The sequence below is a fragment of the Sulfitobacter sp. genome, from assembly GCF_041552635.1.
GTDB lineage: Bacteria > Pseudomonadota > Alphaproteobacteria > Rhodobacterales > Rhodobacteraceae > Sulfitobacter.
The window spans coordinates 1-55,992 of the sequence record NZ_JBFEKM010000001.1 but is presented as its reverse complement, the minus strand read 5'-3'; the positions used below and the strand labels follow the sequence as shown (position 1 = coordinate 55,992).

Sequence of the window (55,992 nt, the reverse complement as noted above, 5' to 3'; positions counted from 1 at the left end):
TCTTGAACTTCCTATGGGCATGCCCTTTCGCGCCGGAATCCAAAGCGCGGGTGCCGATCATCTGCTTTTCGTCGTCCACCCCCGTGGCGCGGATTGGGCATTGACCACGATTCGCACGGGCGATGACACTTTTGACACGCGCGCTGATCTGCCGGCACCTTGGGCCGGTCTGACCGACGCCGCACTTGAAACCGCGTCCGGCGTGACGGGGGCCAAGTTCTGCCACAACGGGCGTTTTATCGCCGTTGCCAGCAGCCGTGACAGTATCTTGAAAATGGCCGAACTTGCCGTGGCAGCTGCGGTGACGGAATAGTCTTGGTGCGACATATCCAAAACGTTATTTGTCAGGGGCAATCATGACCACAGTAACCTTTCCCAGCATCCACGTTGCCCACCGCCGCGCCGATCTGACGGTACATATCTTCGGGCTATTGTTGATCCTGATTGCGGGGTCGGCGCTGATTTTTCACGCGGCGTTCACCTTGGGGGCCGGGCTGATTGCCGCCGTTGTGGTCTATGTTCTTTGCGCGCTTGGGTCCAATCTGGCGTCTTTTGCGTATCACTTCACGGCTTGGCACGGGCATCGCACGCTGTTGCGGCGCATTGACCACGCCGCGATTTACCCCAGTATTTCCGGTACCTTCACCCCGTTTTTCGTTCAAGCCAACACACCTTGGACACTTGGATTGCTGGTTGTCAGTTGGCTGCTGACGGCGGTGGCGATCTGGCACAAGATTACAAACGAGAAGGTGAAGACCCGTTGGTCAACGGCGTCATATCTGGGGCTTGGGGCTGTTGGCATGGCGGCGTTGCCACATTTGACGGGCGTCGACATCAATGCGCTTTGGTGCGTTGTCGCGGGGGCCGCGTGCTATGTCATTGGCACTGTGTTTTATGCCCGTAAAACGATGCCGTTTCGCTATGCAACATGGCATTTGTGGGTCAACTTTGGTGGAATCCTGATGTTCGCGGGCATTTGGATCGCGTCGTTCTAGCGGCGATGTTCTATTCTTTCTGAAACCTGTGCGATCTGCCTTGCTCCGCTTGCGTGGCCCATTAAGCTGGGGCTGCAACGGGTTAAGGGTAGACAGGTGAACAGCCAGCTTAGACAACTGCCGCAGGTGGAAACCCTGTTGCACAGCCCCGCGATTGCCAAGGTGATCGACGCGAGCAGCCGCCAAGAAGTCGCCGATGTGTTGCGCGCCGCGCTGGGGCAACTGCGCGCGGATATTCTGGCGGGGCGGGGCGCTGGTCTGCCGGATTTCACAAGCGCGGCCTTTGCGCAGGGGCTGCTTGCTGAAATCCTGAATGCACGGGCACCAAATTTGCGCGCTGTGGTCAACGCCACGGGGATCATCATTCACACCAATCTGGGCCGTGCCCGCCTTGCCCCCGAAGCGCTTGCGGCGATACAGGATGTCGGTGCACATCCGTCTAACCTTGAGCTGAACCTGACAACCGGCAAGCGCGGATCGCGGTATGATCATGCCGAGGCGCTTATTTGCGAATTGACTGGTGCCGACGCCGCGTTGATCGTCAACAATTGCGCCGCTGCCGTCGTGCTTGGTCTGATGGGGACGGCAGTGGGGCGCAAGGTCATCGCCTCTCGGGGGGAGCTGATCGAAATCGGCGGCTCGTTCCGGCTGCCGGATGTCATCGCCCAAAGTGGTGCCGTGCTGAAAGAGGTTGGTGCAACCAATAAAACGCGCCTTGGCGACTATGCCGATGCCATCGACGATGACGTGGCCGTTTTGCTCAAAAGCCACACTAGCAATTTCCGGATTATCGGGTTTACCGCTGCCCCCGCGCGCGAAGATCTGGCCAAGCTCGCCAAAGACCGCGACCTGATCTTGATCGAGGATCTGGGAAGTGGCGTTCTGATCGACCTGTCGCCTTTCGGGCTGTCGGATGAACCGGTGGTCGCCGATATTCTGAAAGCAGGCGTCGATCTGGTGATGTTTTCGGGGGACAAGCTGCTTGGCGGTCCGCAGGCGGGGATTATCGCGGGCCGTGCCGATATCATCGCGCAACTGCGCGCGCATCCGTTGCTGCGCGCCTTGCGCATCGACAAGCTTTCGCTTGCCGCGCTTGAGGCGACATTGCGGTTGTACCGCGCGCCGAATGATCCGCTGACCCGCATACCCGTCTTACGCATGCTGTCGGAACCCGCGCCAGCCGTCCAAGCCCGCGCTGATCTGCTGGCTGGTCTGTTGCGCGGTCAAGGGGGGGCCGATGTGTCGGTCGTTCCGTCGGCTGCCTATGTCGGCGGCGGGGCCATGCCACAGCAGGATCTGGCGAGTTTCTCGGTTTCGGTCATGGTGCCTGATTTGTCTGCTGACGATCTGGCAACGGCATTGCGCGTCGCCAGTCCGCCGGTCATCGGACGGATACACCAAGGCCGGATACAGTTGGATATGCGCACGGTGTCTGATGATGAACTGCCCCTGATCGCGGCGGCATTCAATGCGATTACAGCCTGATGATGACCGCCTGCATGATCGTCATAGGTCATGTGGACCATGGCAAAACCGCACTTGTGCGCGCTTTGACGGGGATCGAAACAGATCGCCTGACCCAAGAAAAGCAACGCGGCTTGTCGATCACGCTTGGCTTTGCCCATTGCCGCCTGCCGTCGGGTACGCTTGATCTGATTGATGCGCCGGGTCACGAGGATTTCATCCGCGCCATGGTCAGCGGTGCCACAGGCGCAAGAGGCGCTATGCTGGTCGTCTCGGCCGTTGATGGGGTCGCGCCGCAGACGGTCGAACACCTGCGCATTGCCGCGCTTCTGGGGGTGCCCGTCGGCCTTGTTGCCGTGACCAAGGCTGATTTGGTGGCTCACAGCGCACTGCCAGAGCGGCTGAGAACGATTACAGCTGCCTTGGCGGAGCTGGGTGTGGCGGGGGTGCCTGTGATCGGCTGTTCGACTCTGAAAACGGGGGGGGTGGATGCCCTGACCGCAGGGCTGAACACCGCGATGCTAGCCTTGCCAAGGGGCGCATCGCCCACAGCCGCCTTTTTGCCCATCGACCGGGTGTTCAGCCTGTCAGGCATGGGAACTGTCGTTACGGGCACGCTTTTGGGCGGGGATTTGACCTTGGCCGATGCCATGGCGTTGCAGCCGGGTGCCAGACCCGTTGCACTGCGTGGGGTGCAGGCGCGGGGGCAGGCACTCGATGTCGTGGCCCCCGGCGAACGGGTTGCAGTCAACCTGCGCGGCATTGCGGTCAAAGACGTTGCACGCGGTGATGTTCTTTGTTCTGCGGGGGTGTTCGGCGCGTCCGATTGTCTGGATGTCCGTCTGTCGCTGCTGGCCGACGCCACGCGGCCCCTGAAACATATGCAGGACATTCGCGTACTTTTCGGCACCTCGCAGGCGGTCGCGACTATGCGGTTGATGGGCGGTGGGCAGATTGCGCCCGGCTGTGCGGGTCTTGCACAACTGCGGTTCAAGCATCCTGTGACAGCCTTTGCCGGTCAGACCGCAATTTTGCGAAGCTTGTCGCCAGCGATTACCTTGGGCGGGGCCTGCATTCTGGACCCGCAGGCATTGCCCGTGAAATCAAGCGATGCCGCCCATCTGGCAGTGATGCAGGCGGCGTGGGCGCAAGATATGGTGCATATCGCCAACGCTTTGTGCGCCAAGGGGCGTGGGGTGGCGCAGATAGAGGATGTCGCGCGCATCAGCAGGCAAAGTTCAGGACACGTGCAGTTAGCCCTGCCTGAGGGGTTCAAACAAATAGACGGCGGCTGGATTATTCCGCAAAGCGCGCTTGAAGCAGTCGGTGCTGACATCCGCGCGCGGCTGGGGGGATTTCACGCGCTACACCCGATCAGGCAATGGGCACCGCAGGCCATTTTGCACGACCGTGCGGTGGCTGACGTGGTTTCGGATCACGTCGAAACGCGATTGATTGCGGACGGTGTGATGCGCCGCCAGAACGATAACGTCGCGCTTGCCAGTCATGATGCTTGGGCATGTCCGACCGAGGCACAACGCGTGCAACTAGACCGGATCGAGGGGCAGATCATGCAAGGTGGCGTGACCCCGCCCGATGTTCCGACGCTGTTTGACGCGCCAGATGATGCAGATCTTTTGGACCTGCTGATCGACAAAGGCCGGATCATTCCGATGGTCAATATCGGCCTGAACCAACGTCTGGTGTTCCACGCCGAAGCCGTCGCCCAAGCCGCGCGGGCGCTGGCAGCGGCCTTTCCGCCACCAACCGTTTTCACGACCAGTCAGGCCCGCGTGGCACTTGCAACTACCCGCAAGTTTATCGTGCCGCTGCTTGAACACTTCGACGCCCAAGGCATCACCTTGCGCAATGGCGACATCCGCCAAATCGCCCCGCCTGCGCAATAGGCTTTTACCCCGGCCAGCCCCACGCTAGGTTGCGCCTGTTCGGAGGTGACTGGAGTCTGGTGGCTTCCCTGGTCTTCAAAACCATGGACGCGCCGAAAAGGCGTGTGGTGGGTTCGATTCCCATCCACCTCCGCCAAGCGGCTGGACATTGCACGCCATTCACCTTCAATATGCAAATGCATGCTTGGGAGGGTGGCAGATGATCGACAAGGCGCGTGGTTTCACACTGGATGGTCTGGACGGGACAGCGCACGCCTATGATGGCACGGGCCCTGCATTGGTGTGTTTCGTGAAAGAAGATTGCGAGACCTGCAACATCGCGGGCCCAGTGATCGAAGGGATTTTCAAAGCCTATTGCGGTGGCATCGATATGGTTGTGCTGGGCCAGTCCGGTGACAAGAATGCAGTATTCGCACAACGACACGGGCTGACCATGCCGGTGCTGGCAGATGCGGGATGCAAAACGTCCTTTGACTGGGACATCGAAATTGTGCCCGCGGTGTTCTGGGTTGATGCCGACGGCAAGGTCGTCACCAGCTTCGAGGGGTTCGTGCGTGACGACTGGCAGGCGTTGTCAGATCAGATCGCGACAGAGACCGGACAGCCCAATGCACAGATCGACTGGGACAGCCTGCCTGCCTGGCGGCCCGGTTGCGGATCAAAACACTTCGATCCCGAGATTTACGACAAACTGCGCGCCGAGGCCGATGGCAGCGTGCTGCGCGCCCGCAAGGTCGAGGTCGCCAGTGGCGATGACATGGCCGAATTCATGTTCGATCAGGGGTTCTCGGACGGTCTGCCCTTGGTGCCGCCAACGCCCGAACGGGTGATGCGGATGCTGGCGGGCACCCACCGCGACCCGCAAGAAACTATCGCTACGGTGCCGCCGAATATGGGCGTGGGCACGGTCGAAAAGATCGCGATCAACGCGGTGATGGCGGGCTGCAAGCCGGAATACCTGCCCGTGGTAATTGCCGCCGTCGAAGCTGTTTGCACCGATGAATTCAACATTCATGGGGTGACGGCCACCACGATGGGGGCCGCGACGGTCATGGTCGTGAACGGGCCTGTGGTGGACAAGATCGGGATGAACGCGGGCCTTGGCGCGATGGGGGCGGGCAACCGTGCCAACGCCACGATCGGTCGCGCACTGCGGCTGGTGATCCGCAATGTTGGTGGGGCGACGACGGGGGGCGTTGAAAGGTCAGTCTTGGGCAATCCCATGAAATACACCATGTGTTTTGCCGAAAACGAAGCTGTGTCGCCGTGGGAGCCGCTGCACGTTGAGCGGGGATTTAACGCCGATGATTCCGTTGTGACCGTCTTTGCCATGACCGGCGGCCCGGTGCATATCGTCGATCAAACCTCGCGCAAACCGGACCAGATCGCGGGCTCCTTGGGGCAAGGGTTGGAGGGGGTGTTCATGCCGAAACTGCACAACCTGCCCATTGATGCGTTGCTGGTGGTCTGCCCCGAACATATCAACACGATGACCGTTGATGGGGAATATTCCAAGGACCGCCTGCGCGACCGCATTCAAGAGGTCACATTGCGGCCTCTCAGCGAAATGGTGCAGGATGATCACTCTGGCGCGGGCATCCCTGTGGCCGACGCCGAAAAGATGGGCCCTGAAAAACTGGCACAGCTTGCACCGAAATTCGCGGGCAAAGAATACATTCACATCGTTGTCGCGGGCGGCGAGGCAGGCAAATTCTCGTCGGCTTTCCATGGCTGGGCCACGGGTCCGACCGGGTCAATTTCCGTTTCCAGAAAGATTGATCTGGGCTAGCATCACAATCAAAGGAGGACATGAATGACGATAATTCTCGACCCGACGGATGAACGCGTCCCGGTCGTGCGTCAGATCACCGAACGATCCGGATCGGTGCAGGGGGTCGTGGGGCTGCTGAACATCAGCAAACCGCGCGGCAATATCCTGCTGGATGAGCTGGACCGTTTGCTGGCCGAAGGCGCGCCCGGTGTTGAAATCCGGCGCTATACCAAGCCGACATTTGCCAAGCCGTGCCCTGATGCATTGCGCCATCAAATCCGCGATGAATGCGATTTCATGATCGAGGCATTGGCGGACTGAGGATCATGTACCACGTGCAGTATGCACGATACAGTCTGGTTTGAAATCCAGGGGATCCCGTCCGTTTCCGTCGCCTCAAGCGCGTTTGGCCAAGCTGCGGAAACGCAGCGCAAGGCATTAGGTATGGAAGGCGCACGTTACGTGCTGGTACCGCATCCGATTCAGGATGCAACTGACGACGAAATGCGCGTCAAAGCACGCGAGGCCTATGATCAGATCATGGCGGCACTTAGCGATAAATGAAAAATGGGCGGCGCAGGGTTTTCCCCGCGCCGCCCTGTTTACAGCACGCCTTCGGGTACGTCTTTGACGCGTCCTCCGGCGTTTAGGTCCAGCGCGTTCCGCCACAAAAGCCGCGCGCGCAGCATCGGCGTGTCGCGCAGGGCGACGCCGTTGCAGGCCCGCCCCCAATCAAGATCAGTCATGTCCCGCCACGCGACGTTCAAATGCACGCTGGCGTGGTCGATCAGATGCCGCAAGGCGCGCGGCGGCAGCGTTTCGCCCAAGGCGATTTCTTGCGGCGATGGCATGACGGATTGGTCCCAAGCTGTGCCGTTTTGTGCTGCTGTGATAAACAGCCCAAGGTGGCGTGCATGGTATCCGGTTTGCGCAATCACAGCGCGGCGCGACCATCCTGCGCGGGCAGTTGGCGCATCAAGATCGGCATCTGCAAGTCCGTTCAGCAGGCGTGCGAAATAGGCCGTCCCCCTGCGCGCCATGGCCAGTTCATCCGCAGGGGCCGCCTGCGCATCATACCGCGCCCCCGTGCCTTGGCGTGCGACCAAAGCTGCAAGGGCCGCGTCGGTGGGTGTCATTCCTCGACCACCATGGTGCGGCCAAAGTTCAAACGCTCGATGATCGGCGCGTCGGAAAAGCGGAACAGATCGAACTGGGTTTCTGCATGCAGCGACCATGAAATCCACGAGGGCACGACAAACATGTCACCGATTTCCAGCGCATGTTCGACGCCGTCCAGCACGACCGATCCTTTGCCCTCGAACACTTGAAACACAGAACTGCCAACTTCGCGCCGGGTCTTGCTGCTGGCCCCTGCGCGCAGGCGGTGGAACTGGCAGCGGATCGTCGGCATCACATCGCCGCCCGTTGTTGGGTTCACATAGCGGATCGCGGCGTGCCCCTGTTCAACGGTGGCGGGGATGCCCTCGTCCTCCAGAAGCAACTGTTCGGTCAGGGCGCGGTCGGTATGTTCCCAGCGATACGCCCCCAACGGGCTGCTGACTGTGTCTTCTAGCCGCGAGAGAGGGCGCAAGCCGGGGTTGGCCCATAGCCGTTCGCCTTGGCTGAAGTTGGGTGTCGCATAATCGGTGACATGTTCGGTGCCGAATTCGAAAAAACCCACGTCGTTGTGCTGGCTGAATGGGATATCCAGCCCGTCGATCCACGCCATCGGCTTGTCTGTCACATTGTGGTGCCCGTGAAAATTCCACCCCGGCGTCAGCAACAGATCACCACGCGACATGCGCACCGGATCACCGTTTACGACCGTCCACACGCCTTCGCCTTCGACAACAAAGCGGAATGCGTTTTGCGAATGGCGGTGTTCGGGGGCGGTTTCCTTGGGCCCCAGATACTGGATCGCGGCCCATAGCGTCGGGCTGACATAGGCGTTGCCGCCAAGACCGGGGTTGGCCAGCCCAAGCGCGCGGCGTTCGCCGCCACGGCCTACGGGTACCAGATCGCCAGATGCTTCGGCCAGCGGCAGAATACGTGACCATTTCCAGATATGCGGCACCGCTTTGGGCTTGGGATGCATGGGCATCAGATCGCCCAGTTGCGTCCAGAGCGGGATCAGGTTTTCAGCCTCGAAGCCTGCATAAAGCTTGCGCAGTTCCGGGGTGTCTTCGGGTTGCATCCCATGGGCGACTGTCTCGTGGTCAGGCTCTTTGGTCATGGTCTCTCTCTCCGCTTTTTCAGGTCAGGCACGCGGGCCGATATGGGTGGTAACTTGCCCCAAGCCTGCGATTTCGACAACGCATGTGTCGCCTTCGCTCAGCGGGCCGACGCCTGCGGGGGTGCCGGTCATGATCAAGTCACCGGGTTGCAACGCGATAGAGCGCGAAATGATCGACACGACTTCGGGCACCGACCAGATCAGTTCGGCCAGGTCGGCGTCTTGCTTCACCACGCCATTTACCGTCAGCTTGATCGCGCCATTTGCCAGATGTCCCACAGCGCTTGCGGCATGGACAGGACCGATCACGGCCGAGCGGTCAAAGGCCTTGCCCCAATCCCAAGGCCGGCCCTTTTCACGCGCCTCAAGCTGCAAGTCACGGCGGGTCAGGTCATTGCCAACGGCATAGCCCCAGACATGATCCAGTGCGTCGGCTTGGGCGATATCGCGCCCGCCGGTGCCGATGACTGCGACCAACTCTGCCTCAAAGTGGAAATTTTTGGTGTCGGGCGGATAGGGAATCGTCTGCCCGTCTTCTACGACCGCATCGGCAGGTTTGGTAAAGAAAAACGGCGGATCGCGGTCGGGGTCTTTGCCCATCTCGATCGCATGGGCGGCATAGTTGCGGCCGACACAAAATATGCGGCGCACCGGAATGCGGTCGTCTGATCCGGCGATTGCGACGCTGGGTGTGGGCGCGGGTGGGAAGATAAAGTTCATGGGGGTCTCCGGACAGTTCAGGGATTTTGCAGCAAAGCTTGGCGGTCGATCTTGCCGGTGCCGGTCTTGGGCAGGTCGGTCACATATTCGATCAGTCGAGGGTATTTGTAAGGTTGAAGCTGCGCCTTGACGAAGCCGCGCAGGGCGTCGCTTTGGGCGTCATCCGCCGCAATGCCGTCGCGCAGATGCACAACCGCACGAAGGGTCATGCGGCGATCGTCAAGCTGATGGGCCAGCACAGCGCATTCGTGGACATCGGGGTGCTCATTCAGGCAGCGTTCGACCTCCAGCGGCCAGACCCATTGGCCGGATACTTTGATCAGATCATCGGCGCGGCCTTGGAAATAGTAATATCCGTCCCGCTCGACAAAGCGGTCGCCGGTATAGATCCAGTCGTCGCGCATTGTGTCGGCGGTTTTTTCGGGGCGGTTCCAATACATCGGCGCGGACGAGGTGCCGCGCACATACATCACGCCCTCTTCGCCGGGTTGGGCGGGGGTGCCATCGGGTGTTTCCAGCCGGATTTCATAGCCCGGTACCCGCGCGCCAGCGGCACCAAGACGATGATCCTTGAGCGTGTTTGACAGGTAGATGTGCAGCAATTCGGTTGATCCCAGCCCCTCGGTCGGGCCATGGCCCACCAGATCGACCCATGTTTGATAAACATCCTCGGACAGGGTTTCGGCGGCAGACATGCTTTGGCGCAGGGATGTCAGATCAGTCGTCGTTGCATTTTCGTGGCGGGCGACGGCGGTGAACAAGGTGGGCAGCCCGAACAGCACCGTGGGTTTGTAGGTTTCTATTGCAGACAAGACTGTCTCGGGGCGGGGCTGTCCGGGCATCAAGAGGACGGCCGCACCGACCGAAAACGGGAAGGTCGCGGAATTGCCGAAACCGTAGGCGAAATACATTTTGGGCACGGAATAGCAGATATCGTCAGGGCGCAGTTTCAAGACCTGCGCGCCAAACGACGCCTGCGTATAGGCCATGTCGTGATGCAGATGCACGATGCCCTTGGGCATTCCGGTCGAACCGGATGAATACATCCAGAAGGCCATATCATCGGGGCCGGTTGCGGCGCAGGCCAGCGTGTCGGGCTGGCCATCAAGGAATGTGCTGTCGGTCGTGAAATCGCCTGCGTCGCCACCGACAACCACCACAGTCTCCAGATTGGTGCCCGCCATCACGCCTGCGTCAAACCGGTCTGCCAGCGCCGCGTCGCAAATCGCAAACCGCGCCGCGCTGTCTTTGAGGAAAAAGTTCAACACGTCGGGCGTGGTCATCGTGTTCAGCAATACCGGCACAAATCCCGCCCGCGTTGCACCAAAGAACGCAGCGGGATAAGCGGTTGTATCATCAAGGAAAAACGCAATCCGTTCGCCACGTTTTAAACCCGCAGCGGCAAACGCATTGCCCCAACGCGCGGCCGTGGCGATCAATTCAGCATAGCTAAGCTGGCCTTGGGGACTGACAATTGCGGTGCTGTCAGGATTGCGCGCAAGGTTCTGCCATAAGATGTCAGAGCAGTTGGTGTGACGGGTTTTGTCAAACCCGATCTCGACGGCACCGGGAACCGTGTCGGGCACCGGGTCACTGATCCGGGGTGGCCTGCCCTCGAAACGTGCGGCGAAAGCGGGGGCCATTTTGCGCAACCGGTCCATGTCCACCCGACCGGATCTGGTGATGTAGTCAAAGGCGAAATCCAGCGGTTCAAGCGCCATCTTGTCGCCAAAACTATCGTACCAGACAGCCGAGGTATTGGCCGCCTGGACCATCTTTTTCGCCACTGGCAAACGGTCGGCTTGAAACGCGGCCAAGGCGGCATCCACGTCGTCGTCAGCAGCCAGCGCGTTGACCAGTGCAATGCAATCCTCAAGCGCCAACCGTGTGCCGGACCCGATAGAGAAATGCGCCGTATGCGCGGCATCGCCGATGATAACATGCCGCCCTGAAACCCAGTTTTCACACCAAAGCCGCGGGAATTGCCGCCACAGCGATTTGTTCGTGATCAACTTGGCACCGTCCAGCACATCGGCGAACAGGGTTTGGCACAGGGCGGCGCTGGCGTCTTCGGTCATGTCGGCAAAGCCGTAGTTCTGAAACGTCGCGGCCTCGCATTCGACGATAAACGTGCTGCGATCCGGCGCAAAACGGTAGTGGTGCGCGTTCAGCGGGCCAAGTTCTGTCTCGACAAAGCTTTGGGTCAGGGTATCAAACGGACGGTCGGTGCCGAACCACGCAAAGTGGTTGGTGAAATGGTCGATTTGCGGGGCGAAATCCGCCTCGAACGTGCGGCGCACCAGTGAATTCAGCCCGTCGGCCCCGACAATCAGATCGGCGGTGATCTCGTCCAATGACGTGACGGGATGGTCAAACGACATCTCAACGCCCAAGGCCAACGCATGTTTGCGCAGAATCTCGATCAGCTCAAGCCGCCCGACAGCGGAAAATCCGACCCCGTCCAGCACGACCTGATCGGTGGGCAGACGCAGGGTCATGTTTTGCCATTGTTCCATATGGGGTGTCAGCAGATCGTGAATTTCGGGGTCGGCGGATTTGAGGAACGCCAGCGCCTGATCCGAGAAAACGACGCCAAAGCCAAAGGTCGCACCTTGGGGGTTTTGTTCAAACAGATGCACATGCACGTCCGGCATTTTGCGCCGCAACAAAATCGCAGTGTAAAGCCCCGCAGGGCCGCCGCCCAAAATCGCCACGCTTGATAGTTTTGACATGGTGCTCCTCCCAAAGCTCTCGCTCAATCCTTCGGGGACGCTAGAATGAAATTACATATAGCGCAATAGATTCCTTATTATGGAATTTTCGTTACGATTGTGTCTTGCCAGCCCGGCCTGTAACGATAGGTGGAATTCGTAAGGGGCGGTGCCATGACCAAATCATCCGAAAGCCAAAGCGCGGGCATCCAGTCCCTTGATACTGCCTTGCGTTTGCTGTCGGTGATGGCGGATCAGGCGGGGCCGACGTCGCTGACCGATCTGGCGCGTGCCAGTGACATGCCACCCAGCAAAGTGCACCGCTATCTGGCGTCCTTTCTGAACGCTGGCCTTGTCGCGCAAGGGGGGCGGTCGGGGAAATATGATCTGGGGCCGGGGGCCATGCGGCTGGGCCTTGCGGCCATCGCGCGCCATGATTTCGTGAACCGCCCGTCCGAGGCATTGGCCGATTTGCGCGACGAAACCGGCCTGACGGTGTTGCTGTCTGTCTGGGGCGGCGGCGGTGCGACGGTGGTCCGGTGGGAACGCGCTGCGGCCCCTGTGGTGACATCCATGGGCTTGGGCACGACCCTGCCGTTGCTGAATTCATCGTCGGGCAGGGCGTTTCTGGCATGGGCCCCACGCCCGCCGATCCAGACCCTGCTTGAGGCCGAGCTGCGCCGGATGAAACGCACCCCTGCATTGGCATCGGATTTCGTGCCAACGGTCGCAGGGGTCGATGCGCTGTGCGCCAAGATCAGGGCGCAGGGCCACGCCACGGTGGATGGTGATTTTATCCCTGGTCTGGTTGCTTTGGCCGCCCCGATCCTTGATTGGCAGGGCGAGGCGCAGGCGGTCATCACCCTGATCGGGACCGAGGCCGAGGCGATTGAAAGCGGATCACACGCCGTGCAAAGTCTGATCGACTTTTGCCAAAGCTATTCCTTTGCGCCAATCGTGGCACCGTTATAGATCGGTCAGCCAGCGGGTTTGGGTGAAATCATCGCTGAGCCAGATCATGTTTTGCACGCTCGTATCGGGGCGCTTGCGCAGCAGCGCTGAGGGGGTCGTCGTGGCGCGGGCAAGGGCCTTGGCCAAGGGGTCACCGACCACATCAACCATATAGCGTACCGCTTGGGGCAGGGTCAGGTCGGCCCCGGCCAGCGTCCCGTCGGCCAAGGTCAACCTGCCGTCTTTGCGCGAAATGACCCGCCCGTTTAGGGTAAAGCCATTGATGTCCGATCCAGCCGTCGCCATGGCGTCCGTGACCAGAAATACGTCGCTTGGGCCTGTGTGCGCGGCCAAGGCGGCACGGATCATCGCAGGGTGCACATGCACGCCATCGGCAATCAGCCCGCATGACACGGTGCCATGATCCAGCGCGGCACCCACAAGCCCGGGCGCGCGGGGGGTTGCCTGGCTCATCGCATTGAACAGATGGGTCGCACAACGCGCGCCCGCGTCGAACGCCCGCATCGCGGTGTCGTAATCGCAATCGCTATGGCCCAGCGAAACGATGATGCCTGCCTGCGACAACGCCGTGATCTGCGCCATGGTCACGTTTTCAGGTGCGACGGTGATCATCAGCGTGTCGATATATTCGGCAGCCTCAAGCAGCGCGGCAAGGTCGTCGGCGGTCATTGGCCGGATCAAGGCCGCGTCATGGGCCCCTTTGCGCGCCACGCTTAGATGTGGCCCTTCCAGATGCAGGCCGCAGATGCCGGGGATGTTTTCCTTTAACGCATGGCGCAAGGCGGCGATTGCGGCACGGGTGTGATCTGGGGTATCGGTGATCAGTGTCGGCAGAAACCCTGCCGTGCCAAGGTTGCGATGCGCCTGTGACATCTTGATCAGGGTTTCGATATCGGGGCTGTCGTTGAACATGACCCCACCGCCACCATTGACCTGAAGGTCAGCGAAACCCGGTGAAATCACACCGCCCTTTAACGTTGTGACGGGGCAGCCATCGGGAAGCGCATCGCGCGGACTTGGCTGTGTCGTGCCGTCCTTTGCAACCAGCAAGGCATGAGTGTCCCAAAGCGTAACGCCATCAAATATTTGCGCCCCTGCAAAGGCCCGTTTGTGGGTCATCGCCGCGCAGCGCGCAACGCAAGCGCAAAGGCACCGTCAACAGCGCGCCCCTTGGCCGCGGCCAGATTGCGCGTCATGTCAGAGGGCAGATAATTTGCATAGTGCGGGCCAACACCGCCTGCGAGGCACAAGATATCGCCGGTCTTGTAGTCAAGCGATCCAAGCGCGCTGCGCAAATAGGCGGCACCGCTTTGCATCAGTTCGATGCCGATTCTGTCGCCAGCGGCTGCTGCTTTGACCACATCAGGGGCCAGCGTCGCGAAATCACCGGGGCGTGCTTTCAGGCTGAACTGCACGATGCCTGCGCCGCCGCCAAGGGTATCCAGCAGGTGCTGGGACAAGGGGCTGGGCGGCACAATGCCATCCACCATCAGCAGCGTTTGCACCAAGGCCCCATGCCCCAGCCACGCGCCAGAGGCTTGATCCGACACCTGATAACACCATCCGCCGATGCATTTTTGCACCGCATCGCGTTGGCGCGCGATGATGGTGCCGGTGCCAAGGGCGATCACGAATCCATCGTCTTGACCTATGGCCCCGACGATGGTGGTCGCGGTGTCTTCGGTGACCACCGAAGTGCCAAAGGGCAGGGCAGCGGTCACCTTGGCCCCGATGTCCGGTCCGGTAAATCCTGCCAGCCCCAGATGTGCCACGGCGTTCCCCATCTGGCTGGCATCCAAACCCGCGTCTTGCAATGCGGTGCGGGTGGCCTGCATGATATTGGCGATGGCTTCGTCGAAATCGGTGCTGACATTGGCGCGACCGCCTTTGGCCTCTGCCAGAATGCCTTGGGACGCTGTGCCCACCGCAACGCGGCAGCCGGTGCCGCCGCCATCCACACCGATCAGAAATGAAGGTTCAATATATGTCATTGGCTTTGTTTAAGGTACAAGAATTTGCGGGGAAAGGGCCTTTTCGTTTTATCCGTGTGCCAAGCTTCAGCAGGTTTGCAAATTCTCATTGGCCATGCTAGGTTAGCGCTAACATATTTTAAGTCAAGGCCACCAGCCAAGATGCGAAACAGGAGGACACCCGATGCTGAATGACACCCTAGCCCGCGTCACCGACCGGATCATTGCGCGCAGCGCGCCCGGTCGCCAAGCGTATCTGGACCGCATGCGCCGTGCTGCCGAAGACGGCCCCGCGCGGGCGCATCTGTCGTGCAGCGGGCAGGCCCATGCCTATGCCGGTGCCGGCCCTGATCAGGATGCGCTTGCCACCAAATCGGCGGGCAATATCGGGATCATTACCACCTATAACGACATGCTGTCGGCGCATCAGCCGTTTGAACGGTTTCCTGAAATCATCCGCGACGCCGCCCGCGCTGTCGGGGGCACGGCACAGGTCGCAGGCGGTGTGCCCGCGATGTGCGACGGCGTAACCCAAGGCACGCCGGGGATGGAGCTGAGCCTGTTTTCGCGCGATGTCATTGCCATGGCCGCAGGCGTAGGGCTTAGCCACAATACCTTTGATGCCGCTGTTTTCTTGGGCGTTTGTGACAAGATCGTCCCGGGTCTGGTGATCGCAGCCCAAGCTTTTGGCCATCTGCCCGCGATTTTCTTGCCTGCGGGTCCGATGACCTCTGGGATATCGAACGATGAAAAAGCCGTTGTGCGCCAGCGCTTTGCCTCGGGCGAGGCGACGCGCGAAGAGCTTATGGCCTCTGAGATGGCAGCCTATCATGGGCCTGGCACCTGTACCTTTTACGGCACAGCCAATACCAATCAGATGTTGATGGAATTCATGGGCCTGCATCTGCCGGGCGCGTCCTTTGTGAACCCCAACACCCCGTTGCGCGATGCGCTGACCGTGACAGGCACGCAGCGGGCGTTGGCAATCAGCCATCTGGGCAACAGCTATACGCCGGTGTGCGATGTGCTGGATGAAAAGGCCTATGTGAATGGGATTGTCGGGCTGAATGCGACAGGCGGGTCGACCAATCTGCTGATCCATCTGGTGGCGATGGCGCGGGCCGGCGGGATTATTCTGGATTGGCAGGATTTCTCGGATTTGGCGGATGTAACACCGCTGCTGGCGCGGGTCTATCCCAACGGGCTGGCCGACGTGAACCACTTCCACGCCGCTGGCGGGCTGGGATATATGATTGGCCAGCTGATGTCGGGCGGGTTGCTGCACAAGGACGTCAAGACCGTCGCCGGCGAGGGGCTTGAACGGTACACCCAAGACCCAAAACTGAAAGACGGCGCAGTTGAATGGGTCGCAGGCCCTACCGAGACGTTGAACGACAAAATCCTGCGCCCGATGGGGGATCCGTTCCAGCCGACGGGCGGTTTGAAACGTCTGACCGGATCGCTGGGCAATGCCGTGACCAAAGTTTCAGCGGTCAAGCCTGAGCAACACGTGGTCGAAGCCCCCGCACGGGTGTTTCACGACCAAGAAGCGGTCAAACTGGCCTATAAGAACGGTGAATTTGACGAAGACGTCGTTGTCGTCGTGCGCTTTCAGGGGCCAAAGGCCAATGGCATGCCCGAATTGCACAGCCTGACGCCGGTTCTTGCCAACCTGCAAGCGCGCGGTTTGCAGGTGGCGCTGGTGACTGATGGCCGTATGTCGGGCGCGTCGGGCAAGGTGTTGAGCGCGATCCATGTCTGTCCCGAAGCCTTGGACGGAGGGCCGATTGCGCGCCTGCAAGACGGGGATGTGATCCGGGTCGATGCCCGCGACGGCCGCCTTGAAATTGTGACGCCGGGGGTGATGGACCGCGCCTTGGCGACGGCTGATTTGTCTGGCAATGAACATGGACAAGGGCGCGACCTGTTCGCGGCATTCCGCAAGAACGTGGGCGCTGCCGACACCGGTGCCAGCAGCATTTGATTTGATAAAAGGACGAAACCTATGACCCCTCAACACGCAAGTGCCGCCGCCTACGATATCTGCAAACGCGCGCCGATCGTGCCGGTTCTGGTCGTGCATGACGTGGCCCATGCCCGCCCCTTGGCCGAGGCGCTGGTCGCCGGTGGTCTGCCCGCGTTGGAAGTAACCTTGCGCACCGACGCAGCCCTTGAGGTGATTGCCGAGATGGCCAAAGTCGAGGGCGGTATCGTTGGGGCAGGCACCTTGCTGACGCCCGACGATGTGAAACGCGCCGTTGATGCGGGTGCGACGTTCGGCGTGTCGCCGGGTGCCACGGATAAATTGCTGCAAGCTGCCGAAGATCTGGACCTGCCGATGCTGCCCGGTGCCGCCACGGCGTCAGAGGCGATGCGCCTGCTGGAACGCGGCTATGATATGCTCAAGTTCTTTCCGGCCGAAGCCTCTGGCGGCGCACCAGCGCTGAAATCGCTGGCGTCACCTTTGCCGCAAATCCGCTTTTGCCCCACCGGCGGGGTCAGCCCCACCAATGCCGAAAGTTATCTGTCGCTGCCCAACGTGGTCTGCGCGGGTGGCAGTTGGGTGGCACCCGATGCGCTGGTGCGCGCGGGTGATTGGGCTGCGATCACGGAATTGGCCCGCGCCGCCAGCCAGCTGGGCCGTTAAAGCGACGCCGCCGCGCGGCTCGCCTGATCATATTGACCTGAAATGGCCCGCAGATGGGCGGCGATATCGCGTAGATCGTCGCCCTTGATATCGGTCCGCCCCAACGTGTCGATCAGGCAGCTGTTGCGCACGGCACGGTAGGCCTCGATCAATTCGGCCCCTGCGGCGGAGGTGCGATAAAACACCTCTTTTCCGCGCTTTTCCGCGTCAATCAGCCCGGATTTCAAAAGCTTACGCAGCGCATAATTAACCGTATGCGTATCTTCGATGTTCAGCATAAAGCAAATATCGGTCAGGCGCTTTTCCCGCTGGCGGTGGTTGGTGTTGTGCAGGACCAGAATCTCTAGCGGGGTCAGGTCAGGATTGCCCGCAGCGGCCATGCAGCGCGACATCCAACGGCTGAAGGCATTATAGGCGATGATCATGCCGTATTCGAGCTCGGAGGCCTCCCACCCTTCGCCTTCGGCCAGATGGCGCGAGGATACGATACGGCGGGACGGGTGCGATTTTGGGTCTGACATTGGGGGCTCCGACGCTGTTTTTACCAACGTAACGTTAGCGAATTGTGAGCGTTGCGCAATGTTGCGAACATGCATTCGCCCAAATATCGTCGTATTTCCTGCTTAAATCTAAACGGATTGCCACTGTGTAAATCAAAAAAATTCATACGTCCCCGCGACCAATGTGTCTGATGGGGAAAAGCCCTCAGGAGAAACGCCGAATGTTCAAGGCCATCACCGCCGCTGCGATTTTGCTTATGGCCTTGCCTCAGTCCATCGCGGCAGAGGGGCGCGAATACCTTGGCTATGGCCGCTTGATCACGAATGATTTTTTGGGCGATTTGCAAGACCGCGAGCGCACCGGTTCTGTTGCCTCTTCGCGGGTCTGGGGGCCGGATTGGACCGGGGCATCGCCCAGCAAGTTCGGCGATTTGGTCGAATTACGTCTGGGACTTGATGTGCTGGCCCCTGAGAACCTAAGTCGCCCAACCGCAGGGTCGCGCCCGTGGGCCGGGGCGCTGTCGGCGGGGCTGCATACGCATTTCCAGCATAGGGCAACGGAATACTCTGTGGGCGCGTCGCTTTATGTGACAGGGCCGCAAACGCGCTTGGGCCTTTTGCAGCGCAAGTTCCACAAGCTGATCGGCGATGAACCCCCGTCAGGGCGCACCCTAAGACGGCAAATTGAGGACGGGATTTACCCCACCCTTCTTGTTGAGGCGGGGCATAGTATCGATTTGGGTGAAAACCTGTCCTTCCGCCCGTTTGTGCAGGGTCAGGCAGGTATTGAGACGATGATGCGTGCGGGGGCCGATTTCACCTTTGGCAACATCGGCAAAGGAGAGCTTTTGGTGCGCGATGCAACGTCCGGGCATCGGTACCGCGTGATACAGAATGCTGAAAATACCGGCTTTAGTTTTCTGGTGGGGGCCGACATTGCGTATGTCAGCGACAGCACGTATCTGCCGCAAGACCGCGGCCTTAGCCTGACGGAGCACCGCGACCGTGTGCGCCTTGGCGTGCATTGGCAAGGCGAGGGCGCATCGGCTTTTTATGGCGTGACGTGGTTGGGCAAAGAATACGAGACCCAGCCTGAGGAACAAGTTGTCGGGTCAATCCGCATGAACTTGTCGTTCTAACGGGGCGCATGTGGATGCCGGCGAGGGTCGAGCCGCAACATCTTGTGTTGCCGTCCTGCCAAACTGGCGCGTTAACCTTTTTGCAACGCCTTGGAATCTTTGGTCTATCCGGCCTTCCCAGAAGGTGCCTGTTTTGCTAACCTGTCCTTAATTAAAAAAAGACGAGGCAGGTGAACAGTGGGTAAAACGGGCTTTAAGGGCACGTTTGTCGTAAGCTGGGCGCAAACAGAAATAGACGGGCTAGACGCCGCGCCGGTGCAATCCTTGAAAGTAGGGGCTGCATGGGCATGGAGAGGTGACGCAATTCGCGTTGATGGCCCGAATGATGTATTGCGGCTGGATCAGGCAGACGGCGCAGAAGATTTGCGCAAACGGGCGGCACGGATGGTGCACCGTCTTGTGGGCGCAGCTTTGGATCAGGACGCTCCTCCGGTGCGCAAAGACCGCATGGACGAACAGTTTTCAGAACTCATGGACAACAGCTTTGTCGTCACTGACGGCGGCAAAAGCTATACCGTCACATTGATAGAAGTGGGCCGTGGCAGCCAGCCTTTGCTGATGTTTCTGGACGATATGCCACCACGCAACAGTGATCTTTGGATTGTGCACCATACCCTTGGCACGATGTCTTTGGACAAGGTGGCCCAGCAGGGCGGCGGCGTGATCTGCTTTACCCCTGGCACCTTGATCCGCACCGAAAATGGCGCAGACCGGATCGAAGACCTGCGCGAAGGTGATCTGGTTCAGACCAAGGACAACGGCATGCAACCGATCCGCTGGATCGGCAAGCGCCGGATGAGCGGCGCGCGCCTGTTTGCGATGCCACAACTGCGTCCGGTGCGGTTTCGCGCCAATGCGCTGGGCCTTGCGCGTCCTGATCGGGATTTGCTGGTGTCGCCTAGCCATCGGGTTCTGCTGAAGGGGGATGTGGCGCGCAGCTTGTTCAACACATCCGAGGTGTTGGTGTCGGCGAGGGATTTGGTCAACGGGTCCAGCGTGACTGTCGATGCCCACACCCGCGAGATCAGCTATATCCATGTGCTGCTAGACACACACCAAATCATGTGGGCGAACGGGGTAGAGACAGAAAGCTTCCACCCTGCTTCGGCAGCGCTTGAGACGTTGGACAGCGCGGACCGTGCGCGGCTGCTTGCACAATACCCCAAGCTGACCTTTGATCCGCATACCTATGGCAGCTATGCGCGGCGCAACCTTAGCGTCTCCGAAGCCGCGATTCTGCAGCACGCGGCCTGAGTTTATTGATGCACCAAGACCGGTTAACTGTCGGTCTTGGATTCCACCAGTGCTTGAATGATCGCTTTGGCGCTGTCGCTGGACCAATCGGCATCGCCGCGCAGGCGGGCGATCTCGCGGCCTTGTGGGTCCATGATCACGGTGATCGGCAGGCCGAAAATCCCCATCTGACTGGCAAGCGCCTGCTTCGGGTCTTGATGGCGTGGCAGGCTGTCAACGCCGGCCTCGTCAAAGAAGCGCTGGATGCCGTCGGGTGAGTTACGCCCGGTCGCAATTGTCAGCACGTCAAAATCATCGCCGCCGAATTCTTTTTGCAGGGCGTTCAGCTGTGGCATTTCCTTGCGGCATGGCGCGCACCATGTTGCCCAAAAGTTGATCACCACATATTTGCCGCGCCAATCCTCAAGCGTTGCCTTGCCCGCGCCATCAGCCAGATCGAATGCCACGGTCGACGTGGCAACCGGCGCATCATGCACCACAAGTTTTTTCATGTCCCCGTCGCGCAGGGCGGCGATGTCGGCGCTTTGGCCAAAGCTTGGGTTTGCACCGACCGTCAGGGCCGTATAAACGAGCGCGAGCACTACTTTTCTCATTTTTCCCTCCGAGGGGTTGCCTGATGACTGATACGACTTCGAACAAAATGTGGGGGGGCCGTTTTGCCGCCGGACCAGACGCGATCATGGAGGCGATCAACGCCTCGATCTCGTTTGACCAACGCATGGCCGCCCAGGATATTGCCGGGTCGCGCGCCCATGCCGCCATGTTGGCCGCACAAGACATCATTACTGATAGCGATGCCGACGCGATTGGGAAAGGCCTGCTCACGGTCTTGTCAGAGATCGAAGGAGGAACGTTTCAGTATTCCACTGCGCTGGAAGACATCCACATGAACGTCGAAGCGCGTCTGAAAGAGGTCATCGGAGAGCCAGCAGGGCGTCTGCACACAGGCCGGTCGCGCAACGACCAAGTGGCGACAGATTTCAAGCTGTGGGTGCGCGACCAGTTTGATGCGGCCGAGACCGGTTTGCTGGCGTTAATCCAAGCCCTGTTGGGTCAGGCAGAGGCAGGGGCCGATTGGGTCATGCCGGGTTTCACCCATCTGCAGACCGCGCAGCCCGTCACGTGGGGCCACCACATGATGGCCTATGTCGAGATGTTCGGCCGCGATTTAAGCCGGATGCGCGATGCGCGTGCGCGGATGAACGAATCTCCCTTGGGGGCGGCTGCGCTGGCTGGCACGTCCTTTCCGATTGACCGCGACATGACGGCGCATGCCCTTGGGTTTGACCGCCCGTCTGCCAATTCGCTGGACGCAGTTAGCGATCGTGACTTCGCCCTCGAGTTCCTCGGGGCGGCGTCGATCTGTGCGATGCACCTAAGCCGCTTTGCCGAAGAATTGGTGATTTGGTCGTCGGCGCAGTTCCGTTTCGTGACATTGTCAGACCGGTTTTCGACAGGGTCCAGCATCATGCCGCAAAAGAAAAACCCTGATGCAGCCGAGCTGATCCGCGCCAAGATCGGGCGTATCATGGGGGCGAATGTGGCGCTGATGATGGTAATGAAGGGGCTGCCGCTGGCCTACTCCAAGGACATGCAGGAAGACAAGGAACAGGTGTTCGACGCTGCGGATAACCTGATGCTGGCGCTGGCCGCCATGGAAGGCATGGTCAAGGATATGTCCGCCAACCGTGACAGCCTTGCTGCTGCCGCCGGGTCGGGTTTTTCGACCGCGACAGATTTGGCCGACTGGCTGGTGCGCGTGCTGGGCCTGCCTTTTCGCGACGCACATCACATCACGGGATCGCTGGTGGCCTTGGCCGAAAAGAACGGCTGCGACCTGCCTGATCTGACGTTGGAACAGATGAAAACCGCTCATGACGGGATCACTGCAGATGTTTTCGGCGTGCTTGGTGTGGAAAATTCGGTGAATTCGCGTATGTCTTATGGGGGTACTGCGCCCGCACAGGTTCGCGCGCAGGTTGCCCGGTGGAAAGGGATATTGGCATGAAACCAGCTTTGGCTTTGATATCTTTGCTTGTCCTCGTGGGCTGTGGCGCGGATGGAGAGCCGCAAAAGCCGCAGGTTGCCGGGACGGTGACGCTGTCGAATTCAGGCGCTTCCGTTGGCACGTCAGTAACTGTTGGCGGCGGTGCCTTCCGGTTGGGTTTGGGACAGGTGCTATGATGCGACTGGCATGGGTAATCACCGCTGTGGCGCTGCTTGGGGCGTGTACGCCACCCGTGCCGCGCAACGGTGATGACACCGTGCACCCGCGCCAAGAGCCGTCGAATTACGAGCCTGGCATACATGTGTCAGGTTATGTGAACGTCGGCGTTTCAAAGGGTTTTTGACATGTCGATTTTGCGCATGATCTATCTTGCCCTCGCGGTTTGGGGTGCGGTCCATCCGATGTATTATTTCGTCACTTGGTTTCGGGCGAATGGAGTTGACTTGGGCGCGATGGTCGAGGCTTGGCATGTGAATGCGGCCTCAAGTGGGCTGGTGTGGGATTTGACCATTGCTGCCGTCACCCTGACCGTCTGGGTCATTGCAGAAGTCGCAGTGCGGCGAAATTGGTTGGCGCTGATTGCCATTCCCGCAACCTTTGGTATTGGGGTAAGCTGTGGCCTGCCTTTGTACCTATTTCTGCGGTCGGCCCCTGTAAAATAGCGTCGGAGCCTCCGGCGGGGATATTTGGGAGCCAGAGAAAATGGATCATTTCCTGTATCGCGACGGTGCGCTGTTCGCTGAAGATGTCGCAATTTCAGAGATCGCGGCAACGGTGGGGACGCCGTTTTATGTCTATTCCACAGCAACCTTGTTGCGGCATTTCAAGGCATTTGATGATGCGCTGGACGGCATGGACCATCTGGTTTGCTATGCGATGAAGGCCAATTCCAATCAGGCAGTTTTGCGTACATTGGCGCAGGCAGGGGCGGGCATGGATGTTGTGTCGGCGGGCGAGTATTTGCGCGCCAAGGCCGCAGGTGTTCCGGGCGATAAGATCGTATTTTCCGGCGTTGGGAAAACAGCTGATGAGATCAGGTTGGCGCTTGAGGGCGGCATTCGTCAGTTCAACGTCGAATCCGAACCCGAGATGGAGGTTCTGGACGCTGTGGCGCGGTCGCTGGGCAAGGTCGCCCCGATCACCATTCGCGTGAACCCCGATGTGGACGCCAAGACCCATGCCAAGATCGCGACCGGCAAATCCGAGAACAAGTTTGGCATTCCCATTGCGCGTGCGCGTGAAGTTTATTCAATGGCAGCAAGCATGGCTGGCCTAGATGTCATTGGGATCGACGTGCACATTGGCAGCCAGCTGACCGATCTTGCCCCGTTCGAGCAGGCCTATGACAAAGTTGCCGAATTGACCGAGGTTCTGCGCGCAGATGGTCACAACATACGCCGGCTTGATCTGGGCGGCGGCTTGGGCATTCCTTATGAGCGCAATAACGAAGCGCCCCCTTTGCCCCGTGATTACGGTGCGATGGTGCAGCGCAAGCTGGGGCATCTTGGGTGCGAGATCGAAATCGAACCGGGCCGCTTGATTGCGGGCAATGCAGGGCTGATGATCAGCGAAGTGATTTATGTGAAGTCTGGTGAAGGCCGCGATTTCCTGATCCTTGACGGGGCGATGAACGATCTGATCCGCCCTGCCATGTACGAGGCGCATCACGACATCATCCCCGTGGTCGAACCCGCGCCGGGGGCTGAGCAGCAGCCCTATGACATCGTCGGGCCGGTTTGCGAATCCGGGGATACATTTGCCAAGCAGCGCATGATGCCAGCGCTTGCCGCAGGTGACCTTGTCGCGTTTAGAAGTGCCGGGGCATACGGTGCCGTGATGAGCAGCGAGTATAACTCACGGGCACTTATTCCGGAAGTTTTGGTCAAGGACGATCAATTTGCGGTTATCCGCGCGCGACCAACCTTTGACGAAATGATAAATCGAGATACCATCCCTGAATGGCTTTGACCGCGCGCTGCGTGTCAACCATGCGGGAGATTGTCAAAGATGACCCTTATCACAAGTGATGACCAACGCCGCGGGCTCGCCAAAATCAAATGGCCGCTCAGGCTGACTTGGGCTGGCATGTGGGCCGAAGCGCTGGTTCAAGCGCTTTGGCCGTTGGTCGGGGTGATCCTTGTTGTCCTGGCAGCGCTGATCTTGGGGCTGCATGATCTTGTCGCGGTCGAGGTTGTCTATGCTGCGGCTGCGGCGGTTTTGATCGCTGTTATTGGCGCGTTAGGCTATGCCGCATGGTATTTCAAAGTACCAAGACAGATCGATGCGTTGGCGCGGCTGGATGCAAGTTTGCCCGGACGTCCCATTCAGGCCTTGATGGATGCCCAAGCCATTGGTGCGGGCGATCCGGCGTCGATGGCAGTCTGGCAAGCGCACCAACAGCGGATGAGCGACCGTGCGGCGGCAGCGCGGGCTGTGCCTGCCGACCTGCGCGTTTCGCGGCGCGATCCGTTTGCGCTGCGCTATGTCGCCATGCTGTTTTTCGCCACGGCACTGGTATTCGGGTCGGTGCTGCGCGTGGGGTCTGTTGCAGGGATGGCACCGGGTGGCGGCGGATTGGCCAGCGGGCCGGTCTGGGAAGGCTGGGCTGAACCGCCACGCTATACCGGAAGGCCAACGCTGTATCTGGCTGATCTGGATGCGGGGGCGATCAATTTGCCCGCCGGTACTTTGATCACCCTGCGGCTTTATGGCGAAGTGGGCGCGTTGAGCGTCACGCAGACTGTATCAGGCGTGCCGGTTGATCAGGATGTCGAACCCGCGACGGTGCTGGATTTCACGGTCGCCCAAAGCGGTGAAGTCCGCGTTGATGGACCCGGCGGGCGCGTTTGGAATGTGACGATGCTGCCCGATGCCGCCCCCGAAGTTGAGATTTTGGGCGACCCGGAAGTTGCTGCCTTGGGCGAAATGCGTCTGCCATTTGTGGCGCGCGATGATTACGGCGTTGAAGCAGGTGAGGCGCGGATCAGTCTTGATCTGGCGGCAGTTGACCGGCGCTATGGGTTGGCGGTTGATCCTGATGCGCGTCCTGAACTGGTTATCCCTCTGCCCATGCCGATTGCGGGGGACCGCACTGAGTTCGAAGAAAACCTGATCGAGGATTTCTCCAAGCATCCATGGGCAAATTTGCCTGTGAAAATCAGCTTGAGCGTTCTGGATGCGTCAGAGCAGCAGACCGCCACCCCTCCAAGCGGGATGACCTTGCCGGGGCGGCGGTTCTTTGATCCGCTGGCGGCTGCGGTAATTGAACAACGGCGCGACCTGTTGTGGTCCAAGGCGAATGCCGCGCGATTGGCGCAGGTTCTCAAGGCGGTGGCCTATCGTCCCCAAGACATTTTCCGGTCCGAAACATCTGCCTTGCGGTTGCGCCAGCAGATCAACCGGTTGGACATTCGCGCCAGCTATGGTCTGAGCGACGAGGTGCAGACCGACATAGCCGAAGACCTGTGGGATTTGGCGATCGAGCTTGAAGAAGGCGTTTTGGCTGACGCACTGGACCGGATGCGCCGTGCCCAAGAGCGGCTGACCGAGGCGATGAAAAACGGAGCGTCGAAAGAAGAAATCGCCGAGCTGATGGATGAATTACGCCGTGCGACCGACGAGTACATGCGCCAGTTGCAGCGACAGCAAGCTCAAGAGGGCGAGCAGCAAGACCCGCAACAGGGCCAGCAAAGCGAGAGCATGCAAATGACCCAAGACGATTTGCAGCGCATGATGGACCGCATTCAAGAGCTGATGGAGCAAGGCCGCATGGCCGAGGCCGAACAGGCGCTGCGCGAGCTTCAAGAGATGATGGAGAACATGCGGGTCACCCAAGGCCAGCCCGGTCAGGGCGGTCAAAGCCCCGGTGAACAGGCGATGGAGGGGTTGGCCGAAACCTTGCGCGACCAGCAAGAGCTGAGCGATCAGGCGTTCCGCGATTTGCAAGAACAGTTCAATCCGGATGGCCAGCAAGGGCAGCAAGGACAACAGCCGGGCCAGCAGCAAGGGCAAGGCCAGCAGCCCGGTCAGCAGCAGGGCCAGAACCAACCCGGACAAGGCCAACAAGGGCAGCAGCCCGGCCAGAACGATGGACAAGGGCAAGATGGCCAAGGGTCGATCGCAGATCGCCAACAAGCGCTGCGCGATGAGCTGAACCGCCAGCAAGGGCGGCTGCCGGGCGGTGGCACAGCCGAAGGGGATGCGGCGCGCGACGCGTTAGACCGTGCGGGCCGCGCCATGGACGGTGCCGAAGAAGCCTTGCGGAATAATGACCTCTCGGAGGCGATTGATAACCAGTCCCAAGCAATGGAAGCCCTGCGCGAAGGCATGCGCGCGCTTGGCGATGCAATGGCGCAGGAACAGCAGCAAAACCAGCCGGGCCAAGGCAATGCCGATGGTAACCAGCAGGCCAATAACCGTGATCCTTTGGGGCGCAACCAATCCTCGAACGGTGGCGAAAGCACCGAAGGTGAACTGTCGATGGACAATGACGCCTACGGGCGCGCACGCGAACTGCTGGATGAAATCAGACGCCGCTCTGGCGAGGCGGAACGCCCCGAGGTTGAGCGCGACTATCTGAACCGTTTGCTGGATCGTTTCTAGCGGCGCGTAAACGGGCCTCGCGGCACAAACGTTGCCCTGTCAGGTGCCCGATTGGGATGCTTTTGCATCCAGCCACTGCAAAGCGCTTTGCAAATGCTCGTCCAGCCACAGGCGGGTGTTATCGACCCATGCCACAAAGGCGGACAGGTAGGGATCAACACCCGGCACCATCGCGGCGATCTTGGGCGCAAAGACATAGATCATGATCAACAGCGTCGCCAACACTACGATGCTGAGAAAACCGGCACTAAAGCCGCGGCGTTCTTCGGCTGTGTCCAAACCCGTGGTGGTTCCGGTGTCTCTGGCGGGGGCGGCATTGCGCCGTGTGGTGTCAGACCGGAGGGTCGAATTTATCTCTTCGATATCGGGCAGAAGATCGCGCCGCGATCCGATGGCCGCTGCGGTGGCTTTGACTTCCGAAGCCGTGCGCACTTCCTCACCACGTAACCGCGCCATACGCTCTTTGGCTTGCTGCGCGCGGTCGCTGTCTGAAGGTTCGCCCGCATTGTCCAACCCAAGATCCGGTTGGCTTTCCAGTGTTTCGGCCTGACGGCTTTGGCGCGCGGCCTGTTCTGCTTCGGCCTCTTGACGCAAGATGTCCGCAACCGACGGGTCAAGCTGCTTGCGCACGGGGGTGGGCGCACCCTGTGAAGCTGCCTTTGGGAAAAAGTCTGCATCGTCCTCGGCACCAAGGGCATCATCCTCGGGGGCGTCGGGGTCATCTTGCGGCATGTAATCGGGGTGATGCTGAAACCATGTTTGACCACAGTTTGAACATTGCACATCGCGGCCCGACGTTGGCATGACCTCGTCGGGCACCTCGTATTGCGCATCACAGTTGGGACAGATCAGTCTCATCGCGCGTCCGTACCCATTGGAAACCTCACATTCTTCACATGTATACGACCTTATGGTCTAGAAATCGGCAGGAAAAGTGCAATCTTCATGCCCAGCCTGCCATGGGGTGCATTGAAACCCAAGCGGTGCTAAGGCACAACAGTTCAAACGGGTTGGGAATTTCGTGTGATCGAGTTTGAAAACGTAGCCTATAGCTATGGCGGGGGCGAATTGTTGTCCGATATCTCGGTCAAGCTGGCACCGGGGTCGTTTCACTTTTTGACCGGACCGTCCGGGGCTGGCAAAACCACCTTGATGAAGCTGTGTTACGGCGCGCTTTTGCCAACGGCGGGACATGTGCGCCTGTTTGACACGGATGTGCGTAGCCTTGACCGCGACGATATCGCGATGGTCCGGCGCCGCGTGGGGGTGGTGCATCAGGATTGCCAGTTTCTGAACCACCTGCCGGTGTCCGAAAACATCAGCCTGCCGCTGACTGTGTCAGGCCGCCATGCCGACGCGGCAGGTGGCGACCTAGAGGAACTGTTGTCCTGGGTGGGCCTAAGCAACCGCGCCGATGCGTTGCCGCCCGAACTGTCTGGCGGCGAACGGCAGCGTGCGGCCCTTGCGCGGGCCGTGATCATGTCGCCCGATGTGGTGTTGGCCGATGAACCGACAGGCAACGTGGATTGGGAAATGTCCCAACGTCTGCTGCGGCTGCTGGTGGAGCTGAACAAAATGGGCAAGACCGTGTTGATCGCGACTCATGACCTAAGCCTGATCCGCGCCACCAAGGCGCAGGTACAGGCGCGGGTGTTGCGCATTGCAAACCGGCGCATCCAATTGGCGGGGGCAGATTTGTGATCAAGCCACGCGTCATTCTTGCTGCCCTTTGGAAAGGGGACCGGCAAGCGGATCGGGTCGTGCCACCTTCGGGATTTACGGCGCAGCTGACCTTGTTTGCTGCCGCGACGATGGCTTTTCTCGCGGTTTTTGCGCTGGCGCTATCGCTGGCTTCGGGGCGGCTGGCGAATATGTGGGGGCAGGAATTGGCACGTACGGCGACAATCCGTGTTGTGGCCCCGATTGATCAGCGCGCCGCGCAAACGGCCGCTGCCCTGCGTATTCTAGAGACAACCAAAGGCGTGCAAACCGCGCGCGCATTGACCGACGCGGAACAGCAAGCGTTGCTTGCCCCGTGGTTCGGGCCTGAACTGGCGATTGACGCATTGCCTGTGCCGCGCTTGATCGAAATTATCGAGGATGGGGATGGTATGGATGCCGACGGCCTGCGCCTGCGTCTGGCCGCCGAAGTTCCAGGTGCCGTGCTGGACAACCACAGCCGCTGGCGCGCGCCACTGGTCAAAGCGGCGTCGCGGCTCAAGCTGCTGGGGTGGATATCAACCTTGCTGATCACCGCAACGATGGCGGCGATGGTGACACTTGCCGCCCATGCAGCCCTGTCTGCGAACGCACAAGTGATCGCGGTACTCCGGTTGGTCGGGGCCACCGACGGCTATATCGCGCAGGCCTTTATACGACGCTTTACCCTGCGCGCCCTGACCGGGGCGACTGTGGGAATGGTGCTTGGGATGCTGGCGATCTTGCTATTGCCAAGCACCTCTGATGCGGGCGGATTTCTGACCGGGCTTGGTTTTCAGGGATGGCATTGGCTGGTGCCTCTGCTGATCCCGTTTTTGGCAGGTGCCGTCGCCTTTGCCGCCACAGGTGCCGCAGCCCGGCGCACCCTAAAGGAACTTGCCTGATGTTGCAGTGGATACGATCAATCACATTTATCGTGGGATGCACGGTCTTTATGCCCGTTATCGGCATTCTTTATGCACCATGGGCGCTGTTTTCACGACGCGGGGCCTACGCCTGCTGCAAAGGCTATTCGCGCGGTGTAATGTGGATGGCAGAACATATCGTTGGCATGCGTTGCGAAGTACGCGGCACCCCCCCGACGGATGCGGTTTTGATTGCCGCCAAGCACCAGTCATTTCTAGACATTCTGATGATCTTTCAATCCGTCCCGGCGGGAAAATTCATCATGAAACGGGAAATCCTCTGGATGCCTGTGATCGGGCAATATGCCAAACGCATGGGAATGATCCCCGTCAATCGTGGCAAGCGCGGGCAGGCGGTCACCAAGATGCTGGCGGATGTCCGACGGGGTGATATGGACGCAGGCCAAATGATTATCTACGCCCAAGGGACCCGTGTCGCACCCGGTGCCATCGTGCCCTATAAAAAGGGGACTGCCGCACTTTATGAGCAATTGGGTCAGCCCTGCGTGCCTGTCGCCACGAATGTCGGGTATTTCTGGCCACGTCGCGGGCTGTACCGTCGCCCCGGTGTCGCAGTGGTCGAATTCCTGGATCCGATGCCTGCCGGAATGGAGCGGAAAGACTTTATGGAAACCCTAGAGCGGGTTGTGGAAAAACGGTCAGACGAATTGCTTGCAGATGCTAGAGCGCATGCGGAGCGCTGAAAATATCGGGGCTATCTGGGAGTTGAAGCAGGCTGATGTAATCGACTATGCGCATGGCCCCAGATCATCTATCACCTCCAAGGCTCCGTGACCCTAACTGCGTGTGCCAAACACCTCAGGCTCTGGTGCGCATAGACCGTATGACATACGTGTGATCAGCAAGATCGACAGGGTCGGCACATGGGTTGGAATTCGCCGCCGTTTCCCCAGCCATCTTCTTCTTCTCTGGCTCATAAATATCCCGGGGTCTGGGGCAGAGCCCCAGACGTAAGATCATTCAAAACCAATCACATGTGGATTGCGCCATCACCACAGGCCAATGCAGCTTCACGCACAGCTTCGGAGTAAGTCGGATGGGCGTGGCACGTCATCGCCAGATCTTCGGCAGAGGCACCGAATTCCATCGCAACGCAAACCTCGTGGATCAGATCACCTGCCGCTGGCCCGATGATATGAGCACCTAGAATGCGGTCGGTTTCTTTGTCGGCGATGATCTTTACAAACCCTTCACCGGCGAAAACAGCCTTGGCACGGGCGTTCCCCATAAAGCTGAATTTGCCAACTTTATAGGCGCGGCCTTCTTCTTTCAGTTGCTCTTCGGTCATGCCGACATTTGCAACCTCTGGGTGGGTGTAGATCACGCCGGGGATCACGCCATAGTTTACGTGACCATGCTTGCCAGCAATGACTGAAGCGACTGCCATGCCTTCGTCTTCGGCCTTGTGCGCCAGCATGGGGCCCTCGATCACGTCGCCGATTGCATAAATGCCTTTGACGGATGTTTCCCAGTGGTCATTCACAGCGATCTGTCCGCGCTTGGTCATCTCGATACCGAGACCGGCAAGGTCCAGACCATCATAAAATGGTTTGCGACCGGTCGAGACCAGCACGACATCAGCATCCAGCGTATGTTCGCTTTCGTCCTTGCGCAGCTTGTAGGTGACCTTTGCTTTGGATTTTGAAGCTTCGGTACCTTGGACAGCGGCCCCCATGATAAAGTTGATTCCCTGCTTTTTCAGGATCCGCATGAAGTTCTTTTGCACTTCACCGTCCATGCCGGGCGTGATCGCATCAAGGTATTCAACCACGGTGACCTCGCTGCCGAGACGGGCATAGACCGAGCCGATCTCCAAGCCGATGACACCTGCACCGATCACGACCATTTTCTTGGGGACCTTGTTCAGCGACAACACCCCGGTCGAGGTGACAACGATCTTTTCGTCGACCTCAACACCCGGAAGTGATGCCGGTTCTGATCCTGTGGCGATGATGATGTTTTTGGCGTCGTGCACGTCGTCGCCAACCTTGACCTTGCCGGCCTCGGGAATGGTTGCCCAGCCTTTGATCCAGTCGATCTTGTTCTTTTTGAACAGGAATTCGATGCCCTTGGTATTGGTGTCAATGGTGTTCTGTTTATAGGCCTGCATCTGGTTCCAGTCGACCGAGGGGCTCTTGCCCTTAAGGCCCATGTCCCCGAAATTATGCTCCGCCTCGTGGAGCATATGGGTCGCGTGGAGCAGAGCCTTTGACGGGATGCAGCCGACGTTCAAGCAGGTTCCGCCCAACGTGTCGCGCCCCTCGACGCAGGCGGTCTTGAGGCCCAATTGGGCGCAGCGAATTGCGGATACATAGCCGCCGGGGCCGGAGCCGATGATGATGACATCGTAGCTGGACATGGGAGGTCTCCTTGAGAAGGTCGGACGGTTGGTTGTTTTCAATAGGTGTCTTGGTTGAGAGAGAGGCTAGGGGGCGCTGCCGCCGTGCGCAAGCGCACTCCCCCGGGATTTGGGTCCATTTGGAAGATCAAAAGAGCGCCGCGATCAGCATGAGCGTTGTGGCGGCGAAGCCTACGGCCCAGATGATTGAGCGGCCCGGACGCCAGCCAAGCGCGTATGCGGGAATATAGGCTATACGGGCGGCAAGGAAAATCCACGACATCAACATGGTGTATGTGGTGCTTTGATCGGAGATCGTAATGACAGTAGCGGCAATGCCAAAGAGAATGAGTGCTTCGAAGGTATTGTCCATTGTTCTGCCAAGACGGGCAGTGCGGTCGGACATTTCGCGCGTGGGGGCGCGGTCGCGCGCTGACATCGTATAGCCGGTACCAAGTTCGCGGTTCGCTGGGACTGCGTAAAGCACGAATGTTACGGTCTGTAGCAGGGCGGCGAGGATGAGGACGGTAAGTTCGGGGGGCATGTTATTTTTGATCCGCTAGAGCGCGAGGAGGTACAGGAAAGCTGTTGCAGCGAAGCCCGTCAGCCATGCCAGCGTGCGTATGGCGGGGATGCCAAACGCATAGACAGGCAGGTAGACGATACGCGCAATCAAGAAGACCTGCGCAGCGAGTAGACTGGCGGACCCGGTTCTATCCAGCACCACGAGGATCAGAATCGCTGGTGCGAAAAGAGCCATCGCCACGAGTGAGTTGTTCAGCGCGCGTTCAAGTCTGGCCGTCATTCCAGTGACGGTGCGCGTTTCATCACGAGAGGATAATAGGTAGCCGAGGCTGAGCTGCTGCATCCCGCCGATGACCTGCAAAAGGAGCGTCAGCAGTACGAGAAGGCCGTAAGCGGCAAGTATCGTCGTTTCTGTCATCAGGTATCCTTTCGACGCATCTATGCGCCATTGTGTTAAATCGGCGGGCCTGCACCCGCCGATTTTGTTCTACAAATCCATCAGCAGACGACGGGGATCTTCGAGCGCTTCTTTCACGCGCACAAGGAAAGTTACGGCCCCTTTGCCGTCGACGATCCGGTGGTCGTAGCTGAGCGCGAGGTACATCATCGGGCGGATAACCACCTGACCGTTGATTGCCATCGGACGGTCTTGAATCTTGTGCATGCCCAAGATGCCGGACTGTGGCGGGTTCAGGATCGGCGAGGACATCAGCGAACCGTAGACACCCCCGTTTGAGATGGTGAAAGTGCCACCTTGCATTTCGGCCATCGACAGCTTGCCATCACGGGCCTTGGCCCCCATTTCGGCAATCGATTTTTCGATCGTTGCAAAGGACATGTCCTGTGCGTCTTTGATTACCGGCACGACTAGGCCTGTAGGTGTACCAGCCGCGATGCCCATGTTGACGTAGTTTTTGTACACAACATCGGTACCGTCGATTTCGGCGTTCACTTCGGGTACTTCGTGCAGCGCGTGGATGCAGGCCTTGGTAAAGAAGGACATGAAGCCCAGTTTGACACCATGTTTCTTGAGGAACAGATCCTTGTATTCGTTCCGCAGGGCCATGATTTCCGTCATGTCGACCTCGTTGTAGGTCGTCAACATCGCTGCAGTGTTCTGGCTGTCTTTCAGGCGACGGGCAATTGTTTGACGCAGGCGAGTCATCTTCACCCGTTCTTCGCGCGCGGCATCTTGCGGGGCGGAAGGCGCGCGCGGTGCCGCAGCGGGGGCAGGTTTCGCAGCAGATGTACCGGCAGCAACAGCCTTGGCAACGTCTTCTTTCATCACACGGCCATCGCGGCCGGTGCCGGTAACCTGATCGCGTGTGATGCCAGCCTCGGCCATTGCCTTTTTGGCGGATGGCGCGTCTTCGGTGTCACCCGAGGACGTCGAAGGCGCTGCATCGCGCCCGCCCGGCTTGGTGGTGGTCTCAGGTGTGCCTTCTGTCGCGGATGCACCACCTGCGCCTTCGGTGATGATGGCCAGCTTGGCATTTGCCTCGACGGTTGCACCTTCTTCGAACAGGATCTCGGTCAGGGTGCCTGCGGCGGGTGCAGGTACTTCGACGCTGACTTTGTCGGTTTCCAGTTCGCATAGCATTTCATCGGCTTCGACGGTGTCGCCGACTTTCTTGAACCAAGTGCTGATTGTCGCCTCGGTCACCGATTCACCAAGGGTCGGGACCATCACATTGACGGCGTCGCCACCCTTAGCGGGGGCGTCGGCCTTGGCTTCGGCAGCAGGCTTTTCTTCCTTGGCGGCAGGCTTTTCACCACCCTCGGAAATATTAGCCAGCAGCGCGTCAACGCCAACAGTCTCGCCTTCTGCGGCAACGATTTCTGCCAATGTGCCAGCCACCGGGCTTGGGACTTCGACGGTGACCTTGTCGGTTTCCAGCTCGCAGAGCATTTCGTCAACTTCGACACTATCGCCGGGCTTTTTGAACCATGTTGCCACGGTCGCTTCGGTAACGGATTCGCCCAACGTGGGGACGCGTACTTCGCTTGTCATGGTTATTTTCCTTCGATGGTCAGCGCATCGTTAACGAGTGCTGCTTGTTGTGCTTTATGTTGAGAGGCAAGGCCCGTAGCGGGCGAGGCCGCTGTGGCGCGCCCGGCGTAAACGGGGCGGGTGTGTGTGGCGTCGATCCGGCCCAGAACCCATTCGATGTTGGGTTCAATAAAGGTCCAGGCCCCCTGATTTTTGGGTTCTTCCTGACACCAGACCATTTCAGCGTTTTTGAAACGTTCCAGTTCTTTTACGGCGGATTGGGCAGGGAAGGGATAGAATTGTTCGAAGCGCAGAAGATAGATGTCGTCGATCCCGCGGGCATCACGTTCTTCCAGGAGGTCATAATAGACCTTGCCGGAACACATCACCACGCGCTTGATCTTGTCATCGGCCACCAGATTGGTTTCCGAATTTCCATGCTGGGCGTCATCCCACAAGACGCGGTGAAAGCTGGACCCGGTTGTGAATTCTTCGGTCTTGCTGACGGCCATCTTGTGACGCAGCAGTGATTTTGGCGTCATCAACATTAGCGGCTTGCGGTAGCTGCGGTGCAGTTGGCGGCGCAGCAGGTGGAAATAGTTCGCAGGCGTGGTGCAGTTGGCAACAATCCAGTTGTCCCCGCCACACATGGTCAGGAACCGTTCCAGACGGGCAGAGGAATGTTCGGGTCCTTGCCCTTCGTAGCCGTGCGGCATCAGGCAAACGAGGCCGGACATCCGCAGCCATTTGCTTTCGCCGGAGCTGATGAACTGATCAAACATGATCTGAGCGCCGTTGGCGAAATCACCGAATTGTGCCTCCCAAAGGGTCAGCGCGTTGGGTTCGGCAAGAGAATAGCCGTATTCAAAGCCCAGAACCGCATATTCGGACAGCATTGAGTCGATGACCTCGTATTCGGCTTGCCCCTCGCGGATATGGTTCAGCGGATAATACCGGTCTTCGTTTTCCTGGTTGATCAGCGCCGAGTGGCGTTGCGAGAACGTGCCGCGTGCCGAATCCTGCCCGGAAAGGCGAACCTTGTACCCTTCGGTCAATAGCGACCCAAAGGCCAATGCCTCTGCTGTGGCCCAGTCAAAGCCAACACCGGACTTGAACATTTCGGCCTTGGCGTCCAGCAGGCGCGTGATCGTTTTATGCACCGGAAAATCATCGGGCGCTGTGGTCAGCGCCTTACCAACATCGGCCATCGTTTCGGGCGCAATTGCCGTCTTGCCGCGCTGGTATTTCTTTTCTTTCGCCTTATCGAGATGCGACCACTTGCCATCAAGCCAGTCTGCCTTGTTGGGGCGGTATTCTTTGCCGGCTTCGAATTCCGTGTTCATCTTTTCCTGGAACGCGGCTTTCATATCCTCGATCTCGCCTTCGGGGATCAGCCCGTCTTTGACAAGGCGATCCGTATAAAGCGTGAGCGTGGTTTTTTGCTTTTTGATTTTCTGATACATTACCGGGTTGGTGAACATGGGCTCGTCGCCCTCGTTGTGACCAAAACGGCGGTAGCAGATGATGTCCAGAACCACGTCTTTGTGGAACTTCTGCCGGAATTCGGTGGCCACGCGGGCGGCATGAACCACGGCCTCTGGATCATCGCCATTAACGTGGAAAATCGGTGCTTCGACCACAAGAGCGTTGTCGGTCGGGTAGGGGCTGGAGCGGCTGAAATGCGGCGCGGTGGTGAAACCGATCTGGTTGTTCACCACGATGTGCATTGTCCCGCCGGTGCGGTGGCCGCGCAGGCCGGACAGTGCGAAACATTCAGCCACAACACCCTGACCGGCAAATGCGGCATCGCCGTGCAGCAAAATCGGCATAACCTTGATCCGGTTTGGATCTTTCAGCTGATCTTGTTTGGCGCGGACCTTGCCCAAAACGACGGGGTTCACCGCCTCAAGGTGGGACGGGTTGGCGGTCAGCGACAGGTGAACGGTATTGCCATCGAATTCGCGGTCAGATGATGCACCAAGGTGGTATTTCACATCACCCGATCCATCGACGTCTTCGGGCTTGAAGCTACCGCCCTGAAATTCGTTAAAGATCGCGCGGTAGGGTTTTTGCATCACGTTGGCGAGCACGGACAGACGCCCGCGGTGGGGCATGCCGATGACGATATCCTGCACGCCCAGTTGGCCGCCACGTTTGATAATCTGTTCCATCGCAGGGATCAGGGATTCACCGCCATCCAGGCCGAAACGCTTGGTCCCCATGTATTTCACATGCAGGAATTTCTCAAATCCTTCGGCTTCGACCAGCTTGTTCAGAATGGCTTTTCTACCGTTCTGGGTGAAATGGATTTCTTTGCCGTAGCCTTCAATCCGCTCTTTCAACCACGACGCTTCTTCGGGATTCGAGATGTGCATATATTGCAGCGCGAACGTCCCGCAATAGGTGCGCTTTACGATGTCGACGATCTGCTTCATCGTGGCGATTTGCAGGCCAAGCACGTTGTCGATGAAAATCGGGCGATCCATGTCCTTGGGGCCAAAGCCATATGCGGCTGGGTCCAACTCTGGCTGGCCACCGACATCACGCATGCCAAGCGGATCAAGGTCAGCGGCCAAATGGCCACGGATCCGGTAGGCGCGGATCAGCATCAAGGCGCGGATACTGTCAAGCACAGCGCGTTGCACCTGCGCATCCGAGAGTTCCACGCCTTTGGCCGCAGCTTTATCGACAATCTTTTGGCCAGCGGCTTTGGTTTCAACTGGGGCAGGCCACTGACCAGTCAGGGCGGCCGTCAGGTCGTCCTGCGGCATTGGGGGCCAGTCGCTGCGCGCCCAAGACGGGCCTGCGGCTTCGGCCTTTACGTCGTCGCCATCATCATCCATCGCCTTGAAGAACGCTTGCCATGCATCATCGACCGCAGTCGGATCATTGGCATAGCGCGCATACATCGCTTCAAGATACGTGCTGTTTTGCCCCTCAAGGAAAGAGGAATCGTGGAACTGGTCGTTCTGCGGGTGGTCGGTCATGGCGATACCTCTAATGAGAGCGCAACGGATTGATGTGGTGTGTCGGGCAGGCGGTATGCCTGCCCGACTTTAAGGGATTACCCTTTGTTGATCGCTTCTTGGACGGCTTCACCCAAAGTTGCAGGGCTGTCCGCGACAACGATGCCCGCTTCGCGCATCGCGTTGATCTTGGATTCCGCGTCGCCCTTGCCACCGGCAACGATTGCACCAGCGTGGCCCATGCGGCGACCGGGAGGGGCTGTGCGCCCGGCGATGAAACCGGCGGTGGGCTTCCAACGGCCCTTCTTTTTTTCATCCGCAAGGAACTGCGCGGCTTCTTCTTCGGCAGAGCCTCCGATTTCACCGATCATGATGATCGAATGGGTTTCGGGATCGGCCAGGAACATCTCGAGGATGTCGATATGCTCGGACCCTTTGATGGGGTCACCACCGATACCGACTGCGGAAGACTGGCCAAGGCCCAGATCGGATGTCTGCTTGACCGCTTCGTATGTCAGCGTGCCCGAACGCGAAACAACGCCGCAGGATCCGCGCTTGTGAATATGGCCAGGCATGATGCCGATCTTGCAAGCATCGGGCGTGATAACGCCGGGGCAGTTTGGCCCGATCAGACGCGATTTCGACCCGTCCAGCGCGCGTTTGACACGCATCATGTCCAGAACCGGAATACCTTCGGTGATGCAGACGATCAATTCCATCTCGGCGTCGATCGCCTCAAGGATTGAATCCGCAGCAAAGGGGGGCGGTACATAGATGACGGTAGCATTGGCTTCGGTCACGTGGCGCGCTTCGTGGACAGAGTTGAACACGGGCAGGTCCAGATGCGATTGGCCGCCTTTGCCGGGGGTCACGCCGCCGACCATTTTTGTCCCATAGGCGATTGCCTGTTCTGTGTGGAACGTCCCTTGGGAGCCGGTGAGGCCCTGACAGATCACTTTGGTGTTTTCGTCTACGAGTACGGCCATGAGGCCCTCCTGTCTTGCAATGAATACGCACAAGATGTGCGTGGTATATTTAGGTAGTCGCGGCCCTATTGGGCGCGTTTTGAGATGGTATTGACTTGGGCGGGTGAATGGCCTGCGTACCGATGCGCAGACCGTAGCGAGAAGGCTTGGCTGTCACGGTTATCAGGCCATGGTTTGACGTTGGCCGCAAAGGTTGGTTTCGCAACAGGCTATCCGTCATTTTTTGGTGCCCCCGAGACCGTCGAACAAGCGATCGACAGCGATAAAGGTTTTGCCATACCGTGTCCCGACATGCACGACGGCCACACGACCCGCCAATAGTTCGCGCCCTTCGATCAGGACTGTCCCTGCCAAGGATTGATGTGTGTCGGGCAGCGGAATTACTGTGCCAAAAACCGGTGGGGTCGCCATCTGCTTGCGCAGCCCCGCGATTGCCCCGTCGGTGTGATCCCCTTCGAACGAGACCTCACAGCGCCGCTCAACACCCTTTGGCAAATCTTGGGAAACGGGCTCAATCGAGACGTCCCAAAATACCAGATCAAAGGGCAAAGGTGACCCCGCGCTGCGCGCCATATTGGCACGGATGCTGCTTTCTGTCTGGCCCGCCTTAAAGCACCACGCATTGAACGCAGCAATTGCTGCGTCCTGCCCGAGGGCCAATGCGGGGGTGCCCAGCGTAAGGCTGGCCAGAATGAAAGCGGTTAATCGCATCAGTACAGCGCGTCTTTGTCATCAACGATTGCATCAAGCGCGCGGATGGTCACAAGGCCAAGCCCCATGATCATCAGAGACCGCCCGATAGAGCCTGTCAGGTTCTTGGGCAGCAGCCCCGCCAGACCGTCACGCGATTTGCGCGCGGCGCGGCGAACACCATGATCGTTACGATCCGCTTTGTCGGGTTCGGGCAAGGACAACACCGACGGCTGTATCTGACGCAGAACAAGTCCCGCGCCAACCAGTGCCAAGCCCGCCAAAAGAGGCGATGTGCGAGGGGAATTATCCATCGGTCTGTCCTTTACCCTAATGCCCTAGCCTTTAACCGCTTTCACGATCTTTTGTGCACCGTCTTTCAGGTCATCGGCTGCAATCACATCAAGGCCGGAGTTCTTGATGATCTCTTTGCCCTGCTCGACGTTTGTACCTTCGAGACGCACAACCAGCGGCACTTTCAGGCCGACCTCTTTGACTGCGGCGATCACACCTTCGGCGATTACGTCGCAGCGCATGATGCCGCCAAAGATGTTGACCAAGATGCCTTTGACCTGCGGGTCAGAGGTGATGATCTTGAACGCTTCGGTTACTTTTTCTTTGGTTGCACCGCCACCAACGTCAAGGAAGTTGGCAGGTTCGGCACCGTACAGCTTGATGATGTCCATTGTCGCCATCGCCAGACCAGCACCGTTGACCATGCAGCCGATTTCGCCGTCCAAAGCGATGTAGTTCAGGTCGTATTTGGACGCTTCAAGCTCTTTGCTGTCTTCTTCGGTGGTATCGCGCAGCTCGGCGATGTCAGCGTGGCGGTACATTGCGTTACCGTCAAAGCTGACCTTGGCATCAAGCACCTTGAGATCACCACCGTCTGTAACGATCAGCGGGTTGATTTCCAGCATCTCCATGTCTTTGTCGGTGAAAGCTTTGTACAGTTGGCCCATCAGGGTCACGCATTGCTTGACCTGCTTGCCTTCAAGGCCCAGCGAAAAGGCAACGCGGCGGCCATGAAAAGGCTGGAACCCGGTCGCGGGATCAACGGAAAAGCTGATGATTTTTTCGGGGGTCGACGCAGCGACTTCTTCGATGTCCATGCCGCCCTCGGTCGAGCAGACGAAACCTACGCGTGCCGTCTGGCGATCAACCAGCAGCGCAAGATAAAGTTCGGTTTCAATGCCGGAACCGTCTTCGATGTAGATGCGGTTCACTTGCTTGCCCGCAGGGCCAGTCTGGTGCGTGACCAAAGTACGGCCCAGCATCTTCTTGGCTTCTTCGGCGGCTTCCTCGACGGATTTCGTCAGGCGCACGCCGCCTTTTTCGCCAGCGTCGGCTTCTTTAAAAGAACCCTTGCCGCGGCCACCTGCGTGGATCTGGGCTTTGACCACCCAAAGAGGGCCGTCCATTTCGCCAGCGGCAGTTTTCGCGTCTTCTGCTTTCAGTACGACGCGACCGTCGGATACTGGCGCGCCGTAGCTGCGCAAGAGGGCTTTCGCCTGATATTCGTGGATGTTCATGAAAAACGGTCCCGTTTTTTGTTCCAGTCAAATCGCGGTATACGATTGAGTCTTGATACTGGGTAAACAGTTTTTTCTAGAAATACAGGATTTTCCGAACAAAAGCGACATTTGTGATCACACGTATTTATCGTGTGATCACAAAATTTGAAATGTGGTCAGGGAATCAGCCAATTGGGCGCGTTGTCGCCTGGTTTTAACGGGCAAGTTTACGCAAATACGGCTCAAATTCGGCGCAGATAATGATCTTGACCAATGAGGGATCGTAAAAAGCGTTTGGCTGGCCGCAGGGCTCGACCGTGACTTCCAAATCCTCAGGCAGGGTCAGCAGTTCATTCAGTGTGGCGACTTCGGTAAAGATGATATCTTGGGCAAAACCGTCATCACTGCCAGTATAGATCATGCTGGCACCGGGGCCGGCATCAAATAATTCGTCAAACACCGGGCCCCAACTTTCATCGGCCAGTTGATATTCATGCGCGCACGTGCGCGCGCGTTCGGCTGGCAGGCCCATGTCGATGGCAAAATCATCGCGCGTGTCGACATCGGCCCCGTAAAACAGACACACAAGATTATAGAAACGTTGCAAGCTGGCCCCATGAACACCCCATGCGGTGTCGTTCGGGTCAGGCTCGTTTCGGGATTCGGCGTGCAACCCCAAGGCGGTGTCATAGGCGATGGATAATGCGTCTTGTTCCGAAAACGTATTGTCCAGAAACAGGATCGACGCCATGTCGGCAGCGTCTTCTTCCTGCCCGAAAACGGGCAAGCGCATGATATCGATCAGCGCATGTCCCATCTCGTGGTAAAAGATCGAAATAAGGTTTGCAGAGACAAAATTATCCTCGGCCTCTTCGGCACAGGCTCCGGACGGCAAGAGTATCGCCAATGCAAAAAGTAATTGCCTCATTTGGGCATGAGCGCCCAATAATCCAGATCAAGCAGGACGTCGGGCAGGTATTTGCCATCATCGCCCTTCAGCTTGAACGGATCGCCGCCCTTGGTTGCCACCAGACGCAACCGGATCGCACCTACGCCGGGCGCGGATGTATCGGCTTTGTCCAGAACTTCGGACCAGGCGCGGATCGTGTCGCCAGACAGGCAAGGGTTCGCATGTGCACCACCGTTCAGGCCGACAACCATCTGCGCATTTGCCAACCCGTTAAACGACAAGGCCCGCGCCATCGAGATCACGTGCCCCCCATAAATCAGCCGCGACCCGTCGGGGCGGGCAGAGGTGTCGAAATGCACCTTGGCAGTGTTCTGCCACAGGCGGGTGGCCATCATGTGCTCAGCTTCTTCCACGGTGACGCCGTCAACGTGGTCGATCTTTTCGCCAATCTCGTAATCGCCCCAGCGATGTGGTTCGCCCGCCAAGGTGAAATCGTAGTTGCTGAAGTCCAGATCGTCAGGGATGTGCAGTTGCCCGACGCTGAGCGCTTTTGGCAGGTTTGGGACCACTTCAGCGGGGGCGGGGGCATCGACGTCGCGTTTGCGCACCATGACCCAGCGGACATATTCCAGCACCTTGGTATCGTCCTGGTTAAAACCGGACGTGCGCACATAGACGACGCCGGTTTTCCCGTTCGAGTTCTGCTTGAGGCCGATCACTTCGGAAACTGACCGCAGCGTATCGCCGGGCCAGACCGGTGCCAGCCAACGGCCTTGGGCATAGCCTAGATTGGCCACAGCGTTTAGCGAAACGTCAGGGACGGTTTTGCCAAAGACGATGTGAAAGGTGATCATATCGTCCATCGGGCTGAACGGCAGGCCGCAGCTTTGCGCGAACTGGTCAGACGAATAAAGCGCGTGACGCGCTGGATAAAGCGCATGGTATAGCGCACGTTCGCCACCCTTTACGGTGCGGGGGACCGCGTGGTGCAGGGTCTGGCCGACTTTGTAATCTTCAAAGAAGCGACCGGCGTTTGTTTTCGTTGCAACCATCAGTGCGCCCCCAGCTTGGTGTCAGGTGTATAGGTGCCTTCGACTTCTTTCGTGACAGCCTGACCGCAGCGCATGATACCTGCGGCGGCATCAAACGTTTGGGTGGGGGTGCCGTATAGCTCCCAGCCCTTGTTCAGCGCATCGGTGACCTTGTGACAAAAGGCGGACGTGTCCTCTTCGGACAGGAAACGGTAAAGTTTCATCGGAATACTTTCAGTTTATGAGAAGGGCGAGACGCCAAGCATTGTGTGGATGCCGATCACCACGACCAACATCACAAGCGTGATTACGGCCAAGCGGATATAGGTTTTCATGCCTGCGGCGGGGGGCGGTGTCCAATTTGGTTCGGCCTTGTTGATCAGAATGACTGACCCGACGGCCCAAGCCAGCATGCCACCGAACAGGATGATCGACGCAAGATCACCGTTCACCAACAAATGCGCGACCGCCCAGATTTTGACGGCCATCAGTTGCGGATGACGGGTTTTATAGGCGGGCCATGCTTTGGCCCCTTTGGCGGCGCTTGAACCATAAACCCAGAAGGCCAGAACCATCAGCAGATTGTTGATGTGGGTCATAAAGCTGGGCGGATACCAGACGTTGATGAAGGCCGCGCCACGATAGCCGATGATGATCAGCACCAACGAAGCCACGATTGCCACGGCAATCACGCCCTTGCCTTTATTGCCAAGGGCGGCGCGTTGGTCCGGCATCAGCCGTTTGAAATAATGTGCACCGACCCAAAGGATCATGCCGAGGATCAAAAGTGCCATCATGGGGCTACTCCGTTTGTAGGGCCGCGATTGCGTCCAGTTTTGCCAATGTTTCGCGCGCGGTGGCAACATGCAGGTTCTCTACGATGCGGCCATCCACGACTGCCACACCCTGACCTGTTGCCTGCATTTCGTCAAACGCTGCGATCTGGCGGCGGGCAAGGTCTGCTTCGGCCTCTGACGGGGAGAATGCTTCGTTTGCCACGTCCAGTTGGGCGGGGTGGATTAGCGTTTTGCCATCAAAACCCATGTCACGGCCTTGGTCACATTCGACGCGGTGGCCTTCGTCGTCTTTGAATGCGTTGTACACGCCGTCGATGATCGCGATGCCGTTCGCCTTGGCGGCCAGAACGCACAGGCCAAGACCGGTCAGCAGTGGCAAGCGGTCTGGGCGGACACGGGTTTGCAGGTCTTTGTTCAGATCGTTGGTGCCCATGACCATGCATTGCAGCTTGGAATGCGCACCAATGGCGGCGGCGTTCAGCATAGCACCGGGGGTTTCCATCATCGCCCAAAGCGGGATGTCACCGGTGATTGCGGCAAGCGCGTCCAGATCGGCAGGGCTGCCGACCTTGGGCAAAAGAATTGCATCACAATCCATTTTGGCGGCTGCCGCGGCATCGTCCGCGCCCCATTCCGTGTCCAGCCCGTTAATGCGGATCACCTTAAAACGGCTGCCATAACCGCCGTCTGTCAATGCTTGCGCCAGCGTTTCACGCGCCGCGATTTTCTCTTCGGGGATAACGGCATCCTCAAGGTCAAAGATGATCGCATCAGCAGCAAGTCCGCGCGCCTTTTCCAAGGCACGGTCTTTTGAGCCGGGGATATACAGGACAGAGCGTAAAGGGCGGGTGATTTTCGACATGGTCTGAGCCTCCGAGGAAATAATGTTGCGCGAAGGTCTGCATTTTTAGACGAAAACTTCAAGCCCAAACGCGCCGCAGTGCAGCAATATTGCCGCCCGTGGGGGTGGCACGACCGAATTAACCCAAAATTCAGCTTCGGTGGCCAAAGTCTAAACTGTCCAACCGGCTTTGGTGTGGGTCTGGCGAGGATAGTGTGATGCCGCGCGGGTGTTACACAGTCACGCTATGACGGGCGGGGGGATCGCCAAGGCCCGATCAGAAAAGGAGTAACTAATGACGAATTTTCACAAGCTGTTTCAGCTGGCCGCGTTGACTGCTGCTGCTGCCATCGTGATCGCGGCGACGCAAGACATCGCTTTGGTTCAAGGGGCGACCACACCGGTAGAAAACCTGATCGAGGGGACGATGCGGGTAAGTTAGGTCAGCCCGTCCCAGATCAGCTTCGTACCCGTCAGAAGCAGCAACGTATAAGTTACGCCAAAGAACAGCCTTTGGGAGATAAACCTGTGCGCTTTGACGCCAATCCATGCACCGGCAACTGCAAAAGGGGCCAAGAGCAAATCAGCGGTCATCGTTTCGATCGTGAAAATCCCCAGAAAGGCGTAAGGTACGAATTTGACGGCGTTCAATGTCCAGAACACAAGGACTGTCGTCGCCTGATATTGCGTTTTGCTTAGGTTACGGGACAGAAGGTAAACAGCAGCAGGGGGGCCACCAGCGTGGCTAACAAAACTGGTAAAACCCGTGACGACACCCCAAAACAAGCCGACCGATTTGGGTAACCCTTGTTTTGCAGTGCCGATCATGCCTGCGTGACGACCCATTTGCCAAAACACAAAGCCAACTGAAATACCGCCGATCAAGAGGCGAAAGAAATCTGGTGATGCGACTTTATACAAAAGCGCGCCCATGATGACGCCGGGAATACCACCTGCGACGAGCAATTTTACCTCGGTCGCGCCCCATTTCCCCCAATAAGGTTTCAGCGTCGAGACATCGATCAACATCAAAAGCGGAAGCATGATGCCGAGGGCCATGCCCGGCTCAATAACCAGTGCCAATATTGATGCGCTGGCAAATGCCGCCCCTGATCCGAACCCGCCTTTTGACACGCCTGCGAAAAGGACGGCGGGGCCAGCGATGCAGAAGAACCAGAAATCCAGCGTCATAATTTAATGTCTCGGGTTTGCCGCTGTCAGACGAAACGGGAAGAAAAAAGCAATACTGTTTGGAACGAAATCACGAGATCGTGGTTAATACTACAACCGGGCGACATTCACCCGGACCCAAATAAGGAGTAACCAGTAATGAAACGTATTCTTGGAACAACAGCAATCATTCTTTCCCTCACAGGCCCAGCATTTGCGGATGCTCACGCCTCCGCAGGTTTCGGTACAACAACTGCTGAAGCAACAGATTTTTTCGCTTCCGACCTGATCGGCATGCGCATCTATAACTCCGAGACAGAAGTAGATGGCAATGTGGCCATTAAAGCCGGCGCAGAAACCGAATGGGACGACATCGGCGAGATCAATGACATCCTGCTGGACGAAAATGGCGACGTAAAAGCTGTTATCTTGGGTGTTGGCGGTTTCTTGGGCTTAGGCGAGCGTGACGTAACTGTCAGCATGGATGCCATCAAAGTTGTAAAGGAAGAAGGCGATACAAATGACCGCTTCCTCGTTGTCACAACTTCCAAAGAAATGCTGGAAAAAGCGCCAGAATTCGACCGCGCCATGGACGATGACGTCGCCGCAGCCGCCGAAGAGGTAGACCAAGCCGCCGATAAGGCCGCCAAAGAGGTAGACCAGGCCGCTGACAAAGCCGAACTTGAAGTCGAGAAAGTCGACGCAGATCAAGATCGCGCGATGCTGGCCCGTCCGGCCGCCACATATGACGGCTATGCGGATGCCAACATGGAAGAGATGGAAGCGCTGACGGCAGAAGATCTGGAAGGTACCTATGTCTATGGTACAGATGATGACACCGTTGGTGAAATCGGTGCATTGGTTCTGGATGACAACGGCAAAGTGACCGCAGTTGTTATCAATGTTGGCGGCTTTCTTGGAATGGGCGAAAAGCCCGTTGCCGTGACCTGGGACGAACTGCAGGTTCTGAAGCAATCCGATGGCGATGACTTCCGGATCTATATCGACAGCAACAAAGAAGCGCTGGAAGCACTGCCCGAATACCAAGGCTAATGTGCTAATTGCCAAATAATACTGGCCAGTAAGGGTCGGTTCAGACGAAAAAATGGGCCATTTCCAGTTGGGAATGGCCCATTTTTATGCGTTTGTTCACCTTCGATGCGGCAAGGTTCATGCGCAACTTGCACGGTGTGAAGCTTTTCGTTATCCCCTGCCTCAACGCAACCTTGTCGGAGAATACCACATGGCCAGACCCAAAATCGCGCTTATCGGCGCCGGGCAGATCGGGGGCACGCTTGCCCATCTTGCAGCAATTAAGGAACTTGGCGACGTCGTCTTGTTCGATATCGCCGAAGGCGTGCCGCAAGGCAAAGCGCTGGATATCGCAGAATCAGGCCCGTCGGCCAAATTCGACGCCACCATGAGCGGCGCGAACGATTATGCCGATATTGCCGGTGCTGATGTGTGCATCGTGACTGCCGGTGTTGCCCGCAAGCCCGGGATGAGCCGTGATGACCTGCTGGGCATCAACCTTAAAGTCATGAAATCCGTTGGTGAAGGCATCGCGGCCCATGCGCCCAATGCTTTTGTCATCTGCATCACGAACCCGCTTGATGCGATGGTTTGGGCGCTGCGCGAATTTTCGGGCCTGCCACATCACATGGTGTGCGGCATGGCCGGTGTGCTTGATTCGGCACGCTTCCGGCACTTCCTTGCGGCTGAATTCAACGTCTCGATGAAGGACGTTACCGCATTTGTTCTGGGTGGGCATGGTGACACGATGGTGCCACTGACGCGCTATTCGACCGTTGCTGGTATTCCTTTGCCTGATCTGGTGAAAATGGGCTGGACCTCGCAGGAAAAACTGGACGCAATCGTTCAGCGGACCCGTGATGGCGGCGCTGAAATCGTTGGTTTGCTCAAGACAGGGTCGGCGTTCTATGCGCCTGCGACCTCGGCAATTGAAATGGCCGAAGCCTACCTGAAAGACCAAAAGCGCGTGCTGCCTTGTGCAGCCTATGTTGATGGTGCCTATGGCCTTGATGGTTTCTATGTCGGTGTCCCGACAGTGATCGGTGCCGGTGGTGTAGAGCGGGTTGTCGAGATTGCGATGGACAAGGACGAGCAGACAATGTTCGACAATTCTGTCAACGCGGTCAAAGGCTTGGTCGACGCTTGCAAAGGCATTGATGGCTCCTTGAGCTAAATGAAGACGCAGCAGGCGTGAGGTGGAGCGAATTTCGCCATGCCCTTATCGCCTGCTGCAACCGACCTGATGAATTCGCGAAACACGCAAAACTTCGGGCAGAGACAATTGCCGGAAATTCATAGATCCAAGTTGGATATTGTGTAGCGCGCTTGCGGTGCAGCGGTCGCTATAGACCTTTCATGGCAAGGGTCTTGGACATCGCAGCGCGTACTGGATGTCTTTAGCTTAAGCTAAATTCCCAACTGTTCCCAAAGCAATATTGGTGCCGTGCGGGCAGTAGGTTCAGGCAAACGGGCAAGACGATTTCCCATGACTATTTTGCGCCATTGCGCGTCAACCCCGGTTTGATGCGACTGGGAACATCGCCTCCGATAAGGTGGCGCTATCTAATTACTGTCTGGTAGAAAGCCCGCTGGCGCACTTGTTAAAGCATCAGTAGGGTTTGATGCCGTAAAAGGTCAACAAGACTCAATGGCCTCGCTTTTGTTATCACAGCTGAAAAATCCGTGATCACAAAAGCGAGGCCATTTCAAATATTATGCAGATTTTGTCGCAAAAACCTATAATTGAAGCGTAAAATAGAGGTCTGCGCGTGACAGCGCAGAAAATACCGCTATCTATAGGCGCAATTAGACGAGAAAAGGAATCCATCATGGCTGATGTGAACCGGGGCAATCGCCCGCTGTCACCCCATCTAACGATCTATCGCCCTCAATTGACATCAATCACGTCGATCCTGACGCGAATTACCGGCAACGCAATGCTGATCGCGGCGCTGTTGATTGTCTGGTGGTTTCTAGCGGCGTCCACATCCCCTGAGGCGTTTGAAGCTGCAAACGGCTTCATCACCAGCTGGTTTGGCGACCTGATCATGTTCTTTTCACTTCTTGGTATGTGGTATCACACGCTGGCTGGTATACGGCACCTGATCTGGGATAACGGCTATGCGCTAGACATTCCGACGGCGGAAAAACTGGGGTGGGCGGCTTTGGGCGGCTCTGTCCTTTTGACAATCATCACCGCGCTGATCATCTAAGGAGATATACATGGCTTATTTGACAGACCGCAAACGCGCAGTTGGTATGGGATCGGCGAAATCCGGGACCGCCCACTTCTGGTCGATGAAGGTCAGCTCGGTCGCGCTGCTGATCCTGATCCCTTTATTTGTATTTACTTTTGGTGCGGCACTTGGTGGCACCTATGAAGAGACTTTGGCCTATTATGCCAAACCTTTTCCTGCATTAATCGCTGCTCTGACGATCGCCGTTGGATTTAAACACTTCAACGACGGTGTGCAGGTGCTGATTGAGGACTATGTTCACGGGTTGGCGCAGAAAATCGCCATCATCCTGATGACCTGCCTCAGCTATGGTGCAGCGGCGGCTGGCGTATTCGCCATCATCCGCCTCGCGCTTTAAAACAAGAATTCGCTATACGGGAGACCGAGACATGGCTGCATATGACTATGAAACGCATGAATATGACGTGGTTGTCGTGGGGGCTGGCGGTGCCGGTTTGCGCGCGACCCTCGGCATGGCCGAGCAGGGGCTAAAGACGGCTTGCGTTACCAAAGTATTCCCGACCCGCTCGCACACGGTTGCAGCACAGGGCGGCATCGCGGCGTCGCTGTCCAACATGGGACCCGACAACTGGCAGTGGCATATGTATGACACCGTCAAGGGGTCTGACTGGTTGGGCGATACGGATGCCATGGAATATCTGGCCCGCGAAGCGCCTAAAGCGGTTTACGAGCTTGAGCATTACGGCGTGCCGTTCTCGCGCACCGAAGCTGGTAAAATCTACCAGCGCCCGTTTGGCGGCCACACCACAGAATTTGGCGAAGGCCCCCCTGTGCAGCGTACTTGCGCCGCGGCTGACCGGACCGGCCACGCAATTTTGCACACACTTTACGGCCAATCGCTGAAGCATAACGCGGAATTCTACATCGAATATTTCGCAATTGATCTGATCATGTCTGATGACGGCGTGTGTCAGGGCGTTTTGTGCTGGAAGCTGGATGACGGGACCATGCACCTGTTCAGCGCCAAAATGGTTGTTCTGGCAACGGGCGGCTATGGACGCGCCTATTTCAGCGCGACATCCGCCCATACCTGCACCGGCGACGGCGGCGGCATGACGGCGCGCGCTGGTCTGCCTTTGCAGGACATGGAGTTCGTTCAATTCCACCCGACCGGCATCTATGGCGCAGGTTGCCTTATCACGGAAGGCGCGCGGGGCGAAGGCGGTTATTTGACCAACTCCGAAGGCGAACGCTTTATGGAGCGGTACGCCCCGACCTACAAAGACCTTGCCAGCCGCGATGTTGTTTCGCGCTGCATGACGATGGAAATCCGCGAAGGTCGTGGTGTGGGCGACAGTAAAGACCACATTCACCTGCACCTGAACCACCTGCCAAAAGAAACGCTGGACTTGCGTCTGCCCGGTATCTCAGAATCCGCACGGATTTTTGCGGGTGTTGATCTGACCAAAGAGCCGATCCCGGTTCTGCCCACCGTTCACTACAACATGGGTGGCATTCCAACGAACTATTGGGGCGAGGTTCTGGCACCCACGGCTGATAACCCTGACAACGTATCGCCCGGCTTGATGGCCGTTGGCGAAGCGGGCTGTGCATCTGTGCACGGTGCGAACCGTCTGGGTTCAAATTCGCTGATTGACCTTGTGGTATTTGGACGTGCGGCCGCAATTCGTGCCAAGGACATCGTTGATCCGTCGACACCTGTTCCGACCCCCAATACGCGCTCCATTGAGGCGGCATTCAGCCGGTTTGACGGGTTGCGCTATGCCAAGGGCCATGTCGCAACAGCTGAGCTGCGCCTTGAGATGCAGAAAACCATGCAAGCTGACGCTGCCGTTTTCCGGACAGACAAGACGCTGAATGAAGGCAAAGTGAAGATGGACGAGGTCGCAGGCAAGATATCTGACCTCAAGGTGACAGATAAATCCTTGGTCTGGAATTCCGACCTGATGGAGACTCTCGAGCTGACCAACTTGATGCCTAACGCTGTCGCGACAATCTCGGCAGCTGCTGCCCGCAAGGAAAGCCGGGGGGCACACGCCCATGAGGATTATCCTGATCGTGATGACGAGAACTGGCGCAAGCACAGCCTCGTTTGGTTCAAAGGCAATGAGGCGACTTTGGGTTACCGTGGTGTGCACCTGCAACCACTGACCAGCCACAATGATGGCGGCATTGACCTGAAAAAAATCGCGCCAAAAGCACGGGTGTATTGATCGTATGATCAGTTTTTCCCAAGGGATTGCTTTTTCAGCACGCGGTACTCTTCTGGGGTGCCGTGTGGTGGTTTTCTTGGGAACGACAACTCCGGCGTTGGGCCTGTCATGATCGTAATGATGAAACCCTGCAACGCGTTGCATCGTGGGTTTTATTCCCATTTGCAGATCGAGCATTCGAACGATGATCGGCTTTCTCGCAATGGGTTTAGAGGGAGAGGCGTATGAAGCTAGTTAGTGCCATCTTGATGCTGCTTGCCTTGACGGCTTGTGACCAAGCATCGCAGCGCGTCGATACTATGGCGCGTGAAGGGGCCAAGGGGGTCGTTTCACAAACGATTGCAACCCGGTTCCCTCAGGTTCCAAAACAGCTGATTACACCCTTTACTGACTGCATTATCGATAATTCAGATGCTGCCGAGATTCGGATATTCGCGAAATCGGCCGTGATTGGTGTTGATGATACGACCGTGGCGACTGTACGCACCGTTTTGTCACGTCCAGAAACAGTGCGATGCCTGTCACAATCGACCGCAGGCATGGCAGGGACGCTGGGGTGATGAGCGCTGTGCATGGAACCTCAAAGATGATGGACCAGATCAAAGCCGCCGATATGGAGGCGTTGCGCAGTAGCTATCGCAATGGAACTGCGAAGGAACGCGCTGAGATCAACGCGACGCTGTGCCCGGTCGAGGTTGAATTCGCCGATATCCGGATGGTGGTCGACCCGCGAGACAATTATACGGAAACTTGCATCTGGCTGGATGGTTACCCGCCCGAACTGAAATCGCTTTTGGCTTTGGTTCAGTTGGTCGAAGACCGCAATGTTTTGGTGTTGGACATAGGGGCGAATTGCGGGGCCTTCACCATTCCGCTTGGATTGGCCAGTGGCGACGGATCCAGAATTGTTGCGTTTGAACCAAACCCGGTGATGATCGGACGGTTGGGGTTCAACATCCAACTTAACGATCTGCACAGCAAAGTTCGTATTGAAGGCTGTGCCCTGTCTGATCGCGATGGTGAGGCTGTCTTGAATTTTCGGGGCCATAACTTTGGTCAGGCGTCGCTCAAGCGGGTTCAGCCGCGTCAACGTACCGGCGGGCTATGGGTCCCGACACGCCCGCTTTCTGCTTTCACGAAGGCAGCGAAGCACCACGATCTTACTGTGATCAAGATCGACGTTGAGGGAGCCGAAGAAACAGTGCTCAACCCAATGTTGGATCAGGCCGAAAAGGGCGGGTGGCTGCCCGATGCAATCCTGATTGAAGTACGCCATTCCGACCAATGGCAGACCGATCTTTGTGCAAAAATACTAGCCGCAGGGTTTGAAGAAACCCTGCAGGCCGAAGGCAATGCGCTTTACATCAAAAAGAAGTAAGCGCCTGAATTGAAACGAAAAGGGCTATGGCCCACCAGACCAGGAGAAGCGATATGGTTCAACTCACGCTCCCCAAGAATTCGCGTATGACGACCGGAAAAACGTGGCCCAAGCCAGAGGGTGCCAAAAACCTCAAGCAATTCCAAGTCTATCGCTGGAATCCCGACGACGGCAAGAATCCTGCCATCGACACCTATTTCGTTGAGATGGATACCTGCGGCCCGATGATTTTGGACGCGCTGATCAAGATCAAAAACGAGATTGACCCGACGTTGACCTTTCGCCGGTCCTGTCGCGAGGGGATTTGCGGATCTTGCGCGATGAACATCGACGGTATCAATACGCTGGCCTGTACCTATGGCGTAGAAGAAGTGAAAGGCGCGGTGAAAATCTATCCGCTGCCGCACATGCCTGTGGTCAAGGATTTGATCCCCGACCTCACGCATTTCTATGCGCAGCACGCGTCGATCCAGCCTTGGCTCGAGACAGAAACAGCTGCGCCTGCGAAAGAATGGAAGCAGTCGATTGAAGACCGCGCCAAACTGGACGGTCTTTATGAATGCATCATGTGTGCTTGCTGTTCGACGTCCTGCCCCAGCTACTGGTGGAATGGCGACCGCTATCTTGGGCCAGCAGCGTTGCTGCACGCTTACCGATGGTTGATCGATAGCCGTGACGAGGCCACAGGTGAGCGTCTGGACGAGCTTGAGGACCCCTTCAAGCTGTACCGCTGCCACACTATCATGAACTGCGCCAAAACCTGCCCCAAAGGCCTGAACCCGGCTGCGGCGATTGCAAACATCAAGAAAATGATGGTCGAACGTACTGTTTGACCCCCTGATGCCCGTCCCGCTATTTGCGGGATGGGCAACCTAATTCCATGCATATCCTTCTTGGCCTTCTTATCGCTTTTGTCATCGTCGCGTATTTTGCGCGGCGCAACAAAGGTATGCGGGGATGTCGTTGGCGTCAGGATAGTACACGCGACAAGGGGGCTCTGCATTTCTATCGCTGTGCCGCCTGTGGTGCCGAAGCCTATACCGCCACAAAAGCTGCGCCGCGCGACTGCAAAGCCAAGGTAACGGCGCGCCCCTTGTGAAATGGTTCACCTCGACAGAGCAACCTTTCGTGGTCTAGCGTTGCAAAACGGGAGGCCGCCATGACGGATCAAAATTTTCAGGCTGATGTTATCGTCGTGGGCGGGGGGCTGGCCGGAATGGTTGCAACCCACGAAGCCGTCTTGCGGGGCCGGCGTGTTTTATTGATTGATCAGGAAGGCCCGCAAAGCCTTGGCGGACAGGCATACTGGTCTTTGGGCGGCTTGTTCATGGTCGACACCCCTGAACAACGCCGTCTTGGCATCCGTGACAGCGCTGAATTGGCCCTCAGTGACTGGATGGGGTCGGCGCAGTTTGACCGCCCGCAGGACGCCAATCCTCGGGCCTATGCCGAACGCTTTGTCGACTGGGCTGCTGGTGATATGCGTCCTTGGCTGCACGGTTTGGGAATGCGCTGGTTCCCCGTCGTCGGTTGGGCCGAACGCGGGGGTGCGCTGGCGGGCGGGCACGGCAATTCCGTGCCGCGGTTTCACATCACTTGGGGGACGGGTACTGGCGTCGTCGCGCCTTTTGCCAAGCTGATGCAGGATCACGCCATGGCCGGAAAACTAAGGCTGGCCTTTCGGCACCGCGTCACGGCGCTTGAGGTCACAAATGGTGCCGTCACGGGCGTAACGGGCGACATCCTTGAACCAAACACAGCGCCGCGCGGGGAAAGTACGGGGCGTGTGGTCACCGGCAGCTTTCAACATCAGGCCGAGTCGGTGATCCTGACCACTGGCGGGATTGGTGCAAACCACGACCTTGTGCGCAAGCATTGGCCGGTTGACCGTCTGGGCCAGCCCCCCAAACGTATGATTTCCGGTGTGCCTGATTATGTGGACGGCAAAATGCACGCCATTGCCGCCGACGCAGGGGCGGGTCTGATCAATGAAGATCGGATGTGGCACTATTGCGAGGGGGTCGAAAACTGGAACCCGATCTGGCCCAATCATGGCATTCGCATCCTGCCTGGGCCTTCCTCGATCTGGCTGGATGCCAAGGGCGACCGGATGGAAGCCCCCTGCATGCCCGGCTATGACACATTGTCGACGCTGAAACGTATTCTGCAGGCCGGTGATCATAGTTGGTTCATCCTGACCCAAAAGATCATCGAAAAGGAATTCGCGCTGTCAGGGTCTGAACAGAACCCTGATTTGACGGACGGCGGTTGGCGCGAGGTTCTAAAAGCACGTCTTGGCAAAGGGGCGACACCGGCGGTCGAGGCGTTCAAAGAAGAAGGCGTTGATTTTGTTGTCTCTGACCGGCTAGAGGACCTTGTCGCAGGCATGAACAAACTGACGCCTCAGCAGCCTTTGGATTTGGAACATTTGCGCAGGCAGATTGCCGCACGGGACGCACAGCTTGCCAATCCCTTTGCCAAAGACGCGCAAGTCACGGCCATAAGGGGCGCGCGGGCCTATCGCGGTGACAAACTGATCCGGACGGCGAAACCCCACGCGATCCTTGACCCCGAAAACGGACCTCTGATAGCCGTGCGGTTGAATATCCTCACGCGCAAAAGTCTGGGCGGTTTGCATACGGATCTGCGGGGGCGTGTGCTGACCCCGACCGGAAACATCTTGAACGGACTGTTTGCCGCAGGCGAAGTCAGTGGCTTTGGCGGCGGCGGATACCATGGATATAACGCGCTTGAAGGGACGTTTCTGGGCGGTTGCCTGTTCTCTGGGCGCATTGCAGGACAAAACGCATGATAGAACCCCAAGATGCCGCAGCGCGCCGCGCGATCAAGCCGGTGATTTGTTACCCGGTGGAAACGCTTCCGGTTCCCGATATGGCAAGCCTGACGCACGCCCGCGCCACGCTGACCAAGGTGGACGAGGTGCTGATCCCGCCACGTGATGCGCGATGTTTTTCGGTTCCGGCTGGGCATTTCTTCCGCATCACGTCGGTAGAGGGTTCTCAGGTCGGCGATCTAAATCTTTGGGCGGAAAGGGACCTGACCGAACGGTTCTATTCAGGCAAAACCCGCGCCCTGCACGGGACGCACATAACAACCGGACAGCGCATGTGGTCTAGCTTTCCGCATCTGCGGCCGATGGCGACGATTACGCATGATACGCTGGGGTGGTACGGCAAGGACGCGTTCGGCGGATCAGTCCATGACGTGATTGGCACGCGTTGCGATCCCTATACGCATAACCTGCTGGCGGGTGGGCAATACCACCAGTGCTGCCACTCCAACCTGACCCGGGCCTTGGCGGCGCATTTGAATGTTCCGGTCCAACAGGCCGAACCACATGTACATGATGTTCTTAATGTTTTCATGTGCACCGGATTTACGCGTGACACCGGTCAATACTTCATGAAAGCGAGTCCCGTCCGTCCCGGTGACTATCTTGAGTTCTTTGCGGAAATTGACCTGCTGGGCGCACTCAGTGCCTGCCCGGGGGGAGATTGCTCGTCCGAGCATTCATCAGACGCGGCTGCATGCTATCCGCTACTGGTTGAAGTATTTGCCCCAGATTCGGTTATTCTTGACGGCATCACATCGCCTGAACGCAACCGGTATGACCAAAGCCACAGCAGCTGATATTTGCCGGGGGCCGTTTTCCAAATGGATTTAAATCCCCCGCAGAGCGTCCCAAACTATCGACGCAATCAGACCTCTGAAAAGGCGGCCGTTAGCGCAATTTCGACCATGTCGCCAAATGATCTTTCGCGCTCTTCTGCAGGCAACGCTTCACCAGTCTGCAAATGGTCGCTGACGGTCAGCACTGCCAATGCGCGCCGCTT

At 58.2% G+C, this 55,992-nt stretch carries 56 protein-coding genes, 1 tRNA gene and 1 pseudogene (1 of these 58 only partly in view); 33 read left to right on the top strand and 25 right to left on the bottom strand.

The window, feature by feature from the left end; translation table 11 throughout:
• The 7 genes from ABYT07_RS00290 to ABYT07_RS00260 form a co-directional block, all read left to right on the top strand.
• Window positions 1–313: the end of an MYG1 family protein gene (locus ABYT07_RS00290; protein WP_372988583.1), read on the top strand. The gene continues 614 nt to the left of window position 1, outside the view; only the last 313 of its 927 coding nucleotides appear in the window; its start codon lies off the left edge, out of view; its stop codon occupies window positions 311–313.
• Window positions 314–356: 43 nt separating this feature from the next.
• Window positions 357–995 carry a hemolysin III family protein gene (locus ABYT07_RS00285; protein WP_372988582.1) on the top strand — a complete coding sequence of 213 codons (639 nt, stop codon included), beginning with the start codon at window positions 357–359 and terminating at the stop codon, window positions 993–995.
• 96 nt (window positions 996–1,091) lie between these two features.
• Window positions 1,092–2,480, top strand: coding sequence for an L-seryl-tRNA(Sec) selenium transferase (gene selA / locus ABYT07_RS00280; RefSeq protein ID WP_372988581.1), 1,389 nt, complete (start codon window positions 1,092–1,094; stop codon window positions 2,478–2,480).
• Between the two features lie 14 nt (window positions 2,481–2,494).
• The gene (locus tag ABYT07_RS00275) at window positions 2,495–4,366 is read left to right on the top strand and encodes a SelB C-terminal domain-containing protein (protein ID WP_372988580.1); all 1,872 of its coding nucleotides are present in this window, start codon (window positions 2,495–2,497) and stop codon (window positions 4,364–4,366) included.
• A 41-nt stretch (window positions 4,367–4,407) separates the two neighbouring features.
• Window positions 4,408–4,502, top strand: a tRNA-Sec gene (locus ABYT07_RS00270).
• A 63-nt stretch (window positions 4,503–4,565) separates the two neighbouring features.
• Window positions 4,566–6,155 carry a TlpA family protein disulfide reductase gene (locus ABYT07_RS00265; protein ID WP_372988579.1) on the top strand — a complete coding sequence of 530 codons (1,590 nt, stop codon included), beginning with the start codon at window positions 4,566–4,568 and terminating at the stop codon, window positions 6,153–6,155.
• Between the two features lie 24 nt (window positions 6,156–6,179).
• Window positions 6,180–6,701, top strand: coding sequence for a UGSC family (seleno)protein (locus ABYT07_RS00260; RefSeq protein WP_372988578.1), 522 nt, complete (start codon window positions 6,180–6,182; stop codon window positions 6,699–6,701).
• Window positions 6,702–6,739: 38 nt separating this feature from the next.
• Here the strand turns inward: ABYT07_RS00260 and ABYT07_RS00255 are convergent, their stop codons facing one another.
• From ABYT07_RS00255 to ABYT07_RS00240, 4 genes are read right to left on the bottom strand one after another with little or no spacing between them, the layout of a single operon-like run.
• Window positions 6,740–7,273: a maleylpyruvate isomerase N-terminal domain-containing protein gene (locus ABYT07_RS00255; protein ID WP_372988577.1), complete on the bottom strand. Its 534-nt coding sequence runs from the start codon at window positions 7,271–7,273 to the stop codon at window positions 6,740–6,742.
• Entirely contained in the window at window positions 7,270–8,370 is a 1,101-nt protein-coding gene (locus ABYT07_RS00250) for a cupin domain-containing protein (RefSeq protein WP_372988576.1), read from the bottom strand. The genes ABYT07_RS00255 and ABYT07_RS00250 overlap by 4 nt, the downstream gene beginning before the upstream one ends.
• Window positions 8,371–8,394: 24 nt before the next feature.
• Window positions 8,395–9,090, bottom strand: a complete 696-nt coding sequence (locus ABYT07_RS00245) for a fumarylacetoacetate hydrolase family protein (RefSeq protein ID WP_372988575.1) — start codon at window positions 9,088–9,090, stop codon at window positions 8,395–8,397.
• A 17-nt stretch (window positions 9,091–9,107) separates the two neighbouring features.
• The gene (locus tag ABYT07_RS00240; RefSeq protein WP_372988574.1) at window positions 9,108–11,822 is read right to left on the bottom strand and encodes a benzoate-CoA ligase family protein; all 2,715 of its coding nucleotides are present in this window, start codon (window positions 11,820–11,822) and stop codon (window positions 9,108–9,110) included.
• 153 nt (window positions 11,823–11,975) lie between these two features.
• Here ABYT07_RS00240 and ABYT07_RS00235 point away from each other — a divergent pair, with 153 nt between their 5' ends.
• Complete coding sequence (locus ABYT07_RS00235; protein ID WP_372988573.1) at window positions 11,976–12,773, top strand: IclR family transcriptional regulator; 798 nt, start codon at window positions 11,976–11,978, stop codon at window positions 12,771–12,773.
• Here the strand turns inward: ABYT07_RS00235 and nagA are convergent.
• Both nagA and ABYT07_RS00225 read right to left on the bottom strand, forming a co-directional pair.
• Entirely contained in the window at window positions 12,768–13,892 is a 1,125-nt protein-coding gene (nagA, locus tag ABYT07_RS00230; protein WP_372988572.1) for an N-acetylglucosamine-6-phosphate deacetylase, read from the bottom strand. The two genes, ABYT07_RS00235 and nagA, sit on opposite strands and share 6 nt — an antisense overlap.
• Complete coding sequence (locus ABYT07_RS00225; protein WP_372988571.1) at window positions 13,889–14,764, bottom strand: BadF/BadG/BcrA/BcrD ATPase family protein; 876 nt, start codon at window positions 14,762–14,764, stop codon at window positions 13,889–13,891. Before ABYT07_RS00225 ends, nagA begins: the two co-directional genes overlap by 4 nt.
• A gap of 163 nt (window positions 14,765–14,927) precedes the next feature.
• Between ABYT07_RS00225 and edd the strand changes: the two genes are divergently transcribed.
• Together edd and ABYT07_RS00215 are read left to right on the top strand one after the other, a co-directional pair.
• Window positions 14,928–16,727: a phosphogluconate dehydratase gene (gene edd / locus ABYT07_RS00220; RefSeq protein ID WP_372988570.1), complete on the top strand. Its 1,800-nt coding sequence runs from the start codon at window positions 14,928–14,930 to the stop codon at window positions 16,725–16,727.
• A 21-nt stretch (window positions 16,728–16,748) separates the two neighbouring features.
• Window positions 16,749–17,390: a bifunctional 4-hydroxy-2-oxoglutarate aldolase/2-dehydro-3-deoxy-phosphogluconate aldolase gene (locus tag ABYT07_RS00215; RefSeq protein WP_372988569.1), complete on the top strand. Its 642-nt coding sequence runs from the start codon at window positions 16,749–16,751 to the stop codon at window positions 17,388–17,390.
• On the opposite strand, the gene ABYT07_RS00210 is transcribed toward ABYT07_RS00215, so the two are convergent.
• A complete protein-coding gene (locus ABYT07_RS00210) occupies window positions 17,387–17,911 on the bottom strand; it encodes a winged helix DNA-binding protein (RefSeq protein ID WP_372988568.1) in 525 nt (174 codons plus the stop codon). The genes ABYT07_RS00215 and ABYT07_RS00210 overlap by 4 nt on opposite strands.
• 200 nt (window positions 17,912–18,111) lie before the next feature.
• On the opposite strand from ABYT07_RS00210, the gene ABYT07_RS00205 reads away from it, so the two are divergent.
• Both ABYT07_RS00205 and ABYT07_RS00200 read left to right on the top strand, forming a co-directional pair.
• Window positions 18,112–19,029, top strand: a complete 918-nt coding sequence (locus tag ABYT07_RS00205) for a lipid A-modifier LpxR family protein (RefSeq protein ID WP_372988567.1) — start codon at window positions 18,112–18,114, stop codon at window positions 19,027–19,029.
• 177 nt (window positions 19,030–19,206) lie between these two features.
• Window positions 19,207–20,283: a Hint domain-containing protein gene (locus ABYT07_RS00200; RefSeq protein ID WP_372988566.1), complete on the top strand. Its 1,077-nt coding sequence runs from the start codon at window positions 19,207–19,209 to the stop codon at window positions 20,281–20,283.
• A gap of 23 nt (window positions 20,284–20,306) precedes the next feature.
• On the opposite strand, the gene ABYT07_RS00195 is transcribed toward ABYT07_RS00200, so the two are convergent.
• Window positions 20,307–20,876 carry a TlpA family protein disulfide reductase gene (locus ABYT07_RS00195; protein WP_372988565.1) on the bottom strand — a complete coding sequence of 190 codons (570 nt, stop codon included), beginning with the start codon at window positions 20,874–20,876 and terminating at the stop codon, window positions 20,307–20,309.
• Window positions 20,877–20,899: 23 nt separating this feature from the next.
• Here ABYT07_RS00195 and argH point away from each other — a divergent pair, with 23 nt between their 5' ends.
• The 6 genes from argH to ABYT07_RS00165 are packed head-to-tail and all read left to right on the top strand — an operon-like array spanning window position 20,900 to window position 26,893.
• A complete protein-coding gene (gene argH / locus ABYT07_RS00190) occupies window positions 20,900–22,291 on the top strand; it encodes an argininosuccinate lyase (RefSeq protein WP_372988564.1) in 1,392 nt (463 codons plus the stop codon).
• The gene (locus tag ABYT07_RS00185) at window positions 22,288–22,467 is read left to right on the top strand and encodes a hypothetical protein (RefSeq protein ID WP_372988563.1); all 180 of its coding nucleotides are present in this window, start codon (window positions 22,288–22,290) and stop codon (window positions 22,465–22,467) included. The genes argH and ABYT07_RS00185 overlap by 4 nt, the downstream gene beginning before the upstream one ends.
• Window positions 22,464–22,634 carry a hypothetical protein gene (locus tag ABYT07_RS00180; RefSeq protein ID WP_372988562.1) on the top strand — a complete coding sequence of 57 codons (171 nt, stop codon included), beginning with the start codon at window positions 22,464–22,466 and terminating at the stop codon, window positions 22,632–22,634. The genes ABYT07_RS00185 and ABYT07_RS00180 overlap by 4 nt, the downstream gene beginning before the upstream one ends.
• A 1-nt stretch (window position 22,635) precedes the next feature.
• Complete coding sequence (locus ABYT07_RS00175) at window positions 22,636–22,953, top strand: DUF2834 domain-containing protein (RefSeq protein WP_372988561.1); 318 nt, start codon at window positions 22,636–22,638, stop codon at window positions 22,951–22,953.
• 40 nt (window positions 22,954–22,993) lie between these two features.
• Window positions 22,994–24,259 carry a diaminopimelate decarboxylase gene (gene lysA, locus ABYT07_RS00170; protein ID WP_372988560.1) on the top strand — a complete coding sequence of 422 codons (1,266 nt, stop codon included), beginning with the start codon at window positions 22,994–22,996 and terminating at the stop codon, window positions 24,257–24,259.
• A gap of 39 nt (window positions 24,260–24,298) precedes the next feature.
• The gene (locus ABYT07_RS00165) at window positions 24,299–26,893 is read left to right on the top strand and encodes a TIGR02302 family protein (RefSeq protein ID WP_372988559.1); all 2,595 of its coding nucleotides are present in this window, start codon (window positions 24,299–24,301) and stop codon (window positions 26,891–26,893) included.
• 39 nt (window positions 26,894–26,932) lie between these two features.
• Here the strand turns inward: ABYT07_RS00165 and ABYT07_RS00160 are convergent, their stop codons facing one another.
• Window positions 26,933–27,751 carry a zinc-ribbon domain-containing protein gene (locus ABYT07_RS00160; RefSeq protein WP_372988558.1) on the bottom strand — a complete coding sequence of 273 codons (819 nt, stop codon included), beginning with the start codon at window positions 27,749–27,751 and terminating at the stop codon, window positions 26,933–26,935.
• A 165-nt stretch (window positions 27,752–27,916) separates the two neighbouring features.
• Between ABYT07_RS00160 and ABYT07_RS00155 the strand changes: the two genes are divergently transcribed.
• From ABYT07_RS00155 to ABYT07_RS00145, 3 genes are read left to right on the top strand one after another with little or no spacing between them, the layout of a single operon-like run.
• Window positions 27,917–28,594: a cell division ATP-binding protein FtsE gene (locus ABYT07_RS00155; RefSeq protein WP_372988557.1), complete on the top strand. Its 678-nt coding sequence runs from the start codon at window positions 27,917–27,919 to the stop codon at window positions 28,592–28,594.
• Window positions 28,591–29,496, top strand: a complete 906-nt coding sequence (locus tag ABYT07_RS00150; RefSeq protein ID WP_372988556.1) for a cell division protein FtsX — start codon at window positions 28,591–28,593, stop codon at window positions 29,494–29,496. The genes ABYT07_RS00155 and ABYT07_RS00150 overlap by 4 nt, the downstream gene beginning before the upstream one ends.
• Window positions 29,496–30,221: a lysophospholipid acyltransferase family protein gene (locus ABYT07_RS00145; RefSeq protein WP_372988555.1), complete on the top strand. Its 726-nt coding sequence runs from the start codon at window positions 29,496–29,498 to the stop codon at window positions 30,219–30,221. The genes ABYT07_RS00150 and ABYT07_RS00145 overlap by 1 nt, the downstream gene beginning before the upstream one ends.
• Window positions 30,222–30,508: 287 nt before the next feature.
• On the opposite strand, the gene lpdA is transcribed toward ABYT07_RS00145, so the two are convergent.
• From lpdA to ABYT07_RS00075, 14 genes are all read right to left on the bottom strand, one after another.
• A complete protein-coding gene (gene lpdA / locus ABYT07_RS00140) occupies window positions 30,509–31,897 on the bottom strand; it encodes a dihydrolipoyl dehydrogenase (protein ID WP_372988554.1) in 1,389 nt (462 codons plus the stop codon).
• 127 nt (window positions 31,898–32,024) lie between these two features.
• Window positions 32,025–32,420, bottom strand: coding sequence for an MAPEG family protein (locus tag ABYT07_RS00135; protein WP_372988553.1), 396 nt, complete (start codon window positions 32,418–32,420; stop codon window positions 32,025–32,027).
• A gap of 15 nt (window positions 32,421–32,435) precedes the next feature.
• A complete protein-coding gene (locus ABYT07_RS00130) occupies window positions 32,436–32,819 on the bottom strand; it encodes an MAPEG family protein (protein ID WP_372988552.1) in 384 nt (127 codons plus the stop codon).
• 69 nt (window positions 32,820–32,888) lie between these two features.
• Window positions 32,889–34,412: a 2-oxoglutarate dehydrogenase complex dihydrolipoyllysine-residue succinyltransferase gene (gene odhB / locus ABYT07_RS00125; protein WP_372988551.1), complete on the bottom strand. Its 1,524-nt coding sequence runs from the start codon at window positions 34,410–34,412 to the stop codon at window positions 32,889–32,891.
• 2 nt (window positions 34,413–34,414) lie between these two features.
• Entirely contained in the window at window positions 34,415–37,378 is a 2,964-nt protein-coding gene (locus ABYT07_RS00120; protein ID WP_372988550.1) for a 2-oxoglutarate dehydrogenase E1 component, read from the bottom strand.
• A 77-nt stretch (window positions 37,379–37,455) separates the two neighbouring features.
• The gene (sucD, locus tag ABYT07_RS00115) at window positions 37,456–38,343 is read right to left on the bottom strand and encodes a succinate--CoA ligase subunit alpha (RefSeq protein WP_372988549.1); all 888 of its coding nucleotides are present in this window, start codon (window positions 38,341–38,343) and stop codon (window positions 37,456–37,458) included.
• Between the two features lie 216 nt (window positions 38,344–38,559).
• Window positions 38,560–39,054: a hypothetical protein gene (locus tag ABYT07_RS00110; protein WP_372988548.1), complete on the bottom strand. Its 495-nt coding sequence runs from the start codon at window positions 39,052–39,054 to the stop codon at window positions 38,560–38,562.
• Window positions 39,054–39,347 (bottom strand): hypothetical protein, encoded by a 294-nt coding sequence (locus ABYT07_RS00105; protein ID WP_372988547.1) that lies wholly within the window; start codon window positions 39,345–39,347, stop codon window positions 39,054–39,056. The genes ABYT07_RS00110 and ABYT07_RS00105 overlap by 1 nt, the downstream gene beginning before the upstream one ends.
• Window positions 39,348–39,371: 24 nt before the next feature.
• Entirely contained in the window at window positions 39,372–40,565 is a 1,194-nt protein-coding gene (gene sucC / locus ABYT07_RS00100; protein WP_372988546.1) for an ADP-forming succinate--CoA ligase subunit beta, read from the bottom strand.
• 196 nt (window positions 40,566–40,761) lie between these two features.
• Window positions 40,762–41,475 (bottom strand): DUF4344 domain-containing metallopeptidase, encoded by a 714-nt coding sequence (locus tag ABYT07_RS00095; protein ID WP_372988545.1) that lies wholly within the window; start codon window positions 41,473–41,475, stop codon window positions 40,762–40,764.
• Window positions 41,472–42,509 (bottom strand): MaoC family dehydratase, encoded by a 1,038-nt coding sequence (locus tag ABYT07_RS00090; RefSeq protein ID WP_372988544.1) that lies wholly within the window; start codon window positions 42,507–42,509, stop codon window positions 41,472–41,474. The genes ABYT07_RS00095 and ABYT07_RS00090 overlap by 4 nt, the downstream gene beginning before the upstream one ends.
• A complete protein-coding gene (locus ABYT07_RS00085; RefSeq protein ID WP_372988543.1) occupies window positions 42,509–42,712 on the bottom strand; it encodes a DUF1737 domain-containing protein in 204 nt (67 codons plus the stop codon). The genes ABYT07_RS00090 and ABYT07_RS00085 overlap by 1 nt, the downstream gene beginning before the upstream one ends.
• A 15-nt stretch (window positions 42,713–42,727) precedes the next feature.
• Window positions 42,728–43,285 carry an NnrU family protein gene (locus ABYT07_RS00080; RefSeq protein WP_372988542.1) on the bottom strand — a complete coding sequence of 186 codons (558 nt, stop codon included), beginning with the start codon at window positions 43,283–43,285 and terminating at the stop codon, window positions 42,728–42,730.
• Window positions 43,286–43,289: 4 nt separating this feature from the next.
• Window positions 43,290–44,147, bottom strand: a complete 858-nt coding sequence (locus tag ABYT07_RS00075) for a CoA ester lyase (protein WP_372988541.1) — start codon at window positions 44,145–44,147, stop codon at window positions 43,290–43,292.
• 274 nt (window positions 44,148–44,421) lie between these two features.
• Between ABYT07_RS00075 and ABYT07_RS00070 the strand changes: the two genes are divergently transcribed.
• Window positions 44,422–44,568 carry a hypothetical protein gene (locus ABYT07_RS00070; RefSeq protein ID WP_372988540.1) on the top strand — a complete coding sequence of 49 codons (147 nt, stop codon included), beginning with the start codon at window positions 44,422–44,424 and terminating at the stop codon, window positions 44,566–44,568.
• Here the strand turns inward: ABYT07_RS00070 and ABYT07_RS00065 are convergent.
• Window positions 44,565–45,317, bottom strand: a complete 753-nt coding sequence (locus ABYT07_RS00065) for a sulfite exporter TauE/SafE family protein (RefSeq protein ID WP_372988539.1) — start codon at window positions 45,315–45,317, stop codon at window positions 44,565–44,567. The two genes, ABYT07_RS00070 and ABYT07_RS00065, sit on opposite strands and share 4 nt — an antisense overlap.
• Before the next feature lie 138 nt (window positions 45,318–45,455).
• Between ABYT07_RS00065 and ABYT07_RS00060 the strand changes: the two genes are divergently transcribed.
• From ABYT07_RS00060 to ABYT07_RS00010, 11 genes are all read left to right on the top strand, one after another.
• On the top strand, window positions 45,456–46,349 hold the full coding sequence (locus tag ABYT07_RS00060) for a PRC-barrel domain-containing protein (RefSeq protein WP_372988538.1): 894 nt from the start codon (window positions 45,456–45,458) through the stop codon (window positions 46,347–46,349).
• A 190-nt stretch (window positions 46,350–46,539) separates the two neighbouring features.
• Entirely contained in the window at window positions 46,540–47,502 is a 963-nt protein-coding gene (gene mdh, locus ABYT07_RS00055; protein WP_372988537.1) for a malate dehydrogenase, read from the top strand.
• Between the two features lie 655 nt (window positions 47,503–48,157).
• Window positions 48,158–48,541 carry a succinate dehydrogenase, cytochrome b556 subunit gene (sdhC, locus tag ABYT07_RS00050; protein ID WP_372988536.1) on the top strand — a complete coding sequence of 128 codons (384 nt, stop codon included), beginning with the start codon at window positions 48,158–48,160 and terminating at the stop codon, window positions 48,539–48,541.
• A gap of 10 nt (window positions 48,542–48,551) precedes the next feature.
• Window positions 48,552–48,923, top strand: a complete 372-nt coding sequence (sdhD, locus tag ABYT07_RS00045) for a succinate dehydrogenase, hydrophobic membrane anchor protein (protein WP_372988535.1) — start codon at window positions 48,552–48,554, stop codon at window positions 48,921–48,923.
• Window positions 48,924–48,954: 31 nt separating this feature from the next.
• A complete protein-coding gene (gene sdhA, locus ABYT07_RS00040; RefSeq protein ID WP_372988534.1) occupies window positions 48,955–50,760 on the top strand; it encodes a succinate dehydrogenase flavoprotein subunit in 1,806 nt (601 codons plus the stop codon).
• A gap of 224 nt (window positions 50,761–50,984) precedes the next feature.
• Window positions 50,985–51,320 carry a hypothetical protein gene (locus tag ABYT07_RS00035; RefSeq protein ID WP_372988533.1) on the top strand — a complete coding sequence of 112 codons (336 nt, stop codon included), beginning with the start codon at window positions 50,985–50,987 and terminating at the stop codon, window positions 51,318–51,320.
• Entirely contained in the window at window positions 51,320–52,138 is an 819-nt protein-coding gene (locus tag ABYT07_RS00030) for an FkbM family methyltransferase (RefSeq protein ID WP_372988532.1), read from the top strand. The genes ABYT07_RS00035 and ABYT07_RS00030 overlap by 1 nt, the downstream gene beginning before the upstream one ends.
• 53 nt (window positions 52,139–52,191) lie before the next feature.
• Window positions 52,192–52,971, top strand: a complete 780-nt coding sequence (locus tag ABYT07_RS00025) for a succinate dehydrogenase iron-sulfur subunit (RefSeq protein WP_372988531.1) — start codon at window positions 52,192–52,194, stop codon at window positions 52,969–52,971.
• Between the two features lie 47 nt (window positions 52,972–53,018).
• Window positions 53,019–53,237: a hypothetical protein gene (locus ABYT07_RS00020; RefSeq protein WP_372988530.1), complete on the top strand. Its 219-nt coding sequence runs from the start codon at window positions 53,019–53,021 to the stop codon at window positions 53,235–53,237.
• A gap of 60 nt (window positions 53,238–53,297) precedes the next feature.
• On the top strand, window positions 53,298–54,950 hold the full coding sequence (locus tag ABYT07_RS00015; RefSeq protein ID WP_372988529.1) for an FAD-binding dehydrogenase: 1,653 nt from the start codon (window positions 53,298–53,300) through the stop codon (window positions 54,948–54,950).
• Complete coding sequence (locus ABYT07_RS00010; protein WP_372988528.1) at window positions 54,947–55,789, top strand: urea carboxylase-associated family protein; 843 nt, start codon at window positions 54,947–54,949, stop codon at window positions 55,787–55,789. Before ABYT07_RS00015 ends, ABYT07_RS00010 begins: the two co-directional genes overlap by 4 nt.
• Before the next feature lie 68 nt (window positions 55,790–55,857).
• On the opposite strand, the pseudogene ABYT07_RS00005 reads toward ABYT07_RS00010, so the two are convergent.
• Window positions 55,858–55,992 (bottom strand): annotated as a pseudogene (locus ABYT07_RS00005) (purine-nucleoside phosphorylase); the annotation flags it as partial.

Excerpts from the sequence above, each read along its gene's own strand:
- sucC (WP_372988546.1), bottom strand. The coding sequence starts at position 40,565 with ATGAACATCCACGAATATCAGGCGAAAGCCCTCTTGCGCAGCTACGGC.
- ABYT07_RS00065 (WP_372988539.1), bottom strand. The coding sequence starts at position 45,317 with ATGACGCTGGATTTCTGGTTCTTCTGCATCGCTGGCCCCGCCGTCCTT.
- ABYT07_RS00015 (WP_372988529.1), top strand. The coding sequence starts at position 53,298 with ATGACGGATCAAAATTTTCAGGCTGATGTTATCGTCGTGGGCGGGGGG.
- ABYT07_RS00160 (WP_372988558.1), bottom strand. The coding sequence starts at position 27,751 with ATGAGACTGATCTGTCCCAACTGTGATGCGCAATACGAGGTGCCCGAC.
- ABYT07_RS00075 (WP_372988541.1), bottom strand. The coding sequence starts at position 44,147 with ATGTCGAAAATCACCCGCCCTTTACGCTCTGTCCTGTATATCCCCGGC.
- ABYT07_RS00020 (WP_372988530.1), top strand. The coding sequence starts at position 53,019 with ATGCATATCCTTCTTGGCCTTCTTATCGCTTTTGTCATCGTCGCGTAT.
- ABYT07_RS00010 (WP_372988528.1), top strand. The coding sequence starts at position 54,947 with ATGATAGAACCCCAAGATGCCGCAGCGCGCCGCGCGATCAAGCCGGTG.
- ABYT07_RS00245 (WP_372988575.1), bottom strand. The coding sequence starts at position 9,090 with ATGAACTTTATCTTCCCACCCGCGCCCACACCCAGCGTCGCAATCGCC.
- sdhD (WP_372988535.1), top strand. The coding sequence starts at position 48,552 with ATGGCTTATTTGACAGACCGCAAACGCGCAGTTGGTATGGGATCGGCG.
- ABYT07_RS00195 (WP_372988565.1), bottom strand. The coding sequence starts at position 20,876 with ATGAGAAAAGTAGTGCTCGCGCTCGTTTATACGGCCCTGACGGTCGGT.
- sdhA (WP_372988534.1), top strand. The coding sequence starts at position 48,955 with ATGGCTGCATATGACTATGAAACGCATGAATATGACGTGGTTGTCGTG.
- ABYT07_RS00090 (WP_372988544.1), bottom strand. The coding sequence starts at position 42,509 with ATGGTTGCAACGAAAACAAACGCCGGTCGCTTCTTTGAAGATTACAAA.
- ABYT07_RS00275 (WP_372988580.1), top strand. The coding sequence starts at position 2,495 with ATGATCGTCATAGGTCATGTGGACCATGGCAAAACCGCACTTGTGCGC.
- ABYT07_RS00030 (WP_372988532.1), top strand. The coding sequence starts at position 51,320 with ATGAGCGCTGTGCATGGAACCTCAAAGATGATGGACCAGATCAAAGCC.
- ABYT07_RS00130 (WP_372988552.1), bottom strand. The coding sequence starts at position 32,819 with ATGACAGAAACGACGATACTTGCCGCTTACGGCCTTCTCGTACTGCTG.
- ABYT07_RS00085 (WP_372988543.1), bottom strand. The coding sequence starts at position 42,712 with ATGAAACTTTACCGTTTCCTGTCCGAAGAGGACACGTCCGCCTTTTGT.
- ABYT07_RS00145 (WP_372988555.1), top strand. The coding sequence starts at position 29,496 with ATGTTGCAGTGGATACGATCAATCACATTTATCGTGGGATGCACGGTC.
- ABYT07_RS00165 (WP_372988559.1), top strand. The coding sequence starts at position 24,299 with ATGACCCTTATCACAAGTGATGACCAACGCCGCGGGCTCGCCAAAATC.
- ABYT07_RS00080 (WP_372988542.1), bottom strand. The coding sequence starts at position 43,285 with ATGATGGCACTTTTGATCCTCGGCATGATCCTTTGGGTCGGTGCACAT.
- ABYT07_RS00265 (WP_372988579.1), top strand. The coding sequence starts at position 4,566 with ATGATCGACAAGGCGCGTGGTTTCACACTGGATGGTCTGGACGGGACA.
- sdhC (WP_372988536.1), top strand. The coding sequence starts at position 48,158 with ATGGCTGATGTGAACCGGGGCAATCGCCCGCTGTCACCCCATCTAACG.
- ABYT07_RS00120 (WP_372988550.1), bottom strand. The coding sequence starts at position 37,378 with ATGACCGACCACCCGCAGAACGACCAGTTCCACGATTCCTCTTTCCTT.
- mdh (WP_372988537.1), top strand. The coding sequence starts at position 46,540 with ATGGCCAGACCCAAAATCGCGCTTATCGGCGCCGGGCAGATCGGGGGC.
- argH (WP_372988564.1), top strand. The coding sequence starts at position 20,900 with ATGACTGATACGACTTCGAACAAAATGTGGGGGGGCCGTTTTGCCGCC.
- ABYT07_RS00225 (WP_372988571.1), bottom strand. The coding sequence starts at position 14,764 with ATGACATATATTGAACCTTCATTTCTGATCGGTGTGGATGGCGGCGGC.
- ABYT07_RS00215 (WP_372988569.1), top strand. The coding sequence starts at position 16,749 with ATGACCCCTCAACACGCAAGTGCCGCCGCCTACGATATCTGCAAACGC.
- ABYT07_RS00025 (WP_372988531.1), top strand. The coding sequence starts at position 52,192 with ATGGTTCAACTCACGCTCCCCAAGAATTCGCGTATGACGACCGGAAAA.
- odhB (WP_372988551.1), bottom strand. The coding sequence starts at position 34,412 with ATGACAAGCGAAGTACGCGTCCCCACGTTGGGCGAATCCGTTACCGAA.
- nagA (WP_372988572.1), bottom strand. The coding sequence starts at position 13,892 with ATGACCCACAAACGGGCCTTTGCAGGGGCGCAAATATTTGATGGCGTT.
- ABYT07_RS00135 (WP_372988553.1), bottom strand. The coding sequence starts at position 32,420 with ATGCCCCCCGAACTTACCGTCCTCATCCTCGCCGCCCTGCTACAGACC.
- sucD (WP_372988549.1), bottom strand. The coding sequence starts at position 38,343 with ATGGCCGTACTCGTAGACGAAAACACCAAAGTGATCTGTCAGGGCCTC.
- ABYT07_RS00250 (WP_372988576.1), bottom strand. The coding sequence starts at position 8,370 with ATGACCAAAGAGCCTGACCACGAGACAGTCGCCCATGGGATGCAACCC.
- ABYT07_RS00035 (WP_372988533.1), top strand. The coding sequence starts at position 50,985 with ATGAAGCTAGTTAGTGCCATCTTGATGCTGCTTGCCTTGACGGCTTGT.
- lysA (WP_372988560.1), top strand. The coding sequence starts at position 22,994 with ATGGATCATTTCCTGTATCGCGACGGTGCGCTGTTCGCTGAAGATGTC.
- ABYT07_RS00175 (WP_372988561.1), top strand. The coding sequence starts at position 22,636 with ATGTCGATTTTGCGCATGATCTATCTTGCCCTCGCGGTTTGGGGTGCG.
- edd (WP_372988570.1), top strand. The coding sequence starts at position 14,928 with ATGCTGAATGACACCCTAGCCCGCGTCACCGACCGGATCATTGCGCGC.
- ABYT07_RS00255 (WP_372988577.1), bottom strand. The coding sequence starts at position 7,273 with ATGACACCCACCGACGCGGCCCTTGCAGCTTTGGTCGCACGCCAAGGC.
- ABYT07_RS00095 (WP_372988545.1), bottom strand. The coding sequence starts at position 41,475 with ATGAGGCAATTACTTTTTGCATTGGCGATACTCTTGCCGTCCGGAGCC.
- ABYT07_RS00235 (WP_372988573.1), top strand. The coding sequence starts at position 11,976 with ATGACCAAATCATCCGAAAGCCAAAGCGCGGGCATCCAGTCCCTTGAT.
- ABYT07_RS00285 (WP_372988582.1), top strand. The coding sequence starts at position 357 with ATGACCACAGTAACCTTTCCCAGCATCCACGTTGCCCACCGCCGCGCC.
- ABYT07_RS00105 (WP_372988547.1), bottom strand. The coding sequence starts at position 39,347 with ATGGATAATTCCCCTCGCACATCGCCTCTTTTGGCGGGCTTGGCACTG.
- ABYT07_RS00185 (WP_372988563.1), top strand. The coding sequence starts at position 22,288 with ATGAAACCAGCTTTGGCTTTGATATCTTTGCTTGTCCTCGTGGGCTGT.
- ABYT07_RS00110 (WP_372988548.1), bottom strand. The coding sequence starts at position 39,054 with ATGCGATTAACCGCTTTCATTCTGGCCAGCCTTACGCTGGGCACCCCC.
- ABYT07_RS00180 (WP_372988562.1), top strand. The coding sequence starts at position 22,464 with ATGATGCGACTGGCATGGGTAATCACCGCTGTGGCGCTGCTTGGGGCG.
- ABYT07_RS00070 (WP_372988540.1), top strand. The coding sequence starts at position 44,422 with ATGACGAATTTTCACAAGCTGTTTCAGCTGGCCGCGTTGACTGCTGCT.
- ABYT07_RS00210 (WP_372988568.1), bottom strand. The coding sequence starts at position 17,911 with ATGTCAGACCCAAAATCGCACCCGTCCCGCCGTATCGTATCCTCGCGC.
- ABYT07_RS00240 (WP_372988574.1), bottom strand. The coding sequence starts at position 11,822 with ATGTCAAAACTATCAAGCGTGGCGATTTTGGGCGGCGGCCCTGCGGGG.
- ABYT07_RS00060 (WP_372988538.1), top strand. The coding sequence starts at position 45,456 with ATGAAACGTATTCTTGGAACAACAGCAATCATTCTTTCCCTCACAGGC.
- lpdA (WP_372988554.1), bottom strand. The coding sequence starts at position 31,897 with ATGTCCAGCTACGATGTCATCATCATCGGCTCCGGCCCCGGCGGCTAT.
- ABYT07_RS00205 (WP_372988567.1), top strand. The coding sequence starts at position 18,112 with ATGTTCAAGGCCATCACCGCCGCTGCGATTTTGCTTATGGCCTTGCCT.